This is a genomic window from Nonomuraea mesophila (genome assembly GCF_004352805.1).
Lineage (GTDB): Bacteria > Actinomycetota > Actinomycetes > Streptosporangiales > Streptosporangiaceae > Nonomuraea > Nonomuraea longispora.
In genome coordinates this window covers 1-52,869 of sequence record NZ_SMLD01000052.1, presented here as the reverse complement: position 1 = coordinate 52,869, position 52,869 = coordinate 1, and the positions used below count along the sequence as shown (strand labels likewise).

Sequence of the window (52,869 nt, the reverse complement as noted above, 5' to 3'; positions counted from 1 at the left end):
GGGGTGACGTACTTCCTGTTCAGCCCGGCGCTGCAGGAGGGCGTGAGCTTCACCTCGCGCTCGATGTTCACCGCGTGGGCGAGCCCCACGCAGACGTTCGGGGCGCTGCTGTTCGCTCCCGTGGTGCTGATGCTGGCCGGCGGGCGGCTCAGCCGGGTGGCGCTCGCCGTGCTGCTGCTCGCGCTGACCGGGGCCAAGGCCACGTTCCTGCCGCTGCTGCTGGCCGGGCTGGTGCTGGTGCTGGTCGTGCGCGGGTTCGTGGAGCGTCGGGTGCGCGCGGAGTGGGCGCTGGCCGCGGCTCTCACGCTGGGGTCCCTGCTGATCGCGCAGTTCGTGGTGTTCGGGCGCGGCGCGCAGGGCACGGCGGTCGCGCCGTTCGCCACGATGCGCTCGCTGTGGGGTTCGGTGGCGGGTGTGGAGATGCCGGAGCTGGCGTCCGTGCCTGCCTGGCCGCTGGTGGTGCTGACGGCGGTGCACCTGTTCTGCCTGGCGTGCGTGTGGGGCGGGGCGGCGGCGCTGGGGCGGCGGGCGCTGGAGCCGCCGATGGTGCTGGTGCTGGGCCTCGGGGCGGCGGGCGTGGGCGCGACCGTGGTGTTCGGGCATCCGTCGTTGTCGCAGCTGTACTTCCTCGAAAGCGCTCGTCCCTACCTGTCGATCGCCGCCGTGTGCGGGGTGCTCGCGGCGCGGCGGGTGCCGTGGCCGCTCGTGGCCTGCCTGGTGGGGATGGGCGCGGGGGCCGCACTGCTGGCCTCGTCGCTCGACGTCTCGGGCGGTGTGCTCGCGGCGGTGGCGGTGCCGTACTCGATGCTCGCGGCGGCGGCGCTGATGGTGTGGCGGCTCAGGCTCGGGCTGGCGGTGGTGGCGCTGCTGGCGGGGTACGCGGTGCCGGAGTCGGCGCGTGACGTGGCCGCGCACGTCACGCCCGAGAAGGGCGAGCGGGCGCGCGAGATCCCCGACGGGGCGCTGGAGGCGGGCCGGTGGTTGCGCGAGCATTCCTCGCCCGGTGACGTCGTGGCCACCGACCTGCACTGCCGCGCGGTCACGGAGCCGGCGTGCGACAGCAGGCACTACTGGGTGGCCGGGTTCACGGAGCGGCGGGTGCTGGTGGAGGGGTGGGCGTACGCCGAGAGCACGCTGTCGCGGACCCCGCTGTTCAGGGCGTCCTACCTCGACGTGCCGTTCGCCGACCCGGCGCGGCTGGCGGCGAACGACGCGGTGTTCCGGCGGCCGACGGCGGAGAACGTCCGGCATCTCGCCCAGGAATATGGCGTCAAATGGCTCTTCACCGACAGAAACCGCAAGCTGGAGAGATTCGCCCAGCTGCGTTTCCGGAACGAAAGTTCGTCGGTCTACGAGCTTTTCTGAGGGTAAAGATAATCTCCTTTTCTGGAACGAGGAGGAGAAACCGAGCCCGTCCCGCTCGACAGCCCCAGCACCATTTTCGTGGAGCCACGGCCACGAGCTACAGATGGGGACTCTATGAACACGCGTGCCGCCCTGGAGCCGCGCCCCCGCCTCGCCGACGACGCCGCCAACCGGCTGGCGTGGGTGGACATCGTCATCCCCGTGCTCAACGAGGAGCGTGCGCTGCCGGGCTGTGTACGCACGCTGGCCGGGTTCCTCGAAGAACGTTTCCCGCTGCCGTGGCGCATCACGATCGTGGACAACGGCAGCACCGACGGCACCTGGGCGCTCGCCACCGCACTGGCCGGGGAGTTCGACCTGGTGCACGCCCGCCGGCTCGACATCAGGGGCAGGGGAGCGGCGCTGCGGGCGGCCTGGCGCGACAGCCCGGCCGACATCGTGGCGTACATGGACGTCGATCTGTCCACCGACCTCGACGCCCTGTTCCCGCTGGTGGCGTCGGTGGCCAGCGGGCATTCGGAGATCGCCATCGGCACGCGGCTGGCGCACAGCGCGCGCACCCACCGCTCGCTGCGCCGCGAGGTCGTATCGCGCGGCTACAACGCCCTGCTCAGGTATGGATTCGGCGTCCGGTTCAGCGACGCCCAGTGCGGGTTCAAGGCGGCCAGGGCCGACGTGGTCCGGCCGCTGATGGACAAGGTCGAGGACGACGCATGGTTCTTCGACACCGAACTGCTGCTGCTGGCCGAGCACAACGGGCTGCGGGTGCACGAGGTGCCGGTCGACTGGATCGAGGACGCCGACTCGCGCGTGCGCGTGGTGCGGACCGCGATCGACGACCTGAAGGGGCTGGCCAGGGTCGCCTGGTCGATGTCGACGGGCCGGGCCTCGGTCGCGGTGCGGCGCTCGGAGCCGAGGCCGACGCATCCTGACGCGGTGGTCGGCCGGCCGCGGGCGGTGACGTTGGCGAAATTTCTGTCGTTCGCGGCGATAGGCCTTTTCTCCGTCATTCTGTACACGCTGATCTATCTCCCTCTGCGCGATCTGTGGTCGCCGGCCATGACGAATCTCGGCGCGCTCGTCCTCACCGGAATCATCAACATCGAGGCGAACCGCCGGTGGACCTTCAGGAAACGCACCACCGTACATTTCCGAGCGTTCCTACTCTTTCTGGCGAACTACGCCCTCACCACCGTGGCCGTGCTCAAAGTGCCCCCGGGCTCCGGGCGGCTGACCGAGGTGGGCGTGGTCGCCGCGACGTACTGCCTGCTCACCCTCATCCGTTTCACGGCCCTCGACCGCTGGGTCTTCCCGAGGAAGTGATCGATGGAGACGACTGAGATCCGCCGCCTGACCGAGCTCGAGGACACCCACTGGTGGTATCGCGAGCGCCGCGCCATCCTGCGCAGGCAGCTGCGCGAGCTCGACCTGCGGCGTCCCCCGCTGAGGCGGGCGCTGGACATCGGCGCCGCCGGGGGCGGCAACACCCGGGTGCTGGTCGAGGCCGGCTGGGACGCCACCGCCACCGACTACAGCGAGACGGCGGTCGAAGTGGCCAGGGAGCGCGGCCTGCGGGCCGTGCACGCCGACGCCAGGGCGCTGCCTTTCGCGTCGGGCAGCATGGGCCTCGTGACCGCGTTCGACGTGCTGGAGCACATCCGCGAGGACCACCTGGTCACCGAGGAGATCGCCCGGGTGCTGGCGCCCGGCGGGCACACGCTGTTCGCGGTGCCGAGCGACATGGCGTTGTGGTCCGCCCACGACCACGCCGTCGGCCACGTACGCCGCTACGGCCGCGAGTCGCTGATCAGCGTGGTCCGCAGGGCCGGGCTGAGCATCGACCGCGTATGGAGCTGGAACGTGCTGCTGCGCCCGCTCGTGCTGCGGCACCGGCGCCGGTCCGCGGGCAGCGACCTGAAGAAGACGCCGTTCCTCGTCAACGCCGGCCTGTCGGCGGTCGTCCGCGCCGAGAGGTATCTGCCGGTGGGCTCGCGCAAGGGTGTGACGTTGTTCCTGCGTGCCCGGCTCGCATGAGGACAGTGTCGGGAAAGTGATGTGCGAGCGGCTCCTGCGGGGGCGGCATTGGCTCTAGGCTGTCCGTGTGGTGATCAACTCCCTGCTCGCGGCCACGCTGGCCCTGACTTCCACGACCGCTCTCCCGGCTCAGGCCGCCGTCGACTGCAAACGGGTCAAGTGCCTGGCGCTGACGTTCGACGACGGGCCGGGCGCGACCACGCCCTCCGTGCTCAGGACGCTCAAGAAGGCGAGGGCGAAGGCCACCTTCTTCCTGGTGGGCAAGCAGGTGGAGAAACGTCCCAAGCTCGCCAGGCAGGTGCTGGCGCAGGGGCACGCGATCGGCAACCACACCTACGACCACATCTCGCTGCCGTCCTACAACGACGACCGGATCATCAACGAGCTCAAGCTCACCCAGACCGCGATCAGGAAGGCCACGGGCCACCGGCCCGTCATGTTCCGCCCGCCCTACGGGCACACCGACGAGCGGGTGCTGGCGCTGGCCGGTCAGACGGACCTCGCGCAGGTGTTATGGAGCGGCACGACGCTCGACTGGAAACTGCGTGACCCGAAGAAGATCAAGGCGGCGGTGCTGAGGCTGGCCAAGCGCGACGGCGTGCTGCTGATGCACGACGTGGTCCCGGCCACGGCGAAGGCGATGCCGGGCATCGTCAAGGAGCTCAAGAAGCGGGGCTACCACCTCGTCACGGTGCCGACGCTGCTGCGGGGCGGGAAGCCGGTCGCCGGCGAGAGCTACCCCTAGCCGCTCTCGCGGGCGTCATAACGCTCGCGGGAGGCGGCGACGCAGGCGCTGTGCCGGCGTGACCAGTTGGTGAGCGTCAGCATGGCCTCATAGAGCTCCAGCGCCATGGGCGTGGCGCGATATTCGACCTTGGGCGGCACCGTCGGATGGACGGTGCGCTCCAGCAGCCCGTCGCGCTCCAGGTTGCGCAGCGTGAGGGTGAGCATGCGCCGGCTGATGCCCTCGATGAGCCGCTCCAGCTCCGTGAAGCGCACCGGCCCGCGCGAGGTCGCCACGATGATCTGGATGGCCCACTTGCCGGCGATCCTGTCGAGGATCTCGCGCGGCGGGATGGGGCAGACGCCGTGCGCGATCATCGCCTCCGCGTCGTCCAGCGTCTTGAGCTCGGGTGGTACAGCGGTGTTCCTCTGGGACATGAAAGTGCCTTCTTCCTGGTTCTTCCATAGTCACACATCATGGCCACTGTTACATATCGTGTCCTTAGAAAGTTGGCCGTGATGAACAGATGGGCCGCATTCGCGTTGCTGGCCGCCACCCAGTTCGTGCTGATCCTCGACTCGACCATCGTGAGCATCGCGATGCCGCCCATGGGGCGCGAGCTGGGCATGACGGCGCAGGACCTGTCGTGGACGACGACGGCGTACGCGCTGGTGTTCGGCGGGCTGCTGCTGCTCGGCGGGCGGTTGTCCGACTACGTGGGCCGGCGGCGGATCTTCATCGCCGGGATGGTGGTGTTCGCGCTGGTGTCCCTGGTCGGGGGCGTGGCCTCGTCGGGTGGGGTGCTGATCGCCGTACGCGCCGCGCAGGGACTGGCCGGCGCCCTGGTCGCGCCCGCGGGGATGTCGCTCGTGATGGCGTTGTTCAAGGGCGATCCCGCGCTCAACAAGGCGATGGGACTGTGGGGCGCGGTCGGAGGCATGGGCGCCTCGGTGGGCACGGTGCTCGGCGGGCTGCTCACCGACTGGTTCGGCTGGCGGTCGGTGTTCCTGGTGAACACGCCGATCGGGCTGGCCGTGGCCGGGCTGGCGCTCGTGCTGCTGCCCGCCGTACGCACCGCGGAGCCCGTACGCGGCTTCGACCTGGCCGGCGCGGTCACCTCCACCGCCGGGCTGGGCCTGCTCATCTACGCCCTGACGGGCGCCGCGGAGGCCGGCTGGGCCTCGGCCAGGACGCTCGGCCTCGGCGCCCTGGCGGTCGTCCTCATCGTCGCGTTCCTCGCCATCGAGCGGCGCTCGGCGAACCCCCTCGTCCCCCTGAACGTCTTCCGCAGGCGTACGCTCCGCGCGGGCAACGCCGTGATGTTCCTGGTGGCGGCGGCGATGCAGCCGGTGGCCTTCCTGCTGGCCCTCTACACCCAGGTCGTGCTCGGCTACAGCCCCACCCAGTCAGGGCTGGCAACGGTGGCCATTCCCGTGACGATCGCGCTGACCGCCTCGTTCCTCGGGGGGCGCGTGCTCACCAGGTACGGCCTGCGCACGACGGCCGCCGCGGGCCTGGTGTTCATCACGGTGGGCGCGGCCCTCTACCTGCGGATCGACGCGCGCGGCGACTACGTGTTCGGCCTGCTGGGCCCAGAGGTGCTCACGGGCTTCGGCTTCGGCCTCCTCGTGGGCGCGGCCACCGTCGCCGCCACGTCGGAGGCGTCGCCGTCGGAGTCGGGGATGGTGTCGGGGTTGTTCAACGTGACCACGCAGGTGGGCATCTCGGTCGGCATCGCGGGGCTGGTGACCGTCGCCGCCGCCGTGTCGGGCGGCTCGGCCGCGCCGGAGGCGCTCGTCGCGGGGTATCGGGCGGCGTTCCTCGGCTCGACGGTGCTGGCGGCGCTGGCTCTGGTGGCCGCGCTGGCGCTGCTGCCCCGCCGCGAGGAGCCGATGCGGGAGGACCAGCCGGTTCCGGTGTGAATTGCTCACTGTGTGAAGGATGTGGCTAAAGTGCCATGTGCACGTCAAGCGATCGGGGGGACCGCCACGTTGCCTGACTGACCGTACCCGTACCCCTGGTCGCGAAGCCACGCGACAGGAGCCACCATGGGCTACCCGCCAGGCGGGCAGCAGCCGCCACCACCTGGATACCACCAGCCGCCGCACCACCACCGGCCGCAGCAGCCGTGGACCGGTGCGCCGCCCCCGCCCGCCCCACGGGGCGGGCGGGGGCCGGTCCGGATCGTCCTCGGCGTGCTCATCTCCCTCTTCGGGCTGCTGTGCACGCTCGCGGGCGCCGGGGTCATCGCCCAGGCGTTCTCCAACAGCAACCAGGAGATCTTCAACCAGCGGTACGCGAAGAACCTGTGGCGCAACCTGCCGGTCGAGACGCTGTTCCCTCCGGCGCTCGGCATGCGCGACCCGGATCGGCGCCGCGAGGAGCAGAGCGGCGGCGGGGCCTGGACGCGGGCCGCGGTCTCGAACGAGACCTCCTGCGGCAAGGCGCTGGCCGGCCTGCTCGCCAAGGAGGCGAAGAAGCGGGGTTGCCAGACGGTGCTCCGCGCCACCTACGTCGACGGCACGGGCGGGACCGCCGCCACCGTCGCCCTCGTCGTGTTCCCCACGGACGAGTCCGGCAACGACCTCGACGCCATCCTGTACGAGGCGCAGCGCGAGGAGCGCGACTACGGCGTACGGACCCTGCCGGCGAAAGGCGTCCGGTGGACGGACGGCGCGCGGGCCGGGAGCGGCGCCTCCTCGGCCGGGAGACTGTTCGTCGCGGTGACCTCAGGACCGGCCGACGGACGTCGCGCCGGCAAGCTCCCGCCGCCGTGGGGCAATCGCGAGAGCGAACAGCGCATCGACCGCTCCCCCTGGGGCGAGATGGCCGAGGGCCTCGCCAAGAGCACCACCGCCCACCTGAACGACCAGATCCAGAAGGCGAGACCGTGATCCGCAGGACGACCGTCGCAGCCCTCCTCACCGTTCCGATGCTCCTCTCGGCGGCCCTTCCCGCCCACGCCGCCGCGCCGGCCGGCTGGGAGCTCAACGCCATGGACGTGCCGGAGGCCCACCGGACCAGTCAGGGAGAGAACGTCACGGTCGCGGTGCTCGACACCGGCGTGGTGACCAGCCATCCGTCGTTCAAAGGACGGGTCACGTCTGGGCCCGACTTCATCCGCTACGGCGCCAAGAAGGGCGACCCGCACTGGGGTGAGCACGGCACCGCGATGGCCTCCAACGTGTTGTCCGTCGCCCCCAAGGCACGGGTGTTGTCCCTGCGGGTCATCCTCGACCACGAGGACCCCGGCAGGGACCGCATCGAGGAGGAGTGGGAGAAGTGGCGCAAGGGCGGCACCTTCAGCAAGGAACTCGAGCCGATGCAGACGGCACTGTCCCGAGCCGTCCGCTACTCGGTCGACAAGGGCGCCAAGGTCATCTCCATGTCCCTGGGCACCGACGAGTGGGGGGGCTTCCACGACTACCTCGACGACGTCGCCGCGGCGGTCGACTACGCCACGAGCAAGGGCGTCGTCGTGCTCGCCTCCTCCGGCAACGGCGGATCCACCGACCGTCTCGCCACCGACGCCAACAACGTGGTGTCCTACCCCGCCGGGTACGCCGGGGTGCTCGGCGTGGCCGCCGTCAGCCCGCAGGGGCAGCGCGCGGAGTTCTCCCAGGTGCACACGTACAACGCGATCGCCGCGCCGGGCGTCGACATCCGCAGCGCCACCAACACCGGCGGATACCGGATGGTCAGGGGCACTTCGCCGGCGTGCGCCCTGACGGCGGGCGCGGTGGCGCTGATGTTGTCGCGCAATCCCGAGCTGAGCCCGCGACAGGTACGCGACATCCTGGTGCGCACCGCCACGAAGCCCCGCAACGGCTACACCCTGTTCCTCGGGCACGGGGTGGTCAACGCCGACCGTGCGGTACGCGCGGCGGCCACGGCCAAGGGCGCCGAGGCCAAGGCGGCGGCGTACGAAGGGGAGAAACACTTCGGTGACGGGCCGGCCGACTCGCCGGTCGCCCACCCGCCGCTCGACCAGAGTTACCTGATCATCGGCGGCGTGGGCATAGGGATCGGGCTGCTGTGCTTCACCGGCACCTTCTTCCTCGTCCGGCGGCGGCGCGCCTGACCCCTCAAGTCTTGGGACAGAGGACGGCTTCGGCCGCCTTCTTCACCAGCGGGTCGATGGCGGGATTGGTGTTGGCAGTGCCCAGTGTGGTGGACAGGACGAACTGCACGCGGCCATCAGGTGAGTTGTAGGTGAGTGCGCTGAACCCGGACGAGCCACCCTTGACAAGTCCGTATTCGCCGCACACGCGCGGGTCGGCAGGCTTGTCTCCCGACGGGGGCTCCGGAGCGGGGCGACCGGCGTTCAGCGCCTCCTTCTCCTCCTTGGTGAGGACCTCGTTCCTGGCGAGGGCGCGGAAGAAGTCGCTGAGGTCGTCGGTGGTGGAGATGACGCCTCCGGCGGCGTAGCCGTAGCTCATGTTGAGGCGGTCGACGTCGCGGAGCTTGCCGTTCTTGTCGGGGTGGTAACCGTGCCCGTGCGGGCCCTTGATGCCGCCGGGCCACTTGGTGGGCAGGTAGGTGTCGTCCATGTGGAGGGGATCGAAGATACGGCGCTCGAACTCCCGGGACACGGAGTGGCGGGTGAGGTCCTCGATGATCAGTCCGAGGAGCATGTAGTTGGTGTTGGAGTAGGAGAACTTCTCCCCCGGCTCCTGCGTCCGCTCCACCGTGCGCGCCTTCTTCACCAGTTCCAGCGGCGGGTAGTAGGTGTCGAAGTCGAAGGCGTCGACGAGCTGCGGGGTGTACCAGTTGGGGATGCCCGAGGTGTGGTGGATCAGCTGCTCCACGGTGATCTCGTCGGCCCGTTCCACCAGGTCCTTCTCGACGACGACCGGCAGCAGGTCGCTGAGCTTGTCGTCCAGCGACAGCTTGCCCTCGGTGACCAGCTTCATGATGACGACCTGGGTCATCAGCTTGGTCTGTGAACCGACCCTGAAGCGGGCACTCGCGGGGATCTTGCCGCCCTTGCCGTTCAGCAGGCGGGTGCCGGCCGAACCCTTGCCGGCCTTTCTGCCGTCGACGTAGACCGCGCCGATCGCGCCGACGATCTCCTTGTGCTTCGCCAGTTCCGACAGGGCCTTCTGTACGTCGCCCAGCCGGGGCCGGTCGGCGGCGGCCGTGGCGGCGGGTGCTGCGACGCCCAGCGTCAGCATCGCGCAGGCCAGCCCGGCCAGACCCTTCACTGTCGCACGATTCACGTAGTTTCCTTTCTATGAACCCGTCACTGTGCGGGGCAGAGCAGTGATTCGGCGGCCTGCTGTACCTTCTCCGGCAGGTCGCCGATCTCGGTGTTGGGAACCTTCAGGGTGACGTTCACGCCGAGTTGCCGGCCGTCTTGCGTGGTGAACAGGTAGGCGATGGACCCCGGCCCCGACCCGACGGCGGAGAGGGCGATGCACGTGCCGGGCTGATCCTTCGGCGGCCGTTTGCCGGCCTGATACCGCCAGAAGGCGGCCAGGTCCTTCGCGGTGGAGACGACGCCGCCCGCCGCCCAGGCGTTGGTGGCGTTCTGCCGGTCGGTGTCGCGCAGCCTGCCCTTCTCGTCGGGATAGTAGCCGTGTCCGTGCGGGCCCTTGATGCGCTGCGTGGGCCTGGTGGGCAGGTAGGTGCCGGTCATGCGCAGCGGCTTGAAGAGCCTCTCGGCGAAGGCGGCGTTCAGGCTGTCACCGGTCTTCTTCTCGATGATCAGGCCGAGCAGGATGTAGCCGGTGCTGGAGTAGGAGAACTTCTCCCCGGGGTCCTGCTCACGCGGCAGCCCTCGAGAGACCTTCAGCAGATCGATCGGAGAGTGGTACGTGAGGTCGAAGAGGTCGAGTCTCCCGCCATAGTCGGGGACCCCGGAGGTGTGCTTGAGCAGGTGGTCCACGGTGATCTCGCCGGCGCGCTCCACCAGGTCCTTCTCCACCACCACCGGCAGCAGGTCGGCGAGCTTGTCGTCCAGCGACAGCCTGCCCTCCTCGACCAGCTGCGCGATCACGGCGGAGGTCATGCCCTTCGTGTGCGACCAGCCCCGGAAGCGCGAGTCGGAGGGGATCTTGCCGCCCTTGCCGCCGATCAGGCGGGAGCCGGCCGAGCCGCGGCCGGCGCGCCGGCCGTCGTGGAACGCCTCGGCGATGACGCCCACCACGCCGGGGTCCCGGGCGAGCTCGTCCACGGCCTTCTGGACGTCCCCGGTCCTGGGCGCGGCGGAGACGGGGGCGGGGTGGACCAGTAGCGCGGCACACGCCAGTGCGGCCGCCGTACGTTTCATGGGAGGCTCCTCGATCAGGCATCACCGGAACGGACACGACTGCCGGCGGCCGGGCGAGCCCGGCCACCGGCAGCGCGCCGGCTTCCCTCGACGTCCTTTATGGCGGAGTGGCCGTTTCCTCGCTGTTTCCCGTGGGAGGGGGAGCATCCTGCCCGTACGACATCACCGGCAGATACGGGATCGTCTGGGCCGAGCACGTCCCCTACCGGATCTACGCCTACTACGCGTCGCCGCCGGGAGTGACCACGCTGACGCTGGACGCCGGGCCGTACGGCACCTTCCCCAACGTGCCCGTCAAGTCGTAGTCCGCTTCTAGAGTTCGGCTAGCCTGTTTCCCGTGAGCGAGGGCAGGAAGCCGAACAAGAAGGCGCAGAAGTCCGCCGAAACCCGGCGCCGCATCCTGGAGGCCGCCGGGGAGCTGTTCGTGGCGCAGGGCTATGGCGCGACCATGCTGCAGCAGATCGCCGACAGGGCGGGCGTGGCAGTGCAGACCGTCTATTTCGTGTTCGGCAACAAACGCCGCCTGCTCAAGGAGCTCGTCGACGTCACGATCGCGGGCGACGACCGTCCCGTGGCGACCCTCGACCGGCCCTGGTTCCGCGAGGCGCTGGAGACCGCCACCGCTCAGGAGCACCTGCGGCTGTACGTCGCCGGCACGCGGGCGGTGCTGGAGCGGGTGGCCCCGATCACCAAGGTGCTGGAGATCGCCGTGGCCACCGACCCGGAGATCGCCGGCATGTGGCCCGGCGAGCGGGATCCGCGCTACACGGTGACACAGGCCGCCGCGGACAGCCTGATGGCCAAGCCGGGGGCGCGTCCCGGGGTTCCCGACGCCGCCGACCTGCTGTACGGCGTGCTCAGCCCCGACCTCTACCTGGTGTTCGTCCGCGACCGCGGCTGGACTCCCGAACGGTTCGAGCGCTGGGCCCACGACACCCTGCGCGCCCAGCTCTGCACCGGCTGACCCGGTCGGCGAAGCGGAGAGAAACCACTACGCTGGTGCGCAATTGATCTTGGCTCGACGCCGGGTGCCGCGGGCCTTCCGCAACGACGAGGTGCTGCAGCGTGGTCACGCACGACAAGTTCCACAGGCCGGGCTCCGGGCCGCCTTCCTCGCAGCGCGAACGCTTCGACCAGGCCCTCGGCCGGTTGAAGGACGAGGGCTGGCAGATCGTCGACGCCGGGAGGTTCGCAGCCGACACCGGGACGAGCGGCCTGCTGAGCCCGCCCGCCGACCTGGGCGAGCATTTCACCCCCCGCGGCGCCCTCGTCAAGGACGTCGCGATCTCCTGGCGCGGCGGGCTGCCGTCGCGGATCCAGTCGGTGTTCGCGCGGGAGGCTCTCGTGCTCTCCGTTCCCGGACAGGCGGAGCAGGACGACGACCTCGACGCGCTGCTGAACCTGGACGCCGACGAGCTGCGCAGGCAGGCGGACGAGGCGATGGAGCAGCTCTTCGCCGCGGTGCACGGCCTGAACAGCCCGGAGGAGGGGTTCGTCACCTGCCTGGCAGGCGACGAGGTCTCCTCTGACCTGTGCCGCATCGTGGGCGCCCTCGACCGGCTCGCCAAGCACGGCTACTTCGCCGAACCCGACCTCTGGCCGACCGTCTCAGGAGGCTGGCAGCACGTCCACGAGGCCGGGGCGTCGGCCAGGGCCGTCTTCTGGACCACCCAGGCGCACACGTCGTGCTTCGACGCCCGGGGCGACCTGGTCGACCGGCTCACGCTGCAGTGGGCCGGGGACCGCGACCTGATCGCGGAGGTCCTGCGTTCCACCGGCCTCGCGGTGCGGGCGCCGCAGGACGAGGACACCTTCTTCCTCCTCCTGCCCGGCCCGCGGGACCGCGCACCAGGACACTGAGGTCTTCGGGTCACGCCGGCAGGGCCGGGCAGTCGGTGTAGCCCGCGGCGTCGCCGCCGTAGAAGGTGGCCGGGTCCGGGGTGTTGAGGGCGGCGCCGGTCGCGAGGCGGCGGGGCAGGTCAGGGCTGGCGAGGAAGAGCCGTCCGAACGCGACCAGGTCAGCGGTCCCGTCCTGGATCAGCGCGAGGTGCTCGGGGCCGGTCGGACGGGTGCCGGTGTACGGGTTGAGGATGAGGGGACCGGGGAAGCGCCGTCGCAGGGTGTGCGTCAGCTCCCGGTCGGTGGCCTCCATGATGTGCAGGTACGCCAGGCCCGTTGTGGCGATCCGCTCGACGAGCGCCTCGTAGACGGGACGCGGGTCGGGTTCGTGGATGTCGTTGCTCATCGTGCCGGGCGACAGGCGCAGGCCGGTACGGTCGCCGCCGATCGCGGCTGTGACCGCCTCGACGACCTCCACGGCGAACCGGATGCGCCCCGAGACGGACCCGCCCCAGCCGTCGGTGCGCCGGTTGGTGTTGGGGGCGAGAAACTGCTGGATCAGGTAGCCGTTGGCGCCGTGTAGTTCCACCCCGTCGAAGCCCGCATCGATCGCGTTACGGGCGGCGTCCGCATGGTCGGCGATGGTCTGCTCGATCTCCGGTCCGGTCAGTTCGCTCGGCGTGACGAAATCCTTCATGCCATACGGGGTGTACAACCTGCCCCGCGCGGCGACCGGTGAGGGCGCTTTGGGGACCAGGCCGTCGGGCAGCAGGATGGGGTGACCGATCCGGCCGGTGTGCAGCAACTGAGCGAAGATCTTCCCGCCCTCGGCGTGCACCGCGTCGACCACTTTGCGCCAGGCAGCGACCTGCTCGGCGGTGTGCAGACCGGGCGTGGACGGATACCCCTGGCCTGTCACCGACGGTTGTACGCCCTCCGTGATGATCAGCCCGGCGGAGGCGCGCTGGGCGTAGTACTGTGCCGTCAGCTCCGACACCAGCCCGCCGGGGGCGCGGCTACGGGTCATCGGCGCCATGGCAATACGGTTGGCGAGGTGCACACCTCCGACGGTGATCGGGTCGAATGCGCTGGTCATGAATCCTGCTCCCCCACAATCCACGTAGCCGCCCATGCGTAAGACCCGCACGTCGGCGCCCACTATCACCTAGAGTTAGTTATGCGCATAATGTTATGCACTTCATGACCCTGTCAAGGAGAGCCCCGTGGACTTCGAGCAGGCCGACGCCATCAACCAGGCCGTCCGCCACCTGACCCTGCGCCATCGAGCCAGGGCCGCGGCGCTGCTGGCCCCGCTCGGCCTGCACCCCGGGCAGGAGGTGCTCCTGCTGGAACTCGCCCGCACCGGCCCGATGATCCAGGCCCAGCTCAGCGAGGCGCTCGGCTGCGAGCCGCCCAGCGTCACGCTCATGGCCCGCAAGCTCGAAGCCGCAGGCCACATTCGCCGCAGGCCGGCACCATCGGACAGGCGCGCGAGCGTCGTCGAACTCACCGACAGCGGCGCCGCCCTCGTCGGCCAGGTCAGACAGCTGTGGCGCGACCTGGCGGAGGAGACCGCGGCCGGCCTGCCCGCCGAGACGGCGGCCGCGCTCCCCGGCCTCCTCATGACCCTCGCCGACAACGTCGACACCAGACACCCTCACGGGCAAGGCGTTGCACCGAGTTAGTTATGCGCATAACATTATGCGCATAACTAACCCGGAGGAGCAGATCATGGCACTGAGCGGCGACTACGAACCGAGCGCCCTGGACTTCGTACGCGAGCACGTCGAGCAGATCATGCGTACCGGCACGACCGAAGGCGTCACCATGAAGGACCGCCCCACCGTGCTCCTGACGTATCGAGGCGCCAAGACCGGCAAAGTACGCAAGACACTCGTCATGCGGGTCGAGCACGAGGGACACTACGCCGCCGTCGCCTCCAAGGCGGGCATGCCGACCAATCCCCACTGGTACGCCAGCGTGGTCGCCGACCCGGTCGTCGAGCTTCAGGACGGCGCGGTGACCCGGCAGTTCAAAGCGCGCGAAGTGCACGACAACGAGAAGGAGCTCTGGTGGCGACGGGCGGTGGACGCTTTCCCGGACTATGCCGACTACCAGCGCAGGACCGACCGCCAGATCCCGGTCCTCGTGCTCGAACCGGTCAGCCCCGCACCATGAAGCGATGGTCAAGGGGCCGCCCGCCATACTGTGCGCCGACTGTGTGCTGACTACCCGGCTGACTGTCCGGCGCCGTAGATTGCAGCGATCCGCGCGCCGAGATCGGCGCCGTAGTTCTGGTGGTAGACCTGGGCCGAACAGTAGACCGGGCCCCCTTGCCGGGCCAGGCCGGCGGTCCAGGTGGTGGCGTTCTCCACGCCCGGGTCGCTCAACCGCAGGCCGGTGGCCACGATGTCGTCAACGCCGACGTCGGTGAAGTAGCTGGTCACGCCCTTGCGCTCGTACAGCCGCCACTCCAGCTTCGCGCTCTTCGCCCCGGCCAGTCCGGCCGTCAGGTCCACCGTGGCCTTCTGCCACGCCTGGCCGTTGGCGGCGACGTCCTGCTGCCAGACCACCTTGCCGTTGAGAAGAAGCTGCTTCACGTGGTAGCCGGCCGGGTCGCCAGGGCCGCGGTCGTCCCCGTGCCAGAAGCTCACGCTGTACGTACCGGCACCGGGTGTGAGCTGCACCTGACGGCTCGCGCTGCACCACATCCCCGCCTTGGTGGCGGTCTTCGTCTGCACGACGAAGCTCAGCCGCCCGTTGCCGGTGCGGGCGAGGTTGTCGCCCGCCGGCCGGGCCCACCCGGCGTCGCGGGACACGAAGGGGAGCTTGTACTGCAGGATTCCGGCCAGTTCCCCCGTACGGACGAGCTCAACACCCTTCTTGGTGACGGCCTCGACGTAGGAGACCGTCGGCTTCTGGGCGGCGTGGCTCAGCGGGTGGGCGTACGGCATCAGGTAGACGTCCGTGCCGGGAAGGCGCTCGGCGAGCTTCTTGACCTGGTACGACAGGTTCCACGTCCACGAGGTGTCCCGGTACGGCGAGTCCCGGAAGGGGAAGATCACTCCGTCCAGCAACGGGATCTGCTCAGCGATGAACGCGTCGGTGAACTGCTTGTAGTACACCGTGGGGACGAACTGCAACGAGGGGTTGATCGCCCTGGCGGCCGCGCGCATCTGCTTGACGTACGCGGGCGTGAACGTCCTGAGGTCGTAGGCGTAGTCGTCCACCGTCCAGCCGACCAGGTTCGGGTGGGCCTTGGAGAGGGTGGCGATCTCGCGCGCCCATGCCACGTAGTCGTGCTTGTACGGCCGCGAGACGCAACAGCCGGCCTGGCTCGGCGAGTACACCAGCACCCAGACGTCGATCCCGGCGGCGGCCGCGGCCGGGAGGAACTCCTCCCGCAGGTCCTCCCACTGCACGTTGTCGCCGGCCATCGGAAAGACGTAGGTGTTGGCCTTGAGGGCCTTCAACCCCTGGATCATCAGCTCGGTGTCGACGTGCCTGATCCCGTCGGCCCGCGGCTCCGTTTCCCGTATGAGGTTCCCTGAGGTGCCGAGGGCGCCGGGAGCCTGCGCGCGGGCCACCCCTGGAAGCATCGACAGCATCAGCGCGACGACCATGACGAGCACAGAACGGGACACCGGGTTTCCTTACGTCAGATCCGCAGACGAACGCGGTCAGCATAGGAAGCCCCGGTATGCAGCCGCTATGACCCGGCGCCCGCGTCCGGTCAGTGGCCCCTGTGACTCTGACGACCTTGACGGGCAATACCGCTCAGCAGATGCTTAGGTTTGCCTGGCGACTCGTCTTCGGGGGAATTTCTCGTGCAACTCGATGCCACTAGAGCTCACTACGAACGCCTTGCGGATGAATACGACGAGAACTGGGCATACAGTCCCAAATTCATCGCGTGGATGACCGAAAATCTCCTCAATCGCCTCAAAGTGATATCCGGAATACCTCCTAGAAGCCCCAGCCGACGTAGATGCCTACAACCGGCTCTTCGACCACCTTCGTGCACGCGCGCTGGGCCCCGATCAGAGCCGGGTCTTGATCGAGCAGACGGCAGGAGGATCACCGTGAACCACGCAAAAGACACGGATTCGCCGCAAGGTCTACAGACGACATGGCGTAAGTCCAGCTTTTCCAATGGCACCGGCGGCAATTGCGTCGAAGTAGCGCTATTGCACGACTGCGCAGACGAGGCGTACGGATCCGACCACAAGGCCGACCTGGGACCTCTCATCGCGGTGCGCGACTCCAAGAACCCCGATGGTCCTCAGCTGCACTTCACCCGCAGCGAGTTCGCCGCCTTCCGTCTAGGCATTGTGGCGGGCGAGTTCGACGACCTGGGATAGAGCTCAACCGGTCCGCCTCTAACACTACGACGCCTCGCCGACCTGATCGGCGAGGCGTCTCCCGTCGAGGACGGATTACGGCTCTGGCGTCTTTGTTCGAGACTGTTGCAAGGCTTCGGCAATCGCCGCGACCTCGCTCAGCGCCGCTTCCAGGTCCTCCACGATCTCCTGGGCGATGACCTCAGGCGGAAGCAGAGTCGGCGTCTTCAAGAGCCGGGTCTTTCAGCCAGCTGATGTCGAGGTTCACCGGCTCTTCACAGTTGAGGGTGTAGATGGGGCCTGAATGCGCCGGTCTTGCGCGCGTCCGAAATGGCAGCCGTCCGCCCCGTCCTTTCCCACTGATCACCCCTCATCGGAGAGTGCCGCGCGGCCCCGGGGGGGGCGTCATGCTGCCCCGGGGGAACGTGCTCCTCCTGGAACCGATCCGGCGGCGGTAGAAGTTCCTGCGCGCTCCTGGCTGTTCGAAGCGTGCACCGTAGACACACGCAAGTAGTCGTGCGAGAAGTCTCGTGTCTTCGATTCGAATTTTCATCCTTGGCGCACTCCACGAGCGCGGTTCCATGCATGGCCACCAGCTGAAACTGCTCGCCGAGCAGGAGCACGTCGACCTGTGGACCGACATCACGGTCGGTAGCCTCTACGGCGCGATCAAGCGCCTCGCCACGGAAGGGCTGATCGAGGAAGCGCGCGTCGAGCGCGACGGCGCATATCCCCAACGACAGGTCTGGGCGATCACAGGCGAGGGCCGAGTGGTGCTGGCGAGCCTGAGGTTGGACGGTCTCCGCGAGATCGTCTTCCGGGCCGACCCATTCGACCTCGCGGTGACCCGACTCGATCCCGACAACCTCGAAGTGCTTCCCGACGTGATCGGGGCACGACTGGGGTCGCTGCGGGCCATGCTCGCAGACCACGACGTACACACGAACGCGGTCACTCGCTACCTGTCTCGCAGTGAAGTCCTCGTGCTGAAGCACCGAGCCGACCGCTTGCGCACCGAAATCGCCTGGCACGAAGAACTCGCCGAACAGCTGCCGCAGATTATCGCGGACGAACGCACCAAGAAGGACACTCCGTGACAGCAGACACCTCCCTCCCGCCCGCTGCAGGTGTCCCCCGGGGCACCTGGCTCGCATTCGTGGCGCTGCTCGCTGGTGCATTCATTGCGTTGCTCGATTCCACGATCGTCAACGTCGCACTTCCGTCGATCCACACGGGCCTCCACAGCTCAGACGCCGCGCTATCGTGGATCATCTCGGGCTACGCCCTCGCGTTCGGCCTCGCCCTCATCCCGGCGGGCCGTGTCGGTGATCGGTTCGGGCACAAGTGGGTGTTCCTTGCCGGACTCACTCTCTTCACCATGGCGAGCATGGGGTGCGGGATAGCCCAGAACAACACCCAGTTGATCATTGCCCGCATCGTCCAGGGGCTGGCCGGTGGCACCTTTTTCACACCGATCATCGCGCTCATCCAGCTCATGTTCCCCGGACCGATACGGGGTAAGGCCTTCGCCCTGTTCGGTGCGACGATCGGAGTCGCGACCGCGCTCGGCCCGTTGTTCGGCGGACTGATCGTCCAGGCATTCGGCACGGATGCCGGCTGGCGCCTGATCTTCGGCGTCAACGTCCCGATCGGTGTCCTGGCGGTCGTCGCAGGCATCATGCTGCTGCCCGTGGGCGTCAAGGGTAAGGCGGCGAGCGCAGACCTGATCGGATTCCTGCTGGTGACAGCGGGCCTCGTGGCACTCCTCATCCCGCTCATCAACGGCCAGGACGCCGCGTGGACGGTCTGGAGCTTCTTGTCGATCGGGGCCAGCCTGCTGTTTCTTATGCTGTTCGCTGCATGGGAGCGGCGACTTGCCAACCGCGGAGGGGTCCCCCTCGTGCCACTCCGTCTGTTCAGGCACCCGGCATTCACCGGAGGCACGGTCCTCGCGCTCGCCTACTTCGCCGCGTTCACCAGCATCTTCTTCACCATCTCGCTGCTGTGGCAGTCCGGGCTCGGACGAAGCGCCTTGGCCACGGGCGTCGCGCTGCTCCCGTTCGCCATCGGCAACCTCGTCGGCTCAGCCAACAGTGACCGGCTCACAGGCCGATTCGGTCGCCGCGTCCTCGTCACGGGGCTCGCCCTCAACATGGTCGGCCTCATCGTGCTCTGGCTCATTCTCGCGACGGTCACCGCCACGAACCTCACCAGCTGGAAGATGCTCGCGCCCTTGTTGATCGCCGGCATCGGCTGCGGTCTGTTCATCGCACCGAACACGGACTTCATCGTCGCAACGGTCGACCCGCGCGAATCGGGCGCCGCGAGCGGCATCATCGGCACCATGCAGCGCGTCGGCAGCGCGATCGGCATCGCCGTCGTCGGCAGCGTCCTATTCGGGAGCCTCGACCTTACGGCGTCCTCCCCGGAATCGACCGCCCACGCGTTCGGCCAGAGCGCGGCCCTCGCCATGGCCGCCAGCGCCGCATTCAGCATCCTCGCATTCGCCCTGGTCTTCGCCCTTCCCAAACGCGTCGGGAACCCATGGTGAGACCGTGACGGATCGGAGCCCCTGGCCTCGTCCGGGCCACACGGCGCGACGTGCCTGACGCTACCTTCGCGTGCCCGGACCTGACCACGTTCTGCCGACTCGACGAGCTCGGTCTGGAAGCTGTCGGGCAGCGACTGGAACCTGATCGCGCTGTGCTGGCCTGCCGGGTCGTCGAACCGGACCGGTGGTGCCGCCGCTGCGGCTGCGAGGGCACACCGCGTGACACCGTAACCCGTCGATTGGCCCACGAGCCGCTGGGCTGGCGACCGACGACCCTGGAGGTCGTCGTACGCCGCTGCCGATGCACCGGCTGCGGGCACGTGTGGCGTCAGGACACCAGTCTGGCTGCCGAGCCACGGGCGAAGTTGTCGCGGCGTGGGCTGCGGTGGGCACTGGAAGCCATCGTGGTCCAGCACCTCACTGTCGCCCGGGTCGCCGAAGGCCTCGGGGTGGCGTGGAACACCGCCAACGACGCGGTCCTGGCCCAGGGCCAGCGTGTCCTAATCGACGATCCCGGCCGGTTCGACGGCGTGAAGGTCATCGGCGTGGATGAGCACGCATGGCGGCACACCCGACATGGGGACAAGTACGTCACCGTGATCATCGACCTGACCGGCGTCCGCGACGGCACCGGCCCAGCCCGGCTGCTGGACATGGTCGAAGGCCGATCGAAGCAGACGTTCAAACAGTGGCTGAACCAACGCGAGGCATCGTGGCGGGACGCCGTGGAGGTCGTCGCGATGGACGGGTTCACCGGGTTCAAGACCGCCACCTCCGAGGAACTCCCTGACGCGGTCGCGGTGATGGATCCCTTCCACGTCGTCCGCCTAGCCGGCGACGCGCTGGACCAGTGCCGACAACGCGTCCAACAGGACACCTGCGGGCACCGCGGCCGCACCGGCGACCCCCTCTATGCCGCACGGCGGACCCTGCACACCGGTGCGAACCTGCTCACGACAAACAACGCCACCGGCTCGAAGCCTTGTTCGCAGTCGACGCCCACATCGAGGTCGAGGCCACCTGGGGCATCTACCAGCGCATGATCGCCGCCTACCGCGAACCCGACCGCACCCGAGGCCGGCAGCTGATGACGAAGCTGATCGAGACAATCAGCCACAGCGTCCAGGCCGCGCTGGTCGAAGTGATCACACTCGGCCGCACACTGAGCAGGCGTGCCGCCGACGTGCTCGCCTACTTCGACCGACCCGGCACGTCCAACGGCCCCACCGAAGCCATCAACGGGCGCCTGGAACACCTACGCGGCTCCGCCCTCGGGTTCCGCAACCTCACCCACTACATCGCCCGCTCGCTACTCGAAGCCGGCGGCTTCCGACCCGCCCTACACCCTCGAATGTGAAGAGCCGGTTCACCTTGTCCCACGCGATCAGCTCGTCGTAGCTGAACGGCCGGAATCGTTCAGTCTCGATCCTGGTCGAACGCGGCTCCCCCGGCCGATAGCACTTGACGAAGTCGTCCAGGTGCTCCCGCCGCAGCGGGTTCTGCTTGAGCGTGAAGTGCTGGCCGATGCGGAGGTCGCGGACTTGGTCCACAGGGGAATCCGGTACGGCCGCCGCCACGAAGGGCACGTGAATGTGGCCGGAGGCGGCTTGGACGGGTCTGCGGTCAAGCCGGGCGTGTCTCACCCGCCTGTCGACTGCCCCTTCCACCGTGATCTTCTGTTGGGTGTCGTGACGATGCGGTCTCAGACACCCAATGCCCGGCGGCGCGGACCGGCTCATCTCGATTACGCCATCGGCTCGCCGAAGTGCCGGGCGCGTGGCGAAGAGCATGTGACAAGCATGAACTCGGCCATCTCCGCCTCGCAGAAGGCGCTCGAGACGGCTGCCTACCTCAAGTTCAACACCTCGCCTCGTTGATGCCGCACGAGACCGTGCGCGGTGCATGACCGTGACGTGGTGGACGTGCTCTTCCCGCACTTGACAGCGGCGGGAATCGAGCGGGCAGAGCGCCCGAAGCCGTCAGGCGCACCGGGTCCTGGCGGTCGGCCCGCGTCCCTGCGGCGTTTCGACGAATGCTTCGACGTACACGCAGCCGTGCGTGGTCATGAGCATGTTGCCGTAACTCGACGAGTACTCGCCGCGGTACACACTCGGCGCGGAGACGGCGTCGGACGGGCGGTAGGCGACAATATGGACGGCCCGTTGCGGGCTGTGCGGGCCGAGGACGAGTGCCCAGCTCGCGGTGCAAGCCGGCTGGTGGCGTAGCCGTAGTCGGCCGAATTCCGCCCCGTCCGGAAGCCTGACCGCCACGTCGTCCAGTGTGATGACCCGGTCGACGACGTCGGGCGAGCCGCAGCCCGACCGGATCGGATCCATGGCGTCGGCCGGCACCCCGGGCACGGGATGCGTCTCGTTCAGCGCACGCCACTTCGTCGGCGTCGCGACCGGCTGGGACGCACTGGACGTCGCGGCCGACTGGGGCTTGTCCGTCTGGGGCCTGTTCCTTTGGGGCTCGTTCGCTGAGGGTGGCACGCCGCGTATGGTGGAGACGGACCACGCGAGGGTCCCGGCGACGGAGATCAGCACCACCGCGGTTAGCAGGGCGAGCGCCCACCTGGCCCGGGGCGTGAGCCGCGCCAGGAGAGCCGGGCGGGCGGGCGGATCGTCCGGCGCCGACTCCGGCTGCTCGTCCGGCGGGACGCTCGCCGCGGCCCACGCCGAGCGCCACGCGGCCGGATCGTCGTCACAGGCCTGCACGAAGGACTCCACAACCTCCCAGGACGGCAACTCCCGCCCCGCTTCGGCCTTTGACAAGGTGCTGTGGGCGTAGCCGGCGCGACCGGCCAGTTGCCTAATGGTCATGCCGCGCTGAGCGCGTAAACCACGCAGACGCATGGCGAAACGCTCGATCTCGGTGGCGCCGGTCAACGGCTGCTGCTTGCGTCCCATAGTCCCGCCCTCGCTCGGAGTGTGCGCTTGGACGATTGTCCTCCAGCGGCTCCGCGCCCACCAGTCGTCCCGCCGTGGTTCGCCCAGGTCACGACGTCCGCCGCGATTGGTCGATTGTTCATCGTTGTTCACGCCGCATGTTCCGCACTTTCACCGGGACGGGCCCATGCGCAAAATCGTGGTTACGAGAACGGCGAGCACAAAAAGTGGCCCGCCCATCAGGAAAGGACGTGAAGAATTGCGGCGCATCACCTCGCTATTACTCGCCGCCGGTTTGACGTCGGGCTTTCTCGCCGTCACGCCGACGCCGGCGAACGCTAAAGGCCCGGGAATGGCGTGCATGTTCTACTACCCGTTCCAGTGGCTGAAGATTCAGTGGGGTCACACCGGATGGGCCTTCAAGGTTCCCGGTGACGACCGGTGGGTCATGGGATCGGCCGACAACACCGACAACGGCGGCCCGGAGTACACGTTCAACTCTCGGCCCAAGGAGCGGAACGTCTGGGTGATCAGGGTGGCGAACTTCGACGTGGTCAAGCACCGGTTCCGCGAGCTGACCTACACCTCGTACCGGTGCACCAAGACGAAGAACAGTGCCGTCGGCGCGGCACAGCAGCACGCGTTCAAGGAACGCGGGTACGACTTCGTCTCCAACAACTGCGCGCACCACACCTACAACACGCTCAGGGTCTACGGCGTGCCCACCGGCGGCCCGCCGCCCAGCATGATGACCCCGCCCAAGACGATGACCCAGCCGGGATACAACGTCCTGGCCTGGTACAACAGCATGCCGACGAGCCTGTTCCACCCGGCGATCAAGCTGTAGGCCATGGAAGCGAAAGGATTGGCCATGTCGATCATCACCCTCGCACGGACGTGCGGCGTCGTAGCCCTGGCCGTCCTGGCGGCCGCCGGTGTGGGCGTGAACCCGGCGCAGGCGGCGACCCACCGCGCGACCTACCGCGTGACCGGCGCGGACTCGCGCGGGCTGGCGGTGCAGAGCGAGCCGCGCGCCGGCCACGTCATCCGATATGTCGCCAACGGAACCGCGCTCAACGTGGTCTGCCAGATCAACGACGGCGGCCAGGTCGACGGCAAGGCGCACCGGGGAAGACCCTTCACCACCTGGGACCGGCTGTCGGACGGCACCTGGGTCTACGACTGGTACATGACCACGCCCACCGTCGGCGCCGACGGCTACTCTTCCGGGATCAAGCGCTGCGGCACCAAGTCGGCGCTGCCCTCGCCGGCGTCCGGTTGCGTCGATTGGCCTGCCTCCAAGTTCCTGCAGACCCCTCTGACGCGAGCGGCCAACAGCGGCGCCGGCTACGCCTGGCAGAACGGAAGTTACTACGACGAGGGCTTCCACAAAGGTTGCGGATCAGCGACCACGATGAATCAGCACTACGCGTTGGACCTAGGCATGAAGCTGGGCGACCCGGTACTGGCACCAGGCGGCGCCGGCACCGTCAAATACGCGGGCTGGGCTCCCAAGGGCTGGCAGACCTGCGGTCAGTACGTGGTGGTCGACCACGGCGGCGGCTGGTGGAGCGTGGTATGCCACCTCGAAAGAATCGCCGTCAGAACCGGACAGAGAATTACCAAGAACACCATTGTGGGAACCGTCGGCGGCACCGGCGGATTCGCACCGCACCTGCACTTCTCCTTGATGCGCAACGCCAAAATCACCTCGGACGGCGGAGTATACGGCGGGCAGAGCGCCCGTCCGCGCCACGTTCACCACCTGGGGTGTATCGCGGGCCATTACGACCACATCGTCAAGGGCCAGAAGATCTGCTACTGACCAACGGCTTCATCCGATAAGCGCGACCTGGCGGTGGGCAACGGGAGAATCCATTCCCCTTTCATCGCCAGGTCGCATTTTCGGCGCCATACAGCCGCTACATCGGCCTAATCCAAGACTCATCCCGGGCACCTCTTCACCGCCACCACCCTCAAACTTCGTCCACTCGATGCCTGGGGGCCGGCAAACCCTCAGCCTGAATCCACGGCGTGAAGTTCGGGACGAGGTTCGCGAAATTAATTCTTTCACGCCGCCAGCCGTACACACGCGATCTTCGATGACGAACACGTGATCTCCTACGCCGGGCTGGCTCCGGCGCCGCGGCCGGCCGGGCGGTGCGGCCTGGACCGCCTGGTCGGCGAGCACCTGGCGCTGGGCGCGGCCGACGGCGTCAACGCGCCGGCGAAGGTGGTCTCGATCGTGGCCGGGATGACCTGCGGCACCGACACCATCGACGACCTGGACCTGCTGCGGCACGGCGGGATGGACACGATGTTCACCGGGATCCGGGCGCCGTCCACACTGGGATCGTTCCTGCGCGCCTTCACCTGGGGCAACGTCCGCCAGCTCGACAAGGTCGCCCGCGAGCTGCTGGTCGTGCTCGCCGCGCACACGCCGTTGCTGCCCGGCAAGGACGTGCTGGCCTTCCTGGACATCGACTCGATGCAGCGGCGCCTACGGGTACGCCAAGCAGGGCTCCGGCTTCGGCCACACCAAGATCCAAGGCAAGAATGTCCTGGTCAAAGGGCTGAACGCGCTGACCATCACCCTGTCCACACCGCTGGCCGCCCCAGTGCTGGCCACTACCAGGTTGCGCGGCGGTACCACCGGGTCGGCGCGCGGCGCCGCATCAGCGGTCCGCGAATCCATCGGCACCGCCCGCCAAGCGGGCTGCACCGGCATCCTCCTGATGCTCGGCGACAGCGCCTTCTACAGCGCCGAGGTGACCGCCACCTGCCGTGATCACGACACCCGCTTCTCGGTCACCGCCAAACTCGACCCCAAGGTCAAAGCCGCCATCGCCACCATCGATGAGAACGCCTGGACGCCGATGGCCTACCCGCGGGCGATCTTCGACGAGCAGGCCGGCGGCTGGGTCTCCGACGCCGAGGTCGCCGAAACGTCCTACACCGCCTTCACCAGCGAGAAGGGCAGGCCGTCCCGGCCCGGCTGATCGTGCGCCGAGTCAAGATGCGCAACGAGCAGGCCCAGCGCGGCCAAGACGAGCTGTTCCCCGCCTACCGCTACTACCCGATCTTCACCGACAGCCCCTACACCCTGCTGCAGGCCGAGGAACAGCACCGCGATCATGCAGTACAGGAGCAGGTCAATGCTGATGTGATCAACGGGCCGCTCGCGCATTTCCCCTCCGGCGTCTTCACCGCGAACGCCGCGTGGCTCACCCTTGCCGCCATCACCCACAACCTGCTGCGCGCCCTCGGCTGCCTGGCCTCGGCCTTCCACGCCAAAACGCGCGGCCAGACCCTGCGCCACCTCATCGCCGTACCCGCCCGGCTCACCCGGCCCGGACCCGCCGACGGGCGCGGCCACCTGACCCTGCACCTGCCCGCCCGCTGGCGCTGGCAGCCCGCCCGGACCAATGCCTTCACCGCCACCCACGACCCATCCGCCGCCACAGCGGCCTGACCAGCCCAAATCCAGGTCACGCACAGCAGACGACCCGCGGTCACACGCATCCGCGACCCCCGAGCCCCCGGAAGCACCTGGACAAGCCGCGACCCGAGCGCGGCGGCCCTCACACGCCCGAAAACGGCCCTTCCACCTGCCGGACCCGCCCTCGTCCAGGAATTGGACCAGAAAACGATCAGACGAAATCACGCCGTGGATTCAGGCTTAGGCAATGCGCGTGCGCCTCGGCAAACCCTATGACCTGGATGCCGCTTCGCTCCCATGAGGCGATCTCCTCGTTCGCCCGGGTCATCGCCTCTTCCAACGGGTCGGAGAACAGGTCGACGGGGGCAAGCCTGTCACGCAGCAACGCCTCCGCCGAGGCACCTTCGGTGAGGTGCTGCACGAGCTCACGTTCGCCCTTCTCCGTGGAGATGCGGCGAAGCAGCGCCACTGTCGCAGCGCGCTCCCTGTCGTCCCGATGGCCCACACCCACAGAGTAGTGTCCTGAGCCGCCCACGTCATCCCGCCATCGAACACATGCACTAATGATGGCAAACGGTCGGCGTTCAGGTGAGGAATGCCGGGCGGAGCATGGCGAAGGCGGTGTCGACCAGGGTGAGGCGGTCGGCGGTGCCGCCGGTGCGCAGCCATTCGCGGGACACCGCGTCGAGGGCGGCGCCCGCCGCTGCCGCCGCCAGATCCGCCTCCAGCGGCGGCATCCCCCGGTCGGCCAGGGCCTGAATGATGCGGGTGTGGGCCTCGTCGCGTTTCTGCAGGAGCCGGGTGCGCAGCGCGGGCGTGGACTCGATCAGCCGCATCGCCTCGACCTGCGCGTTGATGCGCGCCTCCCAGCCGCGCAGCACCGCGTGCAGGCACTCCCACGGCTGCTCCAGCGGCGGGCGGGTGGCGATCTCGTGCGCGACCTGCTCGCCCATCTCCTCGATCTCGCCGAAGACGGCGTCTTCCTTCGTGGGGAAGTAGCGGAAGAAGCTGCGTTTCGACATGCCGGCCGCCCTCGCGATGTCGTCGACGGTCGTCTCGTCGAAGCCGCGCTCGGCGAACAGTTCGAGCGCGCGTCCGGCCAGTTCGGCGCGTACGGCGCGTCTGGTGCGATCTCGCAGACCTTCCACGCCCGCCATCCTACACCGATTGCCATATGTGGCACCCGGTGTCATATTTGGTGCAACGCTCCGAAGGATGGTGGTTCTCATGGACGGCAAGACTGTCCTCGTCACCGGCGGCACCGGTGGCATAGGCAAGGAGACCGCGCGCGGGCTGGCCGCCCGCGGCGCCCGGGTGATCGTGGTCGGTCGCGATCCCGTACGCGCGCAGCGGGCGGCGGACGAGCTGGGCGCGGGTGGGGGGCGGGTCGAGGCTCTGGCCGCCGACGTGACCGGGCAGCGCGACCTCGCCAGGCTCGCCGCCCAGGTCGCCGAGCGGTGCGACCGGCTCGACGTACTGATCAACAACGTCGGTACGCACCCGCCGCGCCGCACCCTCACGGAGGACGGCGTGGAGGCCACCTTCGCCGCCCACGTGCTCGCCCCGTTCACGCTCACCCGCCTCCTGCTGCCCCTGCTCGGCGGCCGGGTCGTCAACATCACGGGAGGCATCCCCGGTGGCCGGATCGAGCTGGACAACCTCCAGGCCGAGCGGCGTTACCTGGGGTGGACGTTCAGTCAGTACAACCACACCAAGACGATGCTCATGGCGATGAGCTTGCGCTTCGCCGAGGAGGTGGCCGACAGCGGCGTCACGGTCAACGTCGCCTACCCCGGCCACGGCCACACGCCGATGAACCAGGCGATGACAGTGGCCGGCTTTCCCTACGTGTACCGTCCGGTCGTGCCGCTGTTGCAGGTCCTGACCCCGCGGATCTTCGGCGACCTGAGCAAGCCTTCCCGCTCCAGCGTGTACCTCGCCGCGAGCGGCGACGTGGAAGGGGTGACGGGGACGTACTTCACCATGAAGTGCCGCCGCGTCCCCTGGCCGGCCAGCGTGCTCGACCGGCGCAACCAGGACACGATCTGGGCTCTGTGCGAGGACCTGACCAGGGAAACAGTGTGACATCCGCCGACACAGGCGATCTATACCGTGCCTGCCTCTGCCCCCGTCAAAGAGACCGTGGACGTCCGACCCCTTGGCCACGGCAGCCGCACCGCCGGCCCTGACGCGGCTGCCGGGTCGTCAGGACGTCATCCGGTGAAGCGGATGGTGGCGCCCTTGCTGGTGATGGCCAGCACGCGGAACGAGAGGGCGTTCTTGCCGTTGATGCGCATGTTGCCGCGGGCGCCTTCGCCCAGGGAGGCCGTCGAACCGGGACCTCGCACCACGACCATGTCCTGGTTGAAGATGCCGCCGACGTGCTCCTTGGAGACGTAGACCCGGGAGAAGCCGTAACGCTTCTTGGAGATGCGGAAGCTCACGGCCTTCGAGAAGGTGAACTTGCACTTCCCGTCGTAGCAGCTGCGATAGCTGGGCTTGGCCGAGGCGGCGGCGGGGGCGGTGGCCACGGCGGGCGTCACGACCATGGCGCACGCGAGGGTCAGGGCGGAGAGGGCCTTCCTGTGCACGGTCTTCCCTTTCATCCGATCAACGGGGCGCAATCTTTGTATCGCGTTTCAGGCGGGAGGGGTCCCGGCGCCACCGGAGGACACTGGTGCGTGACGTCCGCGAGGGAGCAAGGGAGCAGAGATGCCAGGGGCACACACCCGAAGGACGGCGCTGGTGACCGCGGCGGCGGCCGTACTGCTCGCCGGCTGCGGACCCGCGCCGGAGGAGGCGGCCTCGCCGGCCGACGCCCCGTCCTCCCCCGCGGCGACGTCGCCGTCGGCGCCCCCTTCGACGGCTCCCACCGCGTCGCCGACGCTGACCCCTTCGCCGACGGCGACGCCACTCCCCAAGGCCAGGAACGGCACCAGGCGCCGGGCGTGCCGGGACGCGAAGTGCGAGGTGCTCGTCTCGGACGGGCAGACCATCAGGCTGGCCGCCAAGTGGGGGCTGCTGCCGATCAACGTCACCGTCGAGGACGGCTCGGTCACCTTCGACGCCTACACCCCGTCCGGCATGCGGCTCACCATGGCGGAGCAGACTCCGGACCAAGGAGGTCCCAGCACCGTCAACGAGGTCAGCTTCGAGGTGGTGGCCGTCAAGGGGAAGAAGGCCGTCATCAAGATCACGCACTGAGGGGCGGCGCCGTAGCCGTCAGGATTCGGTGAGCCGCTCCAGCGGCGGCCGCAACACGCAGAACTCGTTGCCGTCGGGGTCGGTGAGCACGTGCCAGGACCAGCCCTCCTCCTCGACGGGCTCGCCGGTGACGCGACGCCCGCCCAGGGCCACCAGCCTGGCCACCTCGGCGTCCAGGTCGGGCACCCGCAGATCGAGATGCACCCGGTTCTTGCCCGTCTTCGGCTCCGGAACCCGTTGCAGGAGCAGTTCGACGCCGTTGCCGCCCGGGGGCAGGAGCCGCCGGTAACGTCCGGGCGAGGCAGGCTCGGCGGTGTAGCCCAGCGCTCCGCACCAGAACGCCGCCGCCCTGCTCAGATCAGCGCAGTCGACGACCACGACCAGGACGACATCGTCGCGCCCGCCGAAACGAGCCGGCCCACCAGTCATAGCGTCACGTTACGTCATCATCGAAGCCGACCAAGCCGGACAACACAGAATTCGACTCACGATGACGTCCGCTTGTGAGCGGTCACCGGGGAGCGTTTCGACAGCGACTGGCTCAAGCGCCGGCATCGCTGGTTGAGGCGGGAGGATCCAGGTTGGGTATGGCCAGTTGTGTTCGCCGCCAGAAAGCACGAAGCAGATCAAGGGCACCGGAAAGGGCAGAGCCGGCGCACGTGAGGTCCTCGGCGAGCCTGGGATAGTCGATCTCCCATACGGGTGGCGGATCGGGGAGGTGCTCAGGCACCGAGTGGGTGCCTCGAGCGGCGAACACGTGGTGCACCACGTCGAGCAACCCACGATCGGCGGGCAGACCGTCCTCGATCAGCAAGATGAGATCCACCAGATCTTTCACTCTGGTATTAGGCCGCGAGTCATAATCTCGGGTGAGCGCGTGCAACTTCTCGGCGAAGTGCTGGCGGCGATCGACTGATTCGATCGTCCGTGCCGGAACGTCGGCGAACCCGAGCACGCCGGGCAGCCGAATACGCTCGGTCGCTGCAAGTTCCTCCCCCCGTAGCACGATGTCCAGGCGAATCCGGGCGAAGGTCCTTCCCGCGAGAGCACTGTCAACGGGGAACCTCCATCCAGGCCGTCCAGCCGTGTCCACGTCCAGCGTGATGTGTCGCCCCACGGTGAAGACGAAGCCATCCTCGTCGACGTCTACGGCCAGCGTCTCGATCAGCTCTTCGCGCATGGCCTCGCCATCGTGTGGTCCGTCACGGAGCGCCAGATCGAGATCCTTCGTGGCACGCGCGCGGCCGCCCAGCCGGAATTCCAGTGAGGTGCCGCCTTTGAGAACCCAGCGATGTCCGACGGCAGAGAGCCTGGCTGAGATCCGATCGAATACAGCAACCCTCCGCAACCGGCTGAGGTCAGTGCCGCTCTCGTCGGCCTGGCGTTTGAACCGGGCCTCCAGAGCTCGGCGGAGATCCGCCGGAGTCGTATAGCGACTCATGCGATCTTCTGAAGGGCGCGTTCCACGGCGAGTTCAGCCACGGCGCCGGCTCGTTGCGCGGCTTGCAGAAGTTGCCCCTTCGTCGCGGCACCACGATCGAGCAACTCAGCCACGGCGGAGTCGATCAGGTCCTGGCCCACCCGGTCCGCCGCGGACTCCACGATGGCGCGTACGGGCTTCGTCACCCGAAAGCCCTCATGTTCCTCGACTTCATCACGGCGCAGATCGGCCCGGTGGAGGACGACCGACGAATGTCGCCGGCGAAAGCCCGCCGGAACCGTCAGATGAACCCGCGCAGGGTTGGCGATGCCCAGATCGTGAACAGCCAACGCGGTGGTATGGGACACGACCGCACGCCCCTGGCCCCACAGTGCCCAGCGGACGAGGTGATCATGTTCGCCTTGTGGGAGGTCGGCGAACTCGCGGAAGCGGTAGAGGCCGCGATCGACGCGCGTCCAGTTGCCGCTGCGGGCCTGAAAGTGCTGGGACTGGTAGCTGTAACCGTCTTCGAGAGCCTGCGCCGCCGTGAAATAGCCACGCTGGAGTGCGGCTCGACGCCACAGTCGCGCCCGAGGCGAGTCTCCAGCTGACCCCACAGTGCGTTACCTGTCTCCTACAACAACGTTTTAGTTCTGCGTGCCAGCATACGCCAAACTAATACTCACTTGTAGGAAGTCGTCCACTCGATGCGGCTCACTCGTTTGTGACCGGTACAGCTGGCTGTACCCGGCAAAGTCCAGCGGGCGGGATCGTACGCGAGGGGGCCGGGACGACATGCTGGTTGATGTCCGGAGCGGACACCACCCCCGAATGCAGGAGCGTTACCCATGTCGCGTCTCTCTTCCCCTTCCTCGACCCCTCGGCGCATGCGCGTCCTGGCCGTGGCGGCGCTGTCCGCGCTGACGGCGATGAGCGTGGCCGCCGCCCCCGCCGCCGCGGTGATCGGTCCGGAAGTGGGAGCGAACGTCCCGCAGCACAACCCCGCGGACGAGTTGCAGGCCGAGCTGGACGAGATGCGCCAAGAGGTGAAGGAAGCCAAGCGCAACCGCAGCAACGACGCCCTGCAGAAGCAGCTGAACGGCCTGGTCAAGAAGCACAAGTTCCCGGCGGCGCTGGCCGCCGTCCGTGACAGCAAGGGCAGGACCCGCTACTACACCGCCGGGGTCGGCGACCTCAAGACCAAGGCGAAGGTGCCGGTCGACGGGTACGTGCGCATCGCCAGCAACACCAAGACCTTCACCGCCGCGACCGTGCTGCAGCTCGTGGGCGAGGGCAAGGTCAAGCTGGACGACCCGATCGAGACGTACCTGCCGAAGCTGATCCGCGGCAAGGCCGGCGACGGCCGCAAGATCACCGTACGGCAGCTGCTGCAGCACACCAGCGGCCTGCCCAACTACACCCGCTGGATCCCCAACATCTTCGACGCCCGCGACAGGTACAGCACCCCTCAGGACCTGCTGAGGATCGCCTTCAAGCACAAGGCGTCGTTCGCGCCCGGCAAGGGCTGGGAGTACAGCAACACCGGCTACACCGTGCTCGGCCTGCTCATCGAGAAGGTCACGGGCAAGCCGGTGAGCACGGCGATCACCGAGCGGATCATCAAGCGGGCGGGCCTGCGCCACACGTACTGGCCGGGCAAGAAGGTCAAGACGGTCCGTGACCCCCACGCGAAGGGGTACGGCTCCAGGAAGCCCGGCGGCAAGCTGCTCGACATCACCAACCTCGACCCGTCGTGGGGCGGCGCGGCCGGTCAGCTCATCGCCACCCCCAGCGACCTGAACCGCTTCTGGGCCGCCCTGATGGACGGCACGCTGCTCAAGCCGGCGCAGCTCAAGGCCATGAAGAAGACCGTGAAGGCGCCCGGCATGCCGGCCGGCTGGAGCTACGGGCTCGGCCTGATGAAGATGCCGCTGAGCTGCGGTGGCGTGGCGTGGGGCCACGGCGGTGACATCGACGGCTACGAGACCCGCGGCGGCATCACCGACGACGGCAGGGCCGCCGCCATCGCGGTCACGGCGCTGCCCTCCTCCGACGCGGGCGCGATGAGCGTCATCAAGGCCGCCGACACGGCCCTGTGCGCCAAGAAGCGGTGACCACATCCGGTCCGGCCGGGCCCCGGGAGCACACGCCCCGGGGCCCGGTCACGTTCACGGGGTCTTCGCGTCGTCCCGGCGGCCGGGCCGGAGCCTGGTGAACGCCCGCCGCGGCAACGTCAGCGCCAGCACGGCCAGCACCACGTGCACGACGATGAAGGCGTAAGCCTCGTTCCGCGTCGCCGGGTGGCCCAGCCGCACGGTCATGTGGTGGGCCCAGTCCCACAGCTCGGGGATGCCGTCCAGCCGGCTGTTCATCAGCACCGCCATCAGGTCCTCCAGACCCGACACGTGCAGGATGGTCAGGGCTGTCCCGGTCCGCAGCACGCCCTCGCGGGAGCCGCCGCCCAGCCGGTAGGCCAGCAGGAGCGCGATGAGCAGGAACGGCACGAAGACGATTACGTGCAGGTACAGGTCCTCGAACGCGGCTGTCCCGTCCTGCATGTCCATGGCCGTCATGAACGTCGCCGGCACGAAATAGCACAGAAAGGCGAGGAAGATCGCGGGGAGGGCCACCAGGTGCAGGCGCAGTCGCCGCGCCCATTCGACGTCCAGCCAGGCGACGGCGACGACGGCCGCGATCTGCGGGGTCAGCTTGACGAGAAACATCCACAGCGAGGTGATTTCACGCTCGTACGGGATGAGGAAGCGCACCGCGCCGGCCAGCGCCACCGCCAGGGCTCCTGCCAGGAGCGTCACCCGGTTGTCCCGCCAGAATGAAGAAGTCACCTTGAGTTCCTGTCAGTGCGTCACGATGATCGGTGTGCCGTGGGCGGGGCAGGAGCCGAGCGTGACCGTCTCCGCGCCGTACGGCACGACGTCCACCAGCACGGGCCGGGCGCGGCGCAGCGCCGTGACGGCCGGCGCTCCCCCGGCGGTCCGGCGGGCGTGGAAGCGGCGCCACAGCAGGTGAGTGGTGCCGCAGCCGCTTCCCGGTGCCGCGAAATAGCCGAGGTGCGGGTCGTAGGCGAGGCCGTGTTCGCGTACGGCCTGTCCGGTGTCCATCCGTTCGGCCACGGTCACCGCGATCCCGTCGAGTTCGGGGAGGACCGTGTCCAGGGCCGGCCGTTCGCCCACGAGCGTCGCCCGCCCCGCCCGGGCGGCGAGCCGAAGGGCGGCCGAGTTCAGCTCGCGGCGGCGGGCCTCGTCCACGACCTTCGCGCCCGGTGCGAGGATCACGCCGTACCGGGGACCGGTCCGCCCGAGAGCGCGCCGGTCCAGCACGGCCGGGCGCACCTCCAGCACGGGCGCCCGGCGTGGCGCTCGTGCCTGGGCGAGCGCCTCACGAAGGTCACGCCCGTCGCTGATCCACGGCGGCGGTTCCCGTGAGGGGTCGAACGGCCGCGCGAACGGGCACAGACGGTGCAGCTGGTCCGCCAAAGCCTCGGACGGGGTGGGCTGTGGCTCGTCCAGCGCCCGTCCCGCGGCCACCCACTGGTCGCGGTAGAACGGCACTTTCATGAAGGCGGTCTCCACCACCTTGCGGTAGGCCCGTTCCCAGCGCGCCGCCGGAAACTCAGCCGGCATCGACTCTGATCCGGAGCAGGTCGTCGACGGTGGCGAGCGTCGCGGCGAGTTCGCCGGCGCTGTCGCCGGAGGCCAGCACGTACCCCAGCTTCGCTCGGCACTCGGTGTAGGGCACGACCCGGTCACCGGGCTCGGCGGTGACCACCACGTCGGCCACCTGCGGCAGCGCGCGCACGTCGGCCAGGCCGTCCAGCGCCCGCAGCGTGCCGGCGGAGCCGGCGCGCAGCATGCGGACGGCGGCGTGCCTGACGTGGCTCGGCCGCAGGTCGGGACGCTGCCCGATGGCGAGCTGCACGGCGGCCGTCACGGTGTCCACTCCGTGCATGAGGCCGAGCGCCTCGCCCATGCCGTTGCCGCCGATCCGGGCGCCCATCTCGATCAGTACGATCCCGTCGCCGGTGACGAACAGGTCCAGGTTGACCGGGCCGTCGGTGTGGCCCACCTCGGCGCAGACCAGTTCGAGCTGCCGGGCGACCTCCTCGGTGAGCCGCTGGTCCCGCGGTGCCATGTCGTGCCCGACGGCGACGACGTTGGGCGGCTCCACGACCCGGTCGCTCAGGCCGAGCAGCGCCACCTTGCCGTCCTGGAGGAACGCCTCCCCGCACAGGTCCTGGCCGGTCACCACCTCCTCGGCGATGACGGTCGCCGAGGGCGAGACCGCGGCGGCGGCCCGCGCCGCGTCGCCCAGTTCCGCTGGCGCGGTGCAGATCGTGATGCCGCGCGAGCTGCCCGAGTCGATGGGTTTGACGATGACGGGGAAGCGCAACCGTGCCGCGTCGCGTACGACCTCTCCGGCGGCGCCACTGACGTAGGCGGGCCCGCGCAGGCCGAGCCGCAGGCAGACCTCCCTGAAGTACGCCTTGTCCACCGACGCCCGCAGGGCGGCGGGCGTCAGCGTGCCGGGCAGCCTGAGCCGGGCGGCCACCTCCACCAGCGAGGGGAGGTTGATGTCGGAGCCGGGGGCGAGCACGCCCGCCACGTCGTCACGGCCGTGCAGGGCCGCCGTCACGGCGTCCACGTCCCGGGTGCTGAGGTGGAGGAACTCCCCGGCCTCCCGCACCCCGGGGGCGTCGGCGCGCATGTCGACGCAGATCGTGCCCAGGCCGAGCCGGTGAGCGGCCCGGTAGGAACTGATGGTTCCGTCCGAGCCGCCGAGGATGACGAGCCGCTTCACGGGGTGACCCGCGGCGCGTCCCAGTGGACCCCGCGGCTCTCGATGAACCAGTCCACGGTCCTCGCCATGCCCTCGTCGAGGGGAACCAGCGAACTCGGCTCGATGCCGACCGACAGGAGGGTCTTGGTCTGCGCCGTGACGGCGGTGTCCGGCGTCTCGCCCGGCCGCATCGGCAGGTCGACGATGGGCACGCGCGGGTAGCCGCGGGCCTCGCACAGGTCGATGATGAGCTCGGCGACCTCGCGGATGGTGGCGGACCTGGTGGGGCCGACCTCCACGACGTGGTCCAGGACCACTCCCTCGGCCGCCTTCTCCAGCGAGGCCACGAGCGCCCGTGCCACGTCGCCGACCCAGACCATGTCGGAGATCTGCGTGCCGCCACCGTACAGTTCGACCGGCATCCCGCTCAGCGCGCGGCAGATCACGGCAGGCGTGATCTTCCTGACCTTGCCGGAGGCGAAGGGCGGCGCGGCCTGCTGGCGGGGCCCGTAGGCGTTGACCACCCGTACGTTGTTCACCTTGGTGCCGCGGTGGGCGTTGAACATGCGGACGAAGCGCTCGACCGCCGTCTTCGAGATGGAGTAGCTGTTGTCCATCCAGTGGTTGCCGACGCAGATGTAGACGCCCGGCAGGTCGTACTGGGCGACGGCTTCGAGGAAGTTCAGGCCGCCCATGAGATTGGTCTCGGCCGCCGGCCGGGGATTGGAAATCGTTTCCTGGGTCCCGAGTACGGCAGCCAAATGCACTATCGCGTCGCAGTGCGCCGCGAGTTCCGTCATTGCGATGGCGTCACGTATATCACCTCGCATGACTTCCCATGGAATGTCGGCATTAACATGTCCCCTGTGATCGAACAGGAGCGGAACGTGGCCACGGGATGCGAGTTCTTCGCACACGTAGCGGCCGATGAAGCCGTTGCCGCCCGTCACACCAACCTTCATGCCACCTCTTGAGTGTGAGCGCATCACAACAGATGCCACGTTTTGTCGTTAACGTGCCAGGCGCATCCCACCAGACGAAATATACCGCTATCTTATCCAGCGGTAGTTTGTATCAATGTTGTGATTGTTTCGTCATCAAAGGCCACCGCGTGCACCTGGAAGTACTCGACCCTTGCGAGGATGCCGAGCCGTCGGGCTGGGAGGAATTCCGCCAGGCGGAGGGCCTGTCCGCCATCTGGGCTCATGACGTCATCGCCGCTTCGTCCGCGCATTCGTGGGCGCGACCCCTGCTCACCGTGTTCCGCGACGGCGGGCGGATCGTCGGGGCGGTGGGCGCCGTCTACGCCGGCCTCCCCCTGCCGTCCTCCCGCCGGGTCCCACGGCCGCGCCGCGAGCCGCTCCTGCTCGACGTCCGCCTGCCCGGCCACTCCAACGCCCCGACCTGGCACTTCAGCGACGCCGTGACACCGGGCGAGCGCCGTCGCCTCATGCGGATGTTCGAGCAGGCCGCGCGGCGGCACCTGGGCTGGGGACTCACCGGCGTGCTCTATCGCATGGTGACCGAGCCTCACCTGCCCGCGGTGACCCGTCGGGGCGCGATCGTCAGGCCGTCGCCCGGCTCCACGGTCATGCCGCTGCACTGGACGTCCACGGAGGAGTGGATCGGCTCGCTCAGCAGGAACCGCCGCTCCACCCTGCGCCGCCAGCTCAGGCGGATCACCCAGGCGGACGACCTGGTGGTCTCGGAAGGCGAAGCGCGCACCGACCTCGACCCCGGCGAGCTCGCAGAACTGAACCGCAGGCACACGGCCAGGCTGGCCACCCGCTTCGACCCCCGGGCGCCGCTTCCCGAGGAGTATTTCGCCGCACTCCTGAGCCGCGCGGACGTGAGCGTCCTGTCCTACCACGCCGCTGGACGGCTGCTCGGCTTCGCGATCGTCTACGACCACCATGACTCCCCCGCGTACGGGCCTTGGGCGGCGCTCCAGCCGGAGGAGGGCGGCCGTAAGGACCTGTACTTCGACAGTTACGCCCGGATCGTCGGGCGGGCCGTGCGGCAGGGCGCGAAGCGGCTGCTCGGCGGCAGGGGACGGGTGGATGTGAAGAGGTCGCTGGGATTCGCATACGTGCCCATGAGCGTCGTCGCCGTGCCAAGGTGGGCGATGGGATGATCGCACTCCGGACGCTCGACCCCCGCCACGATCCCGAACCCGCGGGATGGGAGCACCTTCGCACCGCCGGCCGCCAGTGCGTCACGTGGCGCTACGACCTGCTGAAGGCCTACGCCTGGGGCGCGCAGGCACCCGTGCTCCTCACCGTCCTGCACGACGGGGGCACCGCGGTCGGCGCGGTCTCGGCGTCCTTGCGCGGCATCAGACCCCGCAGGGGCTCCTACGCGAGGGGCCGCGACGTCGCCGGAGTCGTGGACGTCCACGCGCCGGGAAACCGGTCGCAGAAGGGCTGGTGGTTCGCCGGCGACCTGGAGCCGGAGCGGCGCAGGGAACTGCTGCGCCGCTACGTGCGCGGGATACGCGAGGAACTCGGTCCGAGCTGGCGCGGCGTCGTGTGGCGCGAGGTGTCGCCGGGCGAGCCCGCGCAGTTGCCCGGGTTGGTCAAGGCCGCGCTGCCGACCGCGCCGCTGGCCCGGCTGGCCACCCCGTGGACGGACATGGAAGCGTGGTACGCCCGGCTCGACCGCGCCCGCAGGGACTCGCTGAAGCGGCGAGCCAGAACCTTCACCGCGGACGCCGGCCTGTCGATCGCCGTCGGCCCGGCGCGCGAGCTGGTCACCGGGGCCGAGGCCGCCGCGTTACGCGCCGAGAACGACCTCAAGCACCGCGCCAGGCTCTTCCCTCAGGCGCCGCTGCCGCTGCCGTACCTCGACGCCCTGGTCGGCGGCGACGAGGTCGTGGCGATCGCCTACCGCGACGGCAGCAGGCTGATCGGTCTCTCCCTGATCCTCGACCACCCCGACTGGCCCATCTGCCTCAGCTGGGGTGCGCTGCCGCCGGAGTCCGGCGGACGCAAGCACCTCTATTTCGACGGCTACGTCCGGATGGTCGAATGGGCCATCGCCTCGGGCAAGACCGGGCTGGTCCTCGGCAAGGGGCAGGCCGAGATCAAGCGATCCCTTGGCGCAGACCTGGTCCCCTCCTCGGCCCTCGCCGTTCCCTTCTGACCTCGTGGACACCATGACCTGCGTGCAGTGCGGCCACCCGCACCCCACCCGCCTGACCCGCTTCGCGCGCCCGGCCCGCTACTCCTGCCGCGCGTGCGGGGCCTTCTACCGGCCCCGCACGGTCTCCGCGCCCGGGCGACCCGACGGGCCCGCACCGGAAGAGGACCCGCTGACGGCGTTCATGCCCGCGCACATGGTCCGATGGGTACGCCGCCACGACCCGGCCACCGACACCCCCGACCGTGCGACCCTCGCCCGCTGGTACAAGGAGTTCGACGCCCTCGTGGCCCGCGCCGCGAGCTCGCCGCAGGCGCGGGCCGTCATCGAGCAGGCCGGCGCGACGGCCCTCGACCGCCTGCCCGCCTTCAACAAAGTGTGCGCCGCGCTGCATGCCACCTGCTACGACTCCCGGCTCGCGACCGCCAGGCTGGCCGGCGACGACTCGCCGTCCGTCATCGAGCGGGTCGCCCACCTGCGCCACTGGCTCGCCACGGCCGGCCGCTCCACCACCTGGCTGGAGGCGCCGCCCGCCCCGCCGCCCGACCGGCGGGCGGTCGAGGAACTGCTCGACCCGCCGACCTCGTTCACCCAGGAACAGGTCGGCGTCTATTTCCGCGCGCTGTTCGGCGTGGACAGAGGTCCGTCCCTTCCAGGCGTACGGGCCCGCTTCGGTGACGACCGCATCCGCCGGGCGCTGCTCGACTACCTCGACGACGGGTCCCGCCCGCTGCGCGAGGTCGTGGCGAGGGAACTGGACGACGGCGCCCCGTGACCACCACCGAGCACCGCATCGGCCCGCGCCGCCTACTCACCCTGCTGGGCGGCCGCGCCACCTTCCGCCTCCTGCTGTACGGCTCCGCCGGCGTGCTCGTGGCCGCGTGGAGCCGCGAGGACTTCAACCGGTACGCCGCCGCCGTCGGCGCGGTGGGCTGGCTGTGCATGGTGGTCCAGTCGGGCCCGGAGAAGGCGGCGCTCACGCTCATCCCGCGGGCCGGGCGCACCCGCCGGCAGATCGCCGGGATGCTGCGCGCGATGGTCACGTACGTACCGTTGCCCTTCACCGCGGCCGCGGCAGCCGCGCTCCTGCTCGCACCGGACGCCACGATCACGATCTATCTGCTGGCCATCGCCTACTACATCGGCCTGGGCTGCGGGATGCTCGGCGTGGCCGTGCACCGGGCGCTCGGCAGCTACACCCGCGACACCGTGCACTTCACTCTGCTCGGCCTCGGCATGATCGGCATGGCCGGGCTGGCGTTCACCGTGCCCATCCCGCCTTCCGTCTATCTGGCGGGACTGCTCGTCCTGGTCAGCGGGCTCAACCTGGCTCTGCTGCGCGGCCTGCCGCGGGCCGGCTCGTGGCGGCGGCCGGTGCGCGACCTCTTGGCCAGGACCGTGGTGCTGATGGGCGCCGCCGACGTCATGAGCAACGCCATGATCGGCACGCTGTTCGTGGAGCTGTCGCTCACGTCGTACGCCGGCCAGAGCGGCGACCTCTACATGATGACCCTCGGATGGGGGTTCGCCGTGTCCGTCGTCTACACGCTCCAGCGCATCTACCAGCCCCGGCTGGTCCTGCGGATGGGCTCGGACGACGCGACCGGGATACGGCTGCTCGTCCGGCGGGCCGCGCTGCTGTCGACCTGGGCCGGCGCCCTCTGGCTCGCGCTCGCGGGAGCGGCCCTGGCGGGCGGGCTGGCCGGGACCGGCTCCCTGGTCGCGCTGGGTGTGCTGCTGGCGTCGTTGCTGCCCGTCAACACGCTGGCCAGTGCCGGGATGTTCGTGCTGGAGAACAGCGGCCGGGCGGGGCTGCGCGACAGTGCCAGGGCGGTCGTGCTCGCCTGGGCCGCGACCACGGCGCTGGGCGCGCTCGTGGTGCCGTTAGCCGGGGCGGCAGGGGCGGTGTACGCCCTCGGCGCGCAGGGATTCGTGCTGGGACTCGTCCTGAGGAGGCGGATGTGACGACGGGACTGACCGTACTGGTGCCCTGCTACAACGAGGGGGCGCAGGTCGAGGTCGCCCACGCCGAGCTGGTGGAGGCGCTGAAGGAGCTCGGCGAGATACAGATCCTCTTCGTCGACGACGGCAGCGCCGACGACTCGCTCGCCAGGATCCGCCGCCTGGCCGAGACGGACCCGCGGGTGGCGTACGTGTCCTTCACCCGCAACTTCGGCCTGGACGCCGTCATGGCGGCCGGGGTGCGCTACGCGGCCCACCCCTGGACCGTCCAGTGCGACGCCGACCTCCAGGTGCCGCCCTCGGAGATCCTGACACTGCTCGGCAAGGCAGCCGAGGGCTACGACGTGGTGTTCGGCCGGCGGCTCGGCCGGCGCGACCCGCTGATCCGCAGAGCCGGCTCGGCGATCATGCACTGGGCCGCCCGCAGGGTCTTCGGCATCGACATGCCGCGGGGCGCGTCGACCTTCCGGCTCATGCGCACCGGCGTGGCCCGCACCATCATGGACCTGCGCCTGCCGTGGTTCATCCCGGCGGTCCCCCTCGTGGGCGCCCGCTATGCGGTCACCCCGGTCTCCCACCGGGCACGCACGGCCGGCCGCTCCAAGCTCCGCCCCGTCAAGCTCGCCGGGCACGCCCTGGAGCTGTTCTTCGGTTTCTCGTTGCGGCCGCTCACCGCGCTCTACGCGGGCGGCGCTCTGGCCGCCGCGCTGGCCGTGCTGCTCGCGCCGGTGGCGGACTCCCCTGTGGCCGGGGCGGCCCACCTGCTGCTCACCGGCGCGAGTCTCGCGGCGCTGGCGCTGGTGGCCAGATATGTGCACCGGCTGCTGCACGAGACGTCGCCGCTGCGGCGCTACTACGTCAGGGAGTCGAACCTGGCGCTGGCCCCGGAGGACACGTTGACCGGCGGTCTGCCCTGCCCGCCCTCTCCGGGCCGGTTTTGACCTCCCGCACGGCGGCTCGGCGGCGCCCACTCAGGACCCCATGTGGGACTCGAACCACTGCAGCATCGGTTGCGGGCGCCTCTGGAACTCCAGGTAGCCGTCGAAGCGGCGGTCGGTGCCGCGGATCCACTGGAGTTTCTTGTCGGCGACCGGAATGTTGTCGAACATCGTCTGTACGTCGCTCGGATCGGTCAGCGTGTCGTCGTGCACCTGGTAGAGGAGGGTCGGGACCCGGACCCCCTTGGCCCACTGCTGTGGCTGCCGCTGCGCGAAGGGAATGCCGGTGCGCAGCACCACCAGCCTTTCCAGCTCGTCGATGCGGTCGGCCGGCACGCCCGCCATGACCAGCCGCCGGGCCATGATGACCTCCATGGTGACCGGTTGCGGCCCCACCAGGCAGCGCACGCCGTCGAACGCCCGCGGGTCGCTGCTCATCGCGTGAAACGTGGAGCTGCAGCCCAGGCAGCGGCTGAACAGGCCGATCCGCATGTTCCGCGTGTCCCGCCGCCGGCGTGCGTACCGCAGCGAGCCCAGGACGTCACGCGACTCGAAGATCCCGCTGGAGGCGATGCCGCCGTTGGCGGCCCCGCTGAGGCCGTAGTTGCGCAGGTCGTAGGCGAGCACGTTGTACCCGGCGTCGTGAAGGATCTTGTAGTCGGGTACGAGGTCCACCTCCATGTCGTTGCCGCTGGAACTCCAGATCGACTTCCACGGTTCCAGATGGCCGGGCAGGCCGGCCCGGCTGAATCCCATCGGGTGATTGGCGATGATCAGCTTGCTGGATCCCCGGGCAGGGATGAACCAGCCCTCGATGGGCACGCCGTCAACCGCCTGGAAGGTGACGTCCTCGTAGTCGAGGCCCTGCTCCTCCGGCGAATGCATGATCGGCGAGCGGAGCTGCTGACCGAACGCGTCGGCCATCTGCTGCAGGATCTGGTCCTCGTCGGGAGCCGTCGACGCGGACCTCGCCATACCCGTCAGAAGCGGGACGGCTGACAGTCCGGCCACCGTTCCCAGCACAGCGCGGCGAGTTGCTTCAGGCATGTGGCTCTCCATCTTCTCGTACGGCAGGGCCCCGTTCGTGGTGATCCCATCGTCGGAAGGCCGGCGCGCGGAGTCCAAAGCTTGTGTGGCATCGTCATACGCCTGAGGCATCACCCGACGTCAACCAGAGGGCTATGCTGCAGACATGGCCGAGTCGGCGCCGGATCTGGATCTGCGGTCAGTGCGCTATTTCACGGTCGTCGCCGAGCACCGGCACTTCGGCAGGGCCGCCGAAGCCCTGCACATCACCCAGCCCTCGCTGAGCCGTCAGATCCGCGGCCTTGAGCGGCGGCTCGGCGTTCCCCTGCTGGACCGCACCCCGCACGGCACCCGGTTGACCGAGGCGGGCGAGGTGTTCCTGCCCCGTGCCAGGGCGTTGCTGCGATCATCGGCCCAGGCGGTGGCCGCCACCCGCGCCGCGGCCCGCCCCAGCAGGATCGCGGTCGGGCACACCCTGCACGTGCCGGTCATGCCCGCGGTGCGCGACCTCCGTCATCGGCATCCCGACGCCGAGGTGCGCGTGGTGCAGCTGGCCTGGAACGAACCGCGTGCCGCGCTGCTCGATCGCCGGGTGGACGTGGTGGTGTGCCGGCTGCCGCTCCGCGATGACGGGCTCGACGTGACGGTTCTCTACGACGAGCCGCGGGTCCTTCTCGTCTCCCGCGACCACCACCTGGCCGGCAAGGAGCGGGTGACCCTCGACGACATCGGTGACGAGGTCCTGCCGCGCCTGCCCGACAGGACCTGGAACGCCTACTGGCGGATCGACCCGCGACCGGACGGCGGTTCCGCGCCGGACGGCCCGCTCGTCGAGGCGCCTGAGGAGAAGTTCGAGATCGTCGCGGCGGGTCAGGCCGTGGTCATCGTCTCGGCCGGCCTGCGCGCGGAGACCCTTCACCCCGGCCTCACCAGCATCCCCTTGGAGGGGGTGCAGCCGGGCCAGGTCGTCCTCGCCACCCGGGCAGGCGATGACAACCCCCTGCTCGCGCCCTTCATCGAGGCCGCCATGAATCGGCTCACAGGCGATTAGCCGGGGTCACTCCCACTCGATGGTGCCGGGGGGCTTGCTGGTCACGTCGAGGACCACGCGGTTGACCTCGCGGACCTCGTTGGTGATCCGCGTCGAGATGCGGGACAGCACGTCGAACGGCACCCTCGCCCAGTCGGCCGTCATCGCGTCCTCCGACGTCACAGGACGCAGCACCACCGGATGCCCGTAGGTGCGCCCGTCGCCCTGCACCCCCACCGAGCGCACGTCGGCCAGCAGCACCACCGGGCACTGCCAGATCTGCCGGTCGAGGCCGGCCCTGGACAGCTCTTCGCGGGCGATCGCGTCGGCCTCTCGCAGCAGCTCCAGGCGCTCGCGCGTCACCTCACCGACGATGCGGATGCCCAGGCCGGGGCCGGGGAACGGCTGGCGCCAGACCATGGCGGCGGGCAGCCCGAGCTCCTCGCCGGCGCGGCGGACCTCGTCCTTGAACAGCGCCCGCAGCGGCTCGACCAGCGTGAAGCGCAGGTCGTCAGGCAGGCCGCCGACGTTGTGGTGGGACTTGATGTTGGCGGTGCCGGTGCCGCCGCCCGACTCGACCACGTCGGGGTAGAGCGTGCCCTGGACGAGGAACTCGACGGGCTTGTCGGCCATGATGGCGCGCTGTTCGTCCTCGAAGACGCGGATGAACTCGCGGCCGATGATCTTGCGCTTCTCCTCTGGGTCGGTGACGCCCTCCAGCGCCTTGATGAAGCGGTCGGCGGCGTCGACCACGCGCAGCTTGACGCCCGTGACGGCCACGAAGTCGCGCTCGACCTGCTCGGCCTCGCCCTTGCGCAGCAGGCCGTGGTCGACGAAGACGCAGGTCAGCCGGTCGCCGATGGCGCGCTGCACGATGGCAGCGGCCACCGCGGAGTCGACGCCGCCCGACAGCGCGCAGATCGCGTGGCCGTCGCCGACCTGGCGGCGCACGGCCTCGACGGAGTCTTCGACGATGTTGAGCATGGTCCACGACGGGCGGCAGCCGACCGCCTCGAGGAAGTGCCTGAGCACCGCCTGCCCGTGCTCGGAGTGGAGCACCTCCGGGTGGAACTGCACGCCGTAGAGGCCACGATCGGGGTGCTCGAAGGCGGCGACCGGAGTCTGGCCGGTCGAGGCGGTCACCGTGAACCCCTCGGGGGCGGCGGCCACGCTGTCGCCGTGGGACATCCAGACCGTCTGGGCGCTCGGCAGGCCCGCGAAGATGACCCCCTCGTGGAGCACGTCGAGCGCGGTGCCGCCGTATTCGGCGACGCCGGTGCGGGCCACCTCGCCGCCCAGCGCCTGCGCCATCGCCTGGAAGCCGTAGCAGATGCCGAACGTCGGAACGCCCGTCGAGAACAGCCCGCGCGGCACGGGCGGCGCGCCGTCGGCGTAGACCGAGGAGGGGCCTCCTGACAGGATGATCGCCTTCGGATTTTTCGCCATCATCTCCTCGACGGGCATCGACGAGGGGACGATCTCTGAGTAGACGTGGCACTCGCGCACCCGCCTGGCGATGAGCTGCGCATACTGCGCGCCGAAGTCGACCACCAAGACCGTGTCGAATTCAGACACTGAAGACCCTCCAGAAGGCGGAACGCGGTAAGCACAGTCTATCGGCCTTGTGCGTTACGCCTGGCCTGGCTCCGGCTCTCGTGCTAACACAGGAGAATGGATCTTGTCTGGCCGGCGACGACGTGGGCTTTGTGGGTCGCCACCCTGGCCGCCGCCTTCAAGGTGTCCGGTCGCGACAGGACCCCGCAGCGGGAGCCGCGCCATCCGGCGCCCGCCCCCGTGGCGGAGCTCTTACGCGGCATGCGGGTGCAGGACGTGTTCCATTCGGCGCTGTTCGAGCTGGCCGGGCGCGGATGGGCCATCGTGGAGGGCGACCGGCTGTCGCTCGCGCCGCGCCGGGAGGAGCCGCTGCTGCCGTACGAGCGGTGGGTGCTCGACCAGGTGGGCGCCAGGATGGGCGGGGCCCCGCGGGCACCGGTGATCGCGCTCATGCCCGACGGTCAGGTGCTCGACCGCGAGTTCCTTCCCCTGGTCCGGCAGCGCGCGATCGACCTCGGGCTGGCGCGGCGGCGCTGGTCGAGCATGCTCGTTCCGGTGCTGCTGGCCTGCGCCCTGGTGGTCCCGTGGTTCGCCACCGTGGCCGCGGCCGGCCTGTCGTGGCCGGGGATGATCGCGACGATGGTGTCGTTCGTGGCCGGGTCAGGGCTGCTCCTGGCGGGCCGCGGGTTCCTGCTGACCCCGGCGGGGCGCGAGGTCGCCGGGCCGGGGCAGGTGGAGGTGAACCCGCAGCAGGAGTGGATCTTCACGGGCAGCGGCTGGCACGGCGTGGAGATCGTGCCCGCGGCCACCATCGCGCAGGGCGGCAAGCGGCAGGAGATCGGCGGCCACGTCGTCAAGCGCTGGATCGAGGTCCACGGAGACAGCGAGAACTCCTACCACATCGCGGTGCACGACGGCAGCTCGGAGAAGGCCGTCGCGTTCCGCGTCAAGCAGGGCGTCTACCAGGACGTGCTGCCGGGCGACTCCGTACGCCTGCTGGTCAGGCCACGCAGCGGCGCGGTGGTGCGGTTGCTGGCCCACGAACGTCAGTGGTGAGGCGGCAACCGCCCGGCGAACAGCGCCTCGGTCCGCCGGCGCAGCCGCGCGGCGTGCTCCGGGCCGGTCAGCAGCAGGAATGTCTCCTCGCGGATGGCCTCCACCACCAGGCCGGCGACCTCGGACGGCTCCATGCCGTGCTCCGTCGCACTGCTCACCGCCTCCTGCGCGGCCACCTCGTCGGGGCCGGGCGTGGTGGCCAGGCTCGGAGGGCGTAGCCGCCCGGAGTCGGCGATGCGCGTCCTGACCGCGCCCGGGCAGAGCGCGGTCACGCGGAGCTTGGACCCCTCGGCGGCCAGGTCGTGGGCCAGCGCCTCGGAGGCGGCCAGCGCGGCGTGTTTGCTGACGGAGTAGCCGCCCGACCCCGGCGAGGTGAACAGCCCCGCCGTGGAGACCGTGTTGACGATGTGTCCCTCGGTGTCCTGCTCGATCATGCGCGGCACGAACTCGCGGATGCCGTGCAGCACGCCCCACAGGTTGACGCCCAGCAGCCAGGCGAGGTCCTCCTCGCCGCGGGTCCACAGGCGGCCGCCCTGGTAGACGCCCGCGTTGTTGCACAACACGTGTACGGTCCGCAGCTCCCCGAAACACCGGTCGGCCAGATGGCGTACGGAGGACGCGTCGGACACGTCGGTGATCTGCGTGAGCACCCTGGAGTCGCCCGCCTGCGCGGCCGTCTCCGCGAGCGGGCCGTGGTCGACGTCGGCGAGCATCAGCGTCATGCCCTCGGCCGCGAACCTGAGGGCCAGCGCCCGCCCGATGCCGCTGCCCGCGCCCGTGATCACGGCGACCTTGCCGGAGAGCTCGCGCACGGACAGACCTCCTCAGCGACCGGCTCTGCAGGGTGCTCCGGATCACCAGACGCTACAGGATGCCCGCGATCAAGCCCAGAGGCGGCGAACCGAGATCGAGCAGGGCCTTGTGGAACCGTTGCAGGGTGAAGCCGGCGCCCCACTGCTCGCGGGCGCGCTCGCGCAGGTCGCGGATGAGCAGCTTGCCGTAGGTGTAGCGGCCGTACGTCGGGTCGAACGACGCCCGCTCGGCCTCGGCCGTCGCAGCGGGGCCGGCCAGGTGGGTGTCCGACACGAACCGCCCTGCGGCCTGCTCGACCGTCATCTGGCCGGTGTGCACGCCGATCGCGCAGGCCAGCCGGGTGACGCGGATCAGCGCCTCCAGCCAGACGCCGATCTCGAAGCGGGGGTCGCCGGCCTCGAAGCCCTCCTCGACGCAGAGCTCCTCGGCGTAGTGGGCCCAGCCCTCGATGAACGCGTCCGACTGCAGCAGCCTGCGCACCTGCGACGGCGCCCGCCGCAGCGCCCTCCCGTGCGAGAAGTGGCCGGGGGCGACCTCGTGCACGTTGATCGCGGGCAGCGTGGTGCGGCTGAAGACCTCCAGCCACTCCTCCTGGTCCTGCCGCGGCCAGCTCGGGTCGGGCGGGGTGACGTGGTACCAGGACGGGCCCTCGGGCTCGCCTGGCGCGTTCCACGACATCATGGCCATACCCCAGCGGCGCGACTCGGGCGCGGGCCCCACCAGGCACTCGCCGTCGTGGTAGGGCACGAGGTTCTTCTCGCGGGTGAACGCGATGGCCTTCTCCGTGCCGATCCTGGCCGCCTCGATCACGCCGTCGGCGTCGGGGTGGTCCTTGACCAGCTCGCGTACGACGTCGAGCGGCGCACTGCCGCGCTCGCCCAGCTTGGCGCAGGACTCGGTGAGCAGCTCCATGAGGCGGTCGCGCTCGGCGTCGGCCCGCTCCGCCAGCCTGCCGAGGTCGACGGGCAGCCCGTCCGCCGTGCCCATCAGCCTGCGGAGGGCCGGGCCGCCGAGCGCCGCGTCGGGGTCGCCCTCGTCCGCCGCGTGCTGGAGGTGGGCGACGAGCCGGCCGTGCGCCCGCAGCGCGGTCTCGTCCGTGACGCCGGCGGCCAGGCCTTTGGCGGTGTTCACCAGGGATTTCGCGACGGGGGCCGGGATCCGGTCGAGCGCCTCGATCGCGTTGTCCACGGCGTCCGGCCAGAGCGCGAGGTGGGCCGCCCTGGCCGCGGCGCGCTCGGCCTCCGGGGCGTAGTCGCGGTCGTAGCAGGCGAGGTCGAGGTTGGACAGGTGGACCAGGGGGTTGCTGCGGTGCAGGGCCAGCTCGCCGAACTGGGTGCGCAGCCGTTCCTCGAACACCTTTACATGCCGGGCGTCGTGCGGGTCGGCGGGCGCGGCTGCCTCGCCGAGCCGGTCGAGTCCCGCGCGTACGCCGTCGGGCGACAGGTCCTGGATCCGGCCGTCGTACTCGTGCCTGCCGCCGCTCTCGCGCGCCTGGGGGACGATCAGGTCGGCGACGGCACGCAGTCTGGGGTCAAGATCGGTCATGCTGCCGACGCTAGCGCAGGCACTTCGCGGACTATAAGGGCGCGCGTCCCAAGAGACCGAAATGCGAAACTGGTCCGTATGGCCCTCCAGATCACGACGCTCGCCGAGCGTCCGGAGTTCGCGTCGACGTTGTGGGACATGGACCATACGTGGCGGGAGTTCATGCTCAACGACCCGATCGCCGACCTGTTCTACCCGGTCGCCACCACCACCTACGCCGACTGCGCGCTCGTCGCCGACGACGACGCCGAGCCCGGCCGGCTGGTGGCGCGGGCGTTCATGATCCCGTACGTCGCCGGCGGCTCCGAGCTGCCCGACGACGGCTGGGACGGCGTGATCCGGTCGGGCCGGCTGGCCCGCGAACGCGGCGACCGCCCCGACGCCGTCTCCGCCCTGGAGATCACCGTGCGGCGCGACCTGCAGGGCACGGGGCTCAGCTCGAAGATGCTGGCGGCGATGCGCCACCACGCCGCCGGCCAGGGCTTCGCCGAACTCGTCGCACCGGTCAGACCCAACCTCAAGCACCACGAGTCCCACACCCCCATGAGCGAGTACGCCTTCCGCACCCGCCCCGACGGCCTCCCCCATGACGCCTGGCTGCGGGTGCACGTACGGGCCGGCGGGAAGATCGTCAAGGTGGCGCCGCGGTCGATGGTGATCGCGGGCACGCTCGCGGAGTGGCGGAAATGGACCGGCCTGCCCTTCGACCGTACGGGCGACGTCGAGGTGCCGGGGGCGCTCACTCCCGTGCACTGCGACGTCGAGCACGACCACGCCGTCTACGTGGAGCCGAACGTCTGGGTGAGCCATCCGCTGACCTGACCCGGCTCGTCAGGGCGCCCGGCCGCCGACCCGGTGGAGAGCACGAGCGGCGCGGAGGCCAGGAAGGCGCGGCCGGCGTACCGTCACCTACCCTCGGGCCAGCCCGTTGATGATCCGCCACATCGAGCGATGGCAGAGCGCGCGGAAGGCGTCCTCGTCCATCCCTATCCTGCCGTTCAGGTACTGCTGCACCAGGCCCTGCGCGCACGACGTGACGGCCAGCGTGACCTCCAGCACGTCGTCCTCGCGCAGCAGCCCCGAGCGCATGCCCTCCTCGACGAGCTCCGTGAGCACGGTGAACGGTGGCCCCTGCCCGCCCCGGAAGTCCTCGGGGAAGCGGCGCGCACCCGTCCACGCGTCGAGGATCAGGAACTGGAACAGGTGCCGGTTGCCGAGCGCGAAGTCGAGGAAGTCGTCGAGCGCCGCCGAGATGCGTTCCGCCAGTTCCCCCGAAGGGGAGCGCCGCCGCCACTGCGCGGCCAGCTCGCTCGCGCTCCGGTTGGCGACGGCCCGCAGCAGCGCCTCCCGGTTGGGATAGTGCCGGTAGATCGCCATGGCGGTGATGCCCACGGCGTCGCCGACGCGCCGCATGCTGACCGCGGCGGCGCCCTCGTCGACGAGGATGCGCTGCGCGACGGTCACGATGCGCTCGGCCGTACCCGGATCTGTCACGTATACAACGTATACCGAGCGCCAGGACGGTACGTGCCGAGATGAGGAAGATTCGGTATCGCTACTGACAGGTAGTTTTTGCCGATGCGCGGCATGGGGACACAATCCTTCCATGGCACCCATCTCGCCGCTACGACCCGGAGACCCGCCACTGCTGGGCGGCCTGGAACTGGCCGGCCGGCTGGGCGAGGGCGGCCAGGGCGTCGTCTACCTCGCCCACGAACCGTCGGGCACCCGCGTGGCCGTCAAGTGGATGCGTTCCGACCTGGCGGGCGACCAGGTGAGCGTCGAGCGGTTCCTGCGCGAGGTCCAGGTGGCCCAGCAGGTCGCGCCGTTCTGCACCGCCGCCGTGCTCGGCACCGGCGTCGAGCAGCACCGCCCCTACATCGTCAGCGAGTACATCGAAGGGCCCTCGTTACACCAGGTCGTGACGGAGCAGGGACCGAGATCGGGGTCCGTCCTGCATCGGCTGGCCATCGGCACCGCCACCGCCCTGGCCGCCATCCACCAGGCCGGCATCGTGCACCGCGACTTCAAGCCGGCCAATGTGATCATCGGCGCCGACGGGCCCAGGGTGATCGACTTCGGCATCGCGCGGGCGCTCAACACCACGTCGACGATCAGCGGCACTGTCGTGGGCACGCCCGCGTACATGGCGCCCGAGCAGATCATGGGCCACACCGTCGGGCCGGCCGCCGACCTGTTCTCGTGGGCCAGCTCGATGGTCTTCGCCGCCTCGGGCCGGGCTCCGTTCGGCAGCGACACGATGCCCGCGGTGATCAACCGTGTGCTCAACCAGAACCCCGACCTCGGCATGCTCGACGACCAGCTGCGCGACGTGGTGATCGCGTGCCTGGCCAAGGACCCCGCGCAGCGGCCCACCGCCGAGCAGGTCATCATGCGGCTGCTGCAACGCCCCGCGCCCAACGCCGGCATCCTCGCCGAGGCCGCCGCCGAGGCCGCGCCGCAGGCGCCGTTCGGGCGGCACCCGGCACCGCCCTCGGGGCCGGGTTACGCGGCGCCGCCCGGCCCGCACACCCCCACGATCCAGCCGCCCCCGCCGAAGCCCTGGCCGCCGCCGGCGCGGCACGGGCAGACCACCCACCAGCAGCACGCCCCTGCTCCGCGACGCGGGAACAGGACCCCGCTGATCGTCGGCGTCACAGTGACGATCGCCCTGCTGATGCTCGCCGGCGTGGTCGTGACCATCCAGGTCAACCAGGCCTCCGTCGCCGAACCGTCCCGCACCGGAACGTCCGAGCCGTCGCGGGCCACCGCGAAGCGCGACCCCACCACACGGGCCGGCGTGCCGCCCACCGGCAGTCGGACCCGGCTCCCCGGCGGCGAGATCCACCTGTACGAGCACCCCGACGACGCCGTCTTCCTGACCTCCTACGAGATCGAGGACGAGAAGAAGGACGAGTGGATCGACTACGCCAGGGCCTCCCTGCACGGCTCGTTCAGGAAGTACGCCGCCAACTGGGAGTCGGTGGTCTCGCCCGACGGCCGCTACCTCGCCCACCGCGGCAGGAGCTACAGCTCCGACGACCACGACTTCATCGTCATCACCGACCGGGGCTCCGGGGAGCGCACCACGATCAAGACCGTGAAGGACCCGCTGATCAGCACCATCAGGGCCTGGTCGAAAGACGGTGAACGCATCCTGCTGAACACCGAGAAGAAGAACGGCGACGACTGGATCAACCTGGGCTTCACCATCATCGACGTGGCCGCGGAGAAGGCCACCACCGTCGACGTGGCCGACACCTCGATCCGCGAGACCTCCTTCGGCTTCGACGGCGCCGACGAGGGCACCGTCAACGTCTATGGCGACGAGAAGAACCGGGGCCTGCGCTTCTTCGACGCCGCTGGCAAGGCCACCCGTTCGTTCCCCGGCGTCGGCACGATGCCGTCGGGCACGCAGGACATCTTCTCGCCCTCGGGCAGGACGTTCGTCACCAACTGCCCCAACGGCGGCGACGGCGACCACTGCATCTGGGACTCCGAGTCGGGTGAGCGCCTGCGCAAGTTCTCCTCCGACTGTGACAAGGTGCTCGGCTTCTACGACGAGAAGCACCTTTACTGCTGGGAGCAGGACAACGCCGACAACGACGAGGTCCAGGTGATCGACTTCAGCGGGAAACTGCTGCGCAAGCTGCTGGAAGTGCCCGACGGCCTCAACGTCAGCCCGGCGTTCACCATCAATCCGGACCGAGTTTCCTGAACCATCCCGCCCGCTGAGCCGTGATGGAGGGCATGAAGACGCTGATCCGCACGGCCGTGACCGCCACGGCGCTGGCGAGCGTGGCGGCCGCCTGCGCCTCCGCGCCGGAGGGGACGCCGCCCAGCAGGACGAGCCTCGGCGACGTCCGGCTGGTGGCCTACTCCGGATGTGACGACCTGCTGGCGGGGCTGCGCGAGAAGGCCGTCCGGAACGTCGGCCCGTACGGCTTCGGCAACGCCATGCCCATGACCGCCAGGGCGGAGGCCAAGGCCGAGCCGGCCGCCACCTCCGAACACTCCACGACCAACGTGCACGAGGCGGGGGTGGACGAGCCCGACCTGGTCAAGACCGACGGCGACCGGGTCGTCACGGTCACGGACGGCACGCTGCGGATCATCGACGCCGCCACGAGGAAGGTCACCGAGTCGCTCGACCTGACCGACGGCGACGGACCCGGGATCCCCTCCGACCTGCTGATCTCCGACGACCGGGCGCTGGTCATGCTGCGCGGCGGCGCCGCCCACCGCTCGTTCGGGCCGGTGCGTGACACGCGGTACGTGCTGGTCGACCTGGCCGGCGAGCCCAAGGTGCTGAGCACCATTGAGCCGCAGGGCACGTACGCCGACGCGAGGATGGTCGGCTCGACGGTCAGACTGGTCACCCGCAGCCGGCCGGACATCACGTTCCCCCAGGTCAGGTCGGTCCTCCCGGACGCCGAACGGATCAAGCGCAACCAGGAGGTCATACGCGAGGCGCCGGCCGAGGCCTGGCTGCCCCAGATCAAGATCACCGACGCGTCGGGGTCGGTGAGGAAGACCTCGGTCGCGTGCGAGCGGATCAGCCACCCCGCCGACTACACCGGCACCTCGATGCTGACCGTGCACACCATCGACCTGGCCCGGGGCGTCACCGCCGCGGGCACCGACCCGATCGCCCTGGCGGCCGACGGCGACATCGTGTACGGCACGGGCGGCAGCCTCTACGTGGCCAGCAACCCGCAATGGTGGGGCATGCCGTTCCGCCCGCTGCCGGTCGCCCCCACCACCAGACCGGGCACGCCCACCGGCTCACCGAGCGGCACCGCCTCGCCGGACACCCCCACGAGCCCGTCCGGCGACACCACCGCACCCGACGCCCCCACGAGCCCGTCCGGCGACACCACCCCTCCGGCTGTCTCTTATACACACCTCTGTCTCTTATACACAGCTGACGCTGCCGAT

At 69.6% G+C, this 52,869-nt stretch carries 56 protein-coding genes and 2 pseudogenes; 36 read left to right on the top strand and 22 right to left on the bottom strand.

What is annotated here, in order from left to right; translation table 11 throughout:
- The 4 genes from E1295_RS48840 to E1295_RS20845 form a co-directional block, all read left to right on the top strand.
- On the top strand, positions 1 to 1,365 hold a 1,365-nt coding region (locus E1295_RS48840; protein WP_425465356.1), incomplete at its 5' end, for a hypothetical protein.
- A gap of 114 nt (positions 1,366 to 1,479) precedes the next feature.
- Positions 1,480 to 2,688, top strand: a complete 1,209-nt coding sequence (locus tag E1295_RS20855) for a glycosyltransferase (protein WP_132632005.1) — start codon at positions 1,480 to 1,482, stop codon at positions 2,686 to 2,688.
- Positions 2,689 to 2,691: 3 nt separating this feature from the next.
- Complete coding sequence (locus E1295_RS20850; protein WP_132632004.1) at positions 2,692 to 3,399, top strand: class I SAM-dependent methyltransferase; 708 nt, start codon at positions 2,692 to 2,694, stop codon at positions 3,397 to 3,399.
- 67 nt (positions 3,400 to 3,466) lie between these two features.
- Positions 3,467 to 4,144: a polysaccharide deacetylase family protein gene (locus E1295_RS20845; RefSeq protein ID WP_132632003.1), complete on the top strand. Its 678-nt coding sequence runs from the start codon at positions 3,467 to 3,469 to the stop codon at positions 4,142 to 4,144.
- Here the strand turns inward: E1295_RS20845 and E1295_RS20840 are convergent.
- Positions 4,141 to 4,560, bottom strand: a complete 420-nt coding sequence (locus E1295_RS20840; RefSeq protein WP_132632002.1) for a winged helix-turn-helix transcriptional regulator — start codon at positions 4,558 to 4,560, stop codon at positions 4,141 to 4,143. The genes E1295_RS20845 and E1295_RS20840 overlap by 4 nt on opposite strands.
- Before the next feature lie 81 nt (positions 4,561 to 4,641).
- On the opposite strand from E1295_RS20840, the gene E1295_RS20835 reads away from it, so the two are divergent.
- The 3 genes from E1295_RS20835 (at position 4,642) to E1295_RS20825 (ending at position 8,204) form a co-directional block, all read left to right on the top strand.
- On the top strand, positions 4,642 to 6,045 hold the full coding sequence (locus E1295_RS20835; RefSeq protein ID WP_246080167.1) for an MFS transporter: 1,404 nt from the start codon (positions 4,642 to 4,644) through the stop codon (positions 6,043 to 6,045).
- Between the two features lie 126 nt (positions 6,046 to 6,171).
- Complete coding sequence (locus E1295_RS48835) at positions 6,172 to 7,017, top strand: hypothetical protein (RefSeq protein WP_166427331.1); 846 nt, start codon at positions 6,172 to 6,174, stop codon at positions 7,015 to 7,017.
- The gene (locus E1295_RS20825; protein ID WP_132632000.1) at positions 7,014 to 8,204 is read left to right on the top strand and encodes a S8 family peptidase; all 1,191 of its coding nucleotides are present in this window, start codon (positions 7,014 to 7,016) and stop codon (positions 8,202 to 8,204) included. Before E1295_RS48835 ends, E1295_RS20825 begins: the two co-directional genes overlap by 4 nt.
- A 4-nt stretch (positions 8,205 to 8,208) precedes the next feature.
- Here E1295_RS20825 and E1295_RS20820 read toward each other — a convergent pair whose 3' ends face one another.
- Together E1295_RS20820 and E1295_RS20815 are read right to left on the bottom strand one after the other, a co-directional pair.
- Positions 8,209 to 9,342 (bottom strand): serine hydrolase domain-containing protein, encoded by a 1,134-nt coding sequence (locus tag E1295_RS20820; RefSeq protein ID WP_132631999.1) that lies wholly within the window; start codon positions 9,340 to 9,342, stop codon positions 8,209 to 8,211.
- A gap of 23 nt (positions 9,343 to 9,365) precedes the next feature.
- Entirely contained in the window at positions 9,366 to 10,394 is a 1,029-nt protein-coding gene (locus E1295_RS20815) for a serine hydrolase domain-containing protein (protein ID WP_132631998.1), read from the bottom strand.
- A 131-nt stretch (positions 10,395 to 10,525) separates the two neighbouring features.
- Here E1295_RS20815 and E1295_RS48830 point away from each other — a divergent pair, with 131 nt between their 5' ends.
- The 3 genes from E1295_RS48830 to E1295_RS20805 all read left to right on the top strand — a co-directional run bounded on the left by E1295_RS48830 (position 10,526) and on the right by E1295_RS20805 (position 12,254).
- Positions 10,526 to 10,699 (top strand): hypothetical protein, encoded by a 174-nt coding sequence (locus tag E1295_RS48830; RefSeq protein WP_166427330.1) that lies wholly within the window; start codon positions 10,526 to 10,528, stop codon positions 10,697 to 10,699.
- 32 nt (positions 10,700 to 10,731) lie between these two features.
- The gene (locus E1295_RS20810; RefSeq protein WP_132631997.1) at positions 10,732 to 11,358 is read left to right on the top strand and encodes a TetR/AcrR family transcriptional regulator; all 627 of its coding nucleotides are present in this window, start codon (positions 10,732 to 10,734) and stop codon (positions 11,356 to 11,358) included.
- Between the two features lie 101 nt (positions 11,359 to 11,459).
- Complete coding sequence (locus E1295_RS20805; RefSeq protein WP_132631996.1) at positions 11,460 to 12,254, top strand: hypothetical protein; 795 nt, start codon at positions 11,460 to 11,462, stop codon at positions 12,252 to 12,254.
- A 10-nt stretch (positions 12,255 to 12,264) separates the two neighbouring features.
- Here the strand turns inward: E1295_RS20805 and E1295_RS20800 are convergent, their stop codons facing one another.
- Positions 12,265 to 13,329: an alkene reductase gene (locus tag E1295_RS20800; RefSeq protein WP_132631995.1), complete on the bottom strand. Its 1,065-nt coding sequence runs from the start codon at positions 13,327 to 13,329 to the stop codon at positions 12,265 to 12,267.
- A 127-nt stretch (positions 13,330 to 13,456) separates the two neighbouring features.
- Here E1295_RS20800 and E1295_RS20795 point away from each other — a divergent pair, with 127 nt between their 5' ends.
- Both E1295_RS20795 and E1295_RS20790 read left to right on the top strand, forming a co-directional pair.
- On the top strand, positions 13,457 to 13,918 hold the full coding sequence (locus tag E1295_RS20795; RefSeq protein ID WP_132631994.1) for a MarR family winged helix-turn-helix transcriptional regulator: 462 nt from the start codon (positions 13,457 to 13,459) through the stop codon (positions 13,916 to 13,918).
- Positions 13,919 to 13,964: 46 nt separating this feature from the next.
- Positions 13,965 to 14,411 carry a nitroreductase family deazaflavin-dependent oxidoreductase gene (locus E1295_RS20790; RefSeq protein WP_132631993.1) on the top strand — a complete coding sequence of 149 codons (447 nt, stop codon included), beginning with the start codon at positions 13,965 to 13,967 and terminating at the stop codon, positions 14,409 to 14,411.
- Between the two features lie 50 nt (positions 14,412 to 14,461).
- Here E1295_RS20790 and E1295_RS20785 read toward each other — a convergent pair whose 3' ends face one another.
- Positions 14,462 to 15,877: a hypothetical protein gene (locus E1295_RS20785; RefSeq protein WP_132631992.1), complete on the bottom strand. Its 1,416-nt coding sequence runs from the start codon at positions 15,875 to 15,877 to the stop codon at positions 14,462 to 14,464.
- Positions 15,878 to 16,205: 328 nt separating this feature from the next.
- Between E1295_RS20785 and E1295_RS51910 the strand changes: the two are divergent.
- From E1295_RS51910 to E1295_RS48825, 6 genes and pseudogenes are all read left to right on the top strand, one after another.
- A pseudogene (locus E1295_RS51910) lies at positions 16,206 to 16,319 on the top strand (hypothetical protein); the annotation flags it as partial.
- Positions 16,316 to 16,594 (top strand): DUF397 domain-containing protein, encoded by a 279-nt coding sequence (locus E1295_RS20780; RefSeq protein WP_132631991.1) that lies wholly within the window; start codon positions 16,316 to 16,318, stop codon positions 16,592 to 16,594. The pseudogene E1295_RS51910 and the gene E1295_RS20780, both read left to right, overlap by 4 nt.
- A gap of 509 nt (positions 16,595 to 17,103) precedes the next feature.
- Positions 17,104 to 17,670: a PadR family transcriptional regulator gene (locus E1295_RS20770; protein WP_132631990.1), complete on the top strand. Its 567-nt coding sequence runs from the start codon at positions 17,104 to 17,106 to the stop codon at positions 17,668 to 17,670.
- Positions 17,667 to 19,124 carry an MFS transporter gene (locus E1295_RS20765; protein ID WP_132631989.1) on the top strand — a complete coding sequence of 486 codons (1,458 nt, stop codon included), beginning with the start codon at positions 17,667 to 17,669 and terminating at the stop codon, positions 19,122 to 19,124. The genes E1295_RS20770 and E1295_RS20765 overlap by 4 nt, the downstream gene beginning before the upstream one ends.
- Before the next feature lie 50 nt (positions 19,125 to 19,174).
- A pseudogene (locus E1295_RS20760) lies at positions 19,175 to 20,481 on the top strand (ISL3 family transposase).
- A 121-nt stretch (positions 20,482 to 20,602) separates the two neighbouring features.
- Entirely contained in the window at positions 20,603 to 21,001 is a 399-nt protein-coding gene (locus E1295_RS48825) for a hypothetical protein (protein ID WP_166427329.1), read from the top strand.
- 102 nt (positions 21,002 to 21,103) lie between these two features.
- On the opposite strand, the gene E1295_RS20750 is transcribed toward E1295_RS48825, so the two are convergent.
- Together E1295_RS20750 and E1295_RS20745 are read right to left on the bottom strand one after the other, a co-directional pair.
- A complete protein-coding gene (locus E1295_RS20750) occupies positions 21,104 to 22,033 on the bottom strand; it encodes a helix-turn-helix domain-containing protein (RefSeq protein ID WP_132631988.1) in 930 nt (309 codons plus the stop codon).
- Between the two features lie 150 nt (positions 22,034 to 22,183).
- A complete protein-coding gene (locus E1295_RS20745; protein ID WP_132631987.1) occupies positions 22,184 to 22,375 on the bottom strand; it encodes a hypothetical protein in 192 nt (63 codons plus the stop codon).
- Here E1295_RS20745 and E1295_RS20740 point away from each other — a divergent pair.
- From E1295_RS20740 to E1295_RS50210, 5 genes are all read left to right on the top strand, one after another.
- The gene (locus E1295_RS20740; RefSeq protein WP_132631986.1) at positions 22,374 to 22,859 is read left to right on the top strand and encodes a hypothetical protein; all 486 of its coding nucleotides are present in this window, start codon (positions 22,374 to 22,376) and stop codon (positions 22,857 to 22,859) included. The genes E1295_RS20745 and E1295_RS20740 overlap by 2 nt on opposite strands.
- A gap of 24 nt (positions 22,860 to 22,883) precedes the next feature.
- On the top strand, positions 22,884 to 23,837 hold the full coding sequence (locus E1295_RS20735) for a peptidoglycan DD-metalloendopeptidase family protein (RefSeq protein WP_166427328.1): 954 nt from the start codon (positions 22,884 to 22,886) through the stop codon (positions 23,835 to 23,837).
- Positions 23,838 to 24,125: 288 nt separating this feature from the next.
- The gene (locus tag E1295_RS50220; RefSeq protein WP_220448816.1) at positions 24,126 to 24,800 is read left to right on the top strand and encodes a hypothetical protein; all 675 of its coding nucleotides are present in this window, start codon (positions 24,126 to 24,128) and stop codon (positions 24,798 to 24,800) included.
- Positions 24,748 to 25,011 (top strand): hypothetical protein, encoded by a 264-nt coding sequence (locus E1295_RS50215; protein ID WP_220448815.1) that lies wholly within the window; start codon positions 24,748 to 24,750, stop codon positions 25,009 to 25,011. Before E1295_RS50220 ends, E1295_RS50215 begins: the two co-directional genes overlap by 53 nt.
- Before the next feature lie 17 nt (positions 25,012 to 25,028).
- Positions 25,029 to 25,484, top strand: coding sequence for a hypothetical protein (locus E1295_RS50210; protein ID WP_220448814.1), 456 nt, complete (start codon positions 25,029 to 25,031; stop codon positions 25,482 to 25,484).
- A gap of 178 nt (positions 25,485 to 25,662) precedes the next feature.
- Here E1295_RS50210 and E1295_RS20725 read toward each other — a convergent pair whose 3' ends face one another.
- Together E1295_RS20725 and E1295_RS20720 are read right to left on the bottom strand one after the other, a co-directional pair.
- Positions 25,663 to 25,920, bottom strand: coding sequence for a hypothetical protein (locus E1295_RS20725; protein ID WP_132631984.1), 258 nt, complete (start codon positions 25,918 to 25,920; stop codon positions 25,663 to 25,665).
- A 115-nt stretch (positions 25,921 to 26,035) separates the two neighbouring features.
- Positions 26,036 to 26,599, bottom strand: coding sequence for a TetR family transcriptional regulator (locus E1295_RS20720; RefSeq protein ID WP_220448813.1), 564 nt, complete (start codon positions 26,597 to 26,599; stop codon positions 26,036 to 26,038).
- A 79-nt stretch (positions 26,600 to 26,678) separates the two neighbouring features.
- On the opposite strand from E1295_RS20720, the gene E1295_RS20715 reads away from it, so the two are divergent.
- The gene (locus E1295_RS20715) at positions 26,679 to 27,536 is read left to right on the top strand and encodes an SDR family NAD(P)-dependent oxidoreductase (protein ID WP_246080166.1); all 858 of its coding nucleotides are present in this window, start codon (positions 26,679 to 26,681) and stop codon (positions 27,534 to 27,536) included.
- A gap of 128 nt (positions 27,537 to 27,664) precedes the next feature.
- Here the strand turns inward: E1295_RS20715 and E1295_RS20710 are convergent, their stop codons facing one another.
- On the bottom strand, positions 27,665 to 28,057 hold the full coding sequence (locus tag E1295_RS20710) for a hypothetical protein (RefSeq protein WP_132631981.1): 393 nt from the start codon (positions 28,055 to 28,057) through the stop codon (positions 27,665 to 27,667).
- 106 nt (positions 28,058 to 28,163) lie between these two features.
- Between E1295_RS20710 and E1295_RS20705 the strand changes: the two genes are divergently transcribed.
- A complete protein-coding gene (locus E1295_RS20705; protein WP_132631980.1) occupies positions 28,164 to 28,655 on the top strand; it encodes a hypothetical protein in 492 nt (163 codons plus the stop codon).
- Positions 28,656 to 28,673: 18 nt separating this feature from the next.
- On the opposite strand, the gene E1295_RS20700 is transcribed toward E1295_RS20705, so the two are convergent.
- From E1295_RS20700 to E1295_RS20690, 3 genes are all read right to left on the bottom strand, one after another.
- Positions 28,674 to 29,084 carry a VOC family protein gene (locus E1295_RS20700; protein ID WP_132631979.1) on the bottom strand — a complete coding sequence of 137 codons (411 nt, stop codon included), beginning with the start codon at positions 29,082 to 29,084 and terminating at the stop codon, positions 28,674 to 28,676.
- Positions 29,085 to 29,196: 112 nt separating this feature from the next.
- Positions 29,197 to 30,096 carry a nucleotidyl transferase AbiEii/AbiGii toxin family protein gene (locus E1295_RS20695; RefSeq protein WP_132631978.1) on the bottom strand — a complete coding sequence of 300 codons (900 nt, stop codon included), beginning with the start codon at positions 30,094 to 30,096 and terminating at the stop codon, positions 29,197 to 29,199.
- Positions 30,093 to 30,692, bottom strand: a complete 600-nt coding sequence (locus E1295_RS20690; RefSeq protein WP_132631977.1) for a type IV toxin-antitoxin system AbiEi family antitoxin domain-containing protein — start codon at positions 30,690 to 30,692, stop codon at positions 30,093 to 30,095. The genes E1295_RS20695 and E1295_RS20690 overlap by 4 nt, the downstream gene beginning before the upstream one ends.
- Before the next feature lie 231 nt (positions 30,693 to 30,923).
- Here E1295_RS20690 and E1295_RS20685 point away from each other — a divergent pair, with 231 nt between their 5' ends.
- Complete coding sequence (locus E1295_RS20685; protein ID WP_220448812.1) at positions 30,924 to 32,189, top strand: serine hydrolase domain-containing protein; 1,266 nt, start codon at positions 30,924 to 30,926, stop codon at positions 32,187 to 32,189.
- A 54-nt stretch (positions 32,190 to 32,243) separates the two neighbouring features.
- Here E1295_RS20685 and E1295_RS20680 read toward each other — a convergent pair whose 3' ends face one another.
- Genes E1295_RS20680 through E1295_RS20665 form a run of 4 tightly spaced genes read right to left on the bottom strand, consistent with a single transcriptional unit; the run spans position 32,244 to position 35,831 of the window.
- Positions 32,244 to 32,918, bottom strand: a complete 675-nt coding sequence (locus E1295_RS20680) for a hypothetical protein (RefSeq protein WP_132631976.1) — start codon at positions 32,916 to 32,918, stop codon at positions 32,244 to 32,246.
- A 12-nt stretch (positions 32,919 to 32,930) separates the two neighbouring features.
- Positions 32,931 to 33,716 (bottom strand): hypothetical protein, encoded by a 786-nt coding sequence (locus tag E1295_RS20675; protein WP_132631975.1) that lies wholly within the window; start codon positions 33,714 to 33,716, stop codon positions 32,931 to 32,933.
- Positions 33,706 to 34,890 (bottom strand): ATP-grasp domain-containing protein, encoded by a 1,185-nt coding sequence (locus E1295_RS20670; protein ID WP_132631974.1) that lies wholly within the window; start codon positions 34,888 to 34,890, stop codon positions 33,706 to 33,708. The genes E1295_RS20675 and E1295_RS20670 overlap by 11 nt, the downstream gene beginning before the upstream one ends.
- Positions 34,887 to 35,831, bottom strand: a complete 945-nt coding sequence (locus E1295_RS20665) for an NAD-dependent epimerase/dehydratase family protein (protein WP_132631973.1) — start codon at positions 35,829 to 35,831, stop codon at positions 34,887 to 34,889. The genes E1295_RS20670 and E1295_RS20665 overlap by 4 nt, the downstream gene beginning before the upstream one ends.
- A gap of 149 nt (positions 35,832 to 35,980) precedes the next feature.
- On the opposite strand from E1295_RS20665, the gene E1295_RS20660 reads away from it, so the two are divergent.
- The 5 genes from E1295_RS20660 to E1295_RS20640 are packed head-to-tail and all read left to right on the top strand — an operon-like array spanning position 35,981 to position 40,910.
- Positions 35,981 to 37,003, top strand: coding sequence for a GNAT family N-acetyltransferase (locus tag E1295_RS20660; RefSeq protein WP_166427327.1), 1,023 nt, complete (start codon positions 35,981 to 35,983; stop codon positions 37,001 to 37,003).
- Complete coding sequence (locus E1295_RS20655) at positions 37,000 to 38,010, top strand: hypothetical protein (RefSeq protein WP_132631971.1); 1,011 nt, start codon at positions 37,000 to 37,002, stop codon at positions 38,008 to 38,010. Before E1295_RS20660 ends, E1295_RS20655 begins: the two co-directional genes overlap by 4 nt.
- Positions 38,011 to 38,014: 4 nt before the next feature.
- A complete protein-coding gene (locus E1295_RS20650; RefSeq protein WP_132631970.1) occupies positions 38,015 to 38,782 on the top strand; it encodes a hypothetical protein in 768 nt (255 codons plus the stop codon).
- Entirely contained in the window at positions 38,779 to 39,972 is a 1,194-nt protein-coding gene (locus E1295_RS51030; RefSeq protein WP_132631969.1) for a hypothetical protein, read from the top strand. Before E1295_RS20650 ends, E1295_RS51030 begins: the two co-directional genes overlap by 4 nt.
- The gene (locus E1295_RS20640) at positions 39,969 to 40,910 is read left to right on the top strand and encodes a glycosyltransferase family 2 protein (protein ID WP_166427326.1); all 942 of its coding nucleotides are present in this window, start codon (positions 39,969 to 39,971) and stop codon (positions 40,908 to 40,910) included. The genes E1295_RS51030 and E1295_RS20640 overlap by 4 nt, the downstream gene beginning before the upstream one ends.
- A gap of 30 nt (positions 40,911 to 40,940) precedes the next feature.
- Here E1295_RS20640 and E1295_RS20635 read toward each other — a convergent pair whose 3' ends face one another.
- Positions 40,941 to 41,882, bottom strand: a complete 942-nt coding sequence (locus tag E1295_RS20635; RefSeq protein ID WP_132631968.1) for an alpha/beta hydrolase — start codon at positions 41,880 to 41,882, stop codon at positions 40,941 to 40,943.
- A gap of 217 nt (positions 41,883 to 42,099) precedes the next feature.
- Between E1295_RS20635 and E1295_RS20630 the strand changes: the two genes are divergently transcribed.
- Positions 42,100 to 42,984: a LysR family transcriptional regulator gene (locus E1295_RS20630; RefSeq protein ID WP_132631967.1), complete on the top strand. Its 885-nt coding sequence runs from the start codon at positions 42,100 to 42,102 to the stop codon at positions 42,982 to 42,984.
- 6 nt (positions 42,985 to 42,990) lie between these two features.
- On the opposite strand, the gene guaA is transcribed toward E1295_RS20630, so the two are convergent.
- On the bottom strand, positions 42,991 to 44,580 hold the full coding sequence (gene guaA / locus E1295_RS20625; RefSeq protein ID WP_425465357.1) for a glutamine-hydrolyzing GMP synthase: 1,590 nt from the start codon (positions 44,578 to 44,580) through the stop codon (positions 42,991 to 42,993).
- Positions 44,581 to 44,634: 54 nt separating this feature from the next.
- Here guaA and E1295_RS20620 point away from each other — a divergent pair, with 54 nt between their 5' ends.
- Entirely contained in the window at positions 44,635 to 45,573 is a 939-nt protein-coding gene (locus tag E1295_RS20620) for a DUF2207 domain-containing protein (RefSeq protein WP_132631965.1), read from the top strand.
- Here E1295_RS20620 and E1295_RS20615 read toward each other — a convergent pair.
- Positions 45,564 to 46,385 (bottom strand): SDR family NAD(P)-dependent oxidoreductase, encoded by an 822-nt coding sequence (locus E1295_RS20615; protein WP_166427325.1) that lies wholly within the window; start codon positions 46,383 to 46,385, stop codon positions 45,564 to 45,566. The two genes, E1295_RS20620 and E1295_RS20615, sit on opposite strands and share 10 nt — an antisense overlap.
- A 52-nt stretch (positions 46,386 to 46,437) precedes the next feature.
- Positions 46,438 to 47,931, bottom strand: a complete 1,494-nt coding sequence (locus E1295_RS20610; RefSeq protein ID WP_132631963.1) for a DUF885 family protein — start codon at positions 47,929 to 47,931, stop codon at positions 46,438 to 46,440.
- 78 nt (positions 47,932 to 48,009) lie between these two features.
- On the opposite strand from E1295_RS20610, the gene E1295_RS20605 reads away from it, so the two are divergent.
- Entirely contained in the window at positions 48,010 to 48,753 is a 744-nt protein-coding gene (locus tag E1295_RS20605; RefSeq protein WP_132631962.1) for an N-acetyltransferase, read from the top strand.
- Between the two features lie 87 nt (positions 48,754 to 48,840).
- On the opposite strand, the gene E1295_RS20600 is transcribed toward E1295_RS20605, so the two are convergent.
- On the bottom strand, positions 48,841 to 49,425 hold the full coding sequence (locus tag E1295_RS20600) for a TetR/AcrR family transcriptional regulator (RefSeq protein ID WP_132631961.1): 585 nt from the start codon (positions 49,423 to 49,425) through the stop codon (positions 48,841 to 48,843).
- A 112-nt stretch (positions 49,426 to 49,537) separates the two neighbouring features.
- Here E1295_RS20600 and E1295_RS50205 point away from each other — a divergent pair, with 112 nt between their 5' ends.
- Positions 49,538 to 51,649, top strand: a complete 2,112-nt coding sequence (locus E1295_RS50205) for a WD40 repeat domain-containing serine/threonine protein kinase (RefSeq protein ID WP_246080164.1) — start codon at positions 49,538 to 49,540, stop codon at positions 51,647 to 51,649.
- A gap of 32 nt (positions 51,650 to 51,681) precedes the next feature.
- A partial coding sequence (locus E1295_RS20590) for a beta-propeller domain-containing protein (protein ID WP_246080162.1) occupies positions 51,682 to 52,869 on the top strand: 1,188 nt, incomplete at its 3' end.

What these genes read in the sequence shown, in the direction of transcription:
- E1295_RS20800 (WP_132631995.1), bottom strand. Translation starts at nt 13,329, where the DNA reads ATGACCAGCGCATTCGACCCGATCACCGTCGGAGGTGTGCACCTCGCC.
- E1295_RS20740 (WP_132631986.1), top strand. Translation starts at nt 22,374, where the DNA reads ATGTTCTACTACCCGTTCCAGTGGCTGAAGATTCAGTGGGGTCACACC.
- E1295_RS20655 (WP_132631971.1), top strand. Translation starts at nt 37,000, where the DNA reads ATGATCGCACTCCGGACGCTCGACCCCCGCCACGATCCCGAACCCGCG.
- E1295_RS20605 (WP_132631962.1), top strand. Translation starts at nt 48,010, where the DNA reads ATGGCCCTCCAGATCACGACGCTCGCCGAGCGTCCGGAGTTCGCGTCG.
- E1295_RS20685 (WP_220448812.1), top strand. Translation starts at nt 30,924, where the DNA reads ATGTCGCGTCTCTCTTCCCCTTCCTCGACCCCTCGGCGCATGCGCGTC.
- E1295_RS50205 (WP_246080164.1), top strand. Translation starts at nt 49,538, where the DNA reads ATGGCACCCATCTCGCCGCTACGACCCGGAGACCCGCCACTGCTGGGC.
- E1295_RS20620 (WP_132631965.1), top strand. Translation starts at nt 44,635, where the DNA reads ATGGATCTTGTCTGGCCGGCGACGACGTGGGCTTTGTGGGTCGCCACC.
- E1295_RS20705 (WP_132631980.1), top strand. Translation starts at nt 28,164, where the DNA reads ATGCCAGGGGCACACACCCGAAGGACGGCGCTGGTGACCGCGGCGGCG.
- E1295_RS20840 (WP_132632002.1), bottom strand. Translation starts at nt 4,560, where the DNA reads ATGTCCCAGAGGAACACCGCTGTACCACCCGAGCTCAAGACGCTGGAC.
- E1295_RS20855 (WP_132632005.1), top strand. Translation starts at nt 1,480, where the DNA reads ATGAACACGCGTGCCGCCCTGGAGCCGCGCCCCCGCCTCGCCGACGAC.
- E1295_RS20695 (WP_132631978.1), bottom strand. Translation starts at nt 30,096, where the DNA reads ATGAGTCGCTATACGACTCCGGCGGATCTCCGCCGAGCTCTGGAGGCC.
- E1295_RS50215 (WP_220448815.1), top strand. Translation starts at nt 24,748, where the DNA reads ATGCTCGGCGACAGCGCCTTCTACAGCGCCGAGGTGACCGCCACCTGC.
- E1295_RS20630 (WP_132631967.1), top strand. Translation starts at nt 42,100, where the DNA reads ATGGCCGAGTCGGCGCCGGATCTGGATCTGCGGTCAGTGCGCTATTTC.
- E1295_RS20750 (WP_132631988.1), bottom strand. Translation starts at nt 22,033, where the DNA reads ATGGGACGCAAGCAGCAGCCGTTGACCGGCGCCACCGAGATCGAGCGT.
- E1295_RS20745 (WP_132631987.1), bottom strand. Translation starts at nt 22,375, where the DNA reads ATGCACGCCATTCCCGGGCCTTTAGCGTTCGCCGGCGTCGGCGTGACG.
- E1295_RS20610 (WP_132631963.1), bottom strand. Translation starts at nt 47,931, where the DNA reads ATGACCGATCTTGACCCCAGACTGCGTGCCGTCGCCGACCTGATCGTC.
- E1295_RS20700 (WP_132631979.1), bottom strand. Translation starts at nt 29,084, where the DNA reads ATGACTGGTGGGCCGGCTCGTTTCGGCGGGCGCGACGATGTCGTCCTG.
- E1295_RS48835 (WP_166427331.1), top strand. Translation starts at nt 6,172, where the DNA reads ATGGGCTACCCGCCAGGCGGGCAGCAGCCGCCACCACCTGGATACCAC.
- E1295_RS20675 (WP_132631975.1), bottom strand. Translation starts at nt 33,716, where the DNA reads ATGCCGGCTGAGTTTCCGGCGGCGCGCTGGGAACGGGCCTACCGCAAG.
- E1295_RS20710 (WP_132631981.1), bottom strand. Translation starts at nt 28,057, where the DNA reads ATGAAAGGGAAGACCGTGCACAGGAAGGCCCTCTCCGCCCTGACCCTC.
- E1295_RS50210 (WP_220448814.1), top strand. Translation starts at nt 25,029, where the DNA reads ATGCGCAACGAGCAGGCCCAGCGCGGCCAAGACGAGCTGTTCCCCGCC.
- E1295_RS20735 (WP_166427328.1), top strand. Translation starts at nt 22,884, where the DNA reads ATGTCGATCATCACCCTCGCACGGACGTGCGGCGTCGTAGCCCTGGCC.
- E1295_RS20835 (WP_246080167.1), top strand. Translation starts at nt 4,642, where the DNA reads ATGAACAGATGGGCCGCATTCGCGTTGCTGGCCGCCACCCAGTTCGTG.
- E1295_RS20635 (WP_132631968.1), bottom strand. Translation starts at nt 41,882, where the DNA reads ATGGCGAGGTCCGCGTCGACGGCTCCCGACGAGGACCAGATCCTGCAG.
- E1295_RS20815 (WP_132631998.1), bottom strand. Translation starts at nt 10,394, where the DNA reads ATGAAACGTACGGCGGCCGCACTGGCGTGTGCCGCGCTACTGGTCCAC.
- E1295_RS20665 (WP_132631973.1), bottom strand. Translation starts at nt 35,831, where the DNA reads ATGAAGGTTGGTGTGACGGGCGGCAACGGCTTCATCGGCCGCTACGTG.
- E1295_RS20790 (WP_132631993.1), top strand. Translation starts at nt 13,965, where the DNA reads ATGGCACTGAGCGGCGACTACGAACCGAGCGCCCTGGACTTCGTACGC.
- E1295_RS20715 (WP_246080166.1), top strand. Translation starts at nt 26,679, where the DNA reads ATGGACGGCAAGACTGTCCTCGTCACCGGCGGCACCGGTGGCATAGGC.
- E1295_RS20850 (WP_132632004.1), top strand. Translation starts at nt 2,692, where the DNA reads ATGGAGACGACTGAGATCCGCCGCCTGACCGAGCTCGAGGACACCCAC.